Source organism: Streptomyces sp. NPDC005393 (assembly GCF_040606675.1).
GTDB lineage: Bacteria > Actinomycetota > Actinomycetes > Streptomycetales > Streptomycetaceae > Streptomyces.
In genome coordinates, this window is the sequence record NZ_JBEXFG010000024.1 from 1 (window position 1) to 54,750 (window position 54,750).

At 71.1% G+C, this 54,750-nt stretch carries 59 protein-coding genes and 3 tRNA genes; 32 read left to right on the plus strand and 30 right to left on the minus strand.

The genetic code is table 11. From position 1 onward, the window contains the following. From ABZS71_RS20465 to ABZS71_RS20475, 3 genes are all read left to right on the plus strand, one after another. Positions 1-195, plus strand: a 195-nt coding sequence (locus ABZS71_RS20465; protein WP_356211995.1) for a zinc ribbon domain-containing protein, incomplete at its 5' end; no start/stop codon positions are given. A 39-nt stretch (positions 196-234) separates the two neighbouring features. Beyond that, positions 235-1,017, plus strand: a complete 783-nt coding sequence (locus ABZS71_RS20470) for a TSUP family transporter (protein WP_355855713.1) — start codon at positions 235-237, stop codon at positions 1,015-1,017. A 169-nt stretch (positions 1,018-1,186) separates the two neighbouring features. Continuing rightward, positions 1,187-1,810 carry a TIGR04222 domain-containing membrane protein gene (locus ABZS71_RS20475; RefSeq protein ID WP_356211998.1) on the plus strand — a complete coding sequence of 208 codons (624 nt, stop codon included), beginning with the start codon at positions 1,187-1,189 and terminating at the stop codon, positions 1,808-1,810. 14 nt (positions 1,811-1,824) lie between these two features. Here ABZS71_RS20475 and ABZS71_RS20480 read toward each other — a convergent pair whose 3' ends face one another. Further along, positions 1,825-2,187, minus strand: a complete 363-nt coding sequence (locus tag ABZS71_RS20480) for a cupin (protein ID WP_355855719.1) — start codon at positions 2,185-2,187, stop codon at positions 1,825-1,827. Between the two features lie 113 nt (positions 2,188-2,300). Between ABZS71_RS20480 and cutA the strand changes: the two genes are divergently transcribed. Beyond that, the gene (cutA, locus tag ABZS71_RS20485) at positions 2,301-2,624 is read left to right on the plus strand and encodes a divalent-cation tolerance protein CutA (RefSeq protein WP_355855722.1); all 324 of its coding nucleotides are present in this window, start codon (positions 2,301-2,303) and stop codon (positions 2,622-2,624) included. A 9-nt stretch (positions 2,625-2,633) separates the two neighbouring features. Here cutA and ABZS71_RS20490 read toward each other — a convergent pair whose 3' ends face one another. Then, positions 2,634-3,332 (minus strand): ElyC/SanA/YdcF family protein, encoded by a 699-nt coding sequence (locus tag ABZS71_RS20490; protein ID WP_356212001.1) that lies wholly within the window; start codon positions 3,330-3,332, stop codon positions 2,634-2,636. Between the two features lie 100 nt (positions 3,333-3,432). Beyond that, positions 3,433-3,573: a hypothetical protein gene (locus tag ABZS71_RS20495; RefSeq protein ID WP_356212004.1), complete on the minus strand. Its 141-nt coding sequence runs from the start codon at positions 3,571-3,573 to the stop codon at positions 3,433-3,435. Positions 3,574-3,744: 171 nt separating this feature from the next. Between ABZS71_RS20495 and ABZS71_RS20500 the strand changes: the two genes are divergently transcribed. The 7 genes from ABZS71_RS20500 (at position 3,745) to ABZS71_RS20530 (ending at position 12,695) form a co-directional block, all read left to right on the plus strand. Then, positions 3,745-4,722 (plus strand): adenosine deaminase, encoded by a 978-nt coding sequence (locus ABZS71_RS20500; protein WP_355855731.1) that lies wholly within the window; start codon positions 3,745-3,747, stop codon positions 4,720-4,722. 70 nt (positions 4,723-4,792) lie between these two features. Next, entirely contained in the window at positions 4,793-5,251 is a 459-nt protein-coding gene (locus tag ABZS71_RS20505) for a MarR family winged helix-turn-helix transcriptional regulator (RefSeq protein ID WP_356212007.1), read from the plus strand. Between the two features lie 211 nt (positions 5,252-5,462). Beyond that, complete coding sequence (locus ABZS71_RS20510; RefSeq protein WP_356212010.1) at positions 5,463-6,338, plus strand: sirohydrochlorin chelatase; 876 nt, start codon at positions 5,463-5,465, stop codon at positions 6,336-6,338. Next, the gene (locus ABZS71_RS20515; protein ID WP_356212013.1) at positions 6,335-7,735 is read left to right on the plus strand and encodes a deoxyguanosinetriphosphate triphosphohydrolase; all 1,401 of its coding nucleotides are present in this window, start codon (positions 6,335-6,337) and stop codon (positions 7,733-7,735) included. The genes ABZS71_RS20510 and ABZS71_RS20515 overlap by 4 nt, the downstream gene beginning before the upstream one ends. A 107-nt stretch (positions 7,736-7,842) precedes the next feature. Beyond that, entirely contained in the window at positions 7,843-9,138 is a 1,296-nt protein-coding gene (locus tag ABZS71_RS20520) for an FAD-dependent oxidoreductase (RefSeq protein ID WP_356212016.1), read from the plus strand. 60 nt (positions 9,139-9,198) lie between these two features. Then, the gene (gene dnaG / locus ABZS71_RS20525; RefSeq protein ID WP_356212019.1) at positions 9,199-11,160 is read left to right on the plus strand and encodes a DNA primase; all 1,962 of its coding nucleotides are present in this window, start codon (positions 9,199-9,201) and stop codon (positions 11,158-11,160) included. Positions 11,161-11,321: 161 nt separating this feature from the next. Then, the gene (locus tag ABZS71_RS20530; protein ID WP_356212022.1) at positions 11,322-12,695 is read left to right on the plus strand and encodes an RNA polymerase sigma factor; all 1,374 of its coding nucleotides are present in this window, start codon (positions 11,322-11,324) and stop codon (positions 12,693-12,695) included. Between the two features lie 20 nt (positions 12,696-12,715). On the opposite strand, the gene ABZS71_RS20535 is transcribed toward ABZS71_RS20530, so the two are convergent. Together ABZS71_RS20535 and ABZS71_RS20540 are read right to left on the minus strand one after the other, a co-directional pair. Continuing rightward, positions 12,716-14,146 (minus strand): FGGY family carbohydrate kinase, encoded by a 1,431-nt coding sequence (locus ABZS71_RS20535; protein ID WP_355860168.1) that lies wholly within the window; start codon positions 14,144-14,146, stop codon positions 12,716-12,718. Positions 14,147-14,171: 25 nt separating this feature from the next. Beyond that, positions 14,172-14,441 carry a YtxH domain-containing protein gene (locus tag ABZS71_RS20540; RefSeq protein ID WP_356212025.1) on the minus strand — a complete coding sequence of 90 codons (270 nt, stop codon included), beginning with the start codon at positions 14,439-14,441 and terminating at the stop codon, positions 14,172-14,174. 226 nt (positions 14,442-14,667) lie between these two features. On the opposite strand from ABZS71_RS20540, the gene ABZS71_RS20545 reads away from it, so the two are divergent. The 3 genes from ABZS71_RS20545 (at position 14,668) to ABZS71_RS20555 (ending at position 15,057) form a co-directional block, all read left to right on the plus strand. After that, positions 14,668-14,740: transfer RNA gene (locus ABZS71_RS20545), tRNA-Asn, on the plus strand. Between the two features lie 5 nt (positions 14,741-14,745). Beyond that, positions 14,746-14,818 (plus strand) — tRNA-Asn (locus ABZS71_RS20550). Positions 14,819-14,983: 165 nt separating this feature from the next. Further along, positions 14,984-15,057 (plus strand) — tRNA-Ile (locus ABZS71_RS20555). Between the two features lie 427 nt (positions 15,058-15,484). Here ABZS71_RS20555 and ABZS71_RS20560 read toward each other — a convergent pair. The 4 genes from ABZS71_RS20560 to ABZS71_RS20575 all read right to left on the minus strand — a co-directional run bounded on the left by ABZS71_RS20560 (position 15,485) and on the right by ABZS71_RS20575 (position 18,244). After that, complete coding sequence (locus ABZS71_RS20560; protein ID WP_356212202.1) at positions 15,485-15,814, minus strand: tyrosine-type recombinase/integrase; 330 nt, start codon at positions 15,812-15,814, stop codon at positions 15,485-15,487. A gap of 835 nt (positions 15,815-16,649) precedes the next feature. Then, entirely contained in the window at positions 16,650-16,997 is a 348-nt protein-coding gene (locus ABZS71_RS20565; RefSeq protein WP_356212027.1) for a hypothetical protein, read from the minus strand. 26 nt (positions 16,998-17,023) lie between these two features. Then, positions 17,024-17,482: a hypothetical protein gene (locus ABZS71_RS20570; RefSeq protein ID WP_356212029.1), complete on the minus strand. Its 459-nt coding sequence runs from the start codon at positions 17,480-17,482 to the stop codon at positions 17,024-17,026. A gap of 486 nt (positions 17,483-17,968) precedes the next feature. Then, positions 17,969-18,244 carry a hypothetical protein gene (locus ABZS71_RS20575; RefSeq protein WP_356212032.1) on the minus strand — a complete coding sequence of 92 codons (276 nt, stop codon included), beginning with the start codon at positions 18,242-18,244 and terminating at the stop codon, positions 17,969-17,971. A gap of 449 nt (positions 18,245-18,693) precedes the next feature. On the opposite strand from ABZS71_RS20575, the gene ABZS71_RS20580 reads away from it, so the two are divergent. Next, positions 18,694-19,017, plus strand: a complete 324-nt coding sequence (locus ABZS71_RS20580; RefSeq protein WP_356212035.1) for an FG-GAP repeat protein — start codon at positions 18,694-18,696, stop codon at positions 19,015-19,017. 104 nt (positions 19,018-19,121) lie between these two features. Here ABZS71_RS20580 and ABZS71_RS20585 read toward each other — a convergent pair whose 3' ends face one another. Further along, positions 19,122-20,147: a DUF2690 domain-containing protein gene (locus tag ABZS71_RS20585; RefSeq protein ID WP_356212038.1), complete on the minus strand. Its 1,026-nt coding sequence runs from the start codon at positions 20,145-20,147 to the stop codon at positions 19,122-19,124. 141 nt (positions 20,148-20,288) lie between these two features. Between ABZS71_RS20585 and ABZS71_RS20590 the strand changes: the two genes are divergently transcribed. Next, entirely contained in the window at positions 20,289-20,804 is a 516-nt protein-coding gene (locus ABZS71_RS20590) for a hypothetical protein (RefSeq protein WP_356212041.1), read from the plus strand. Here the strand turns inward: ABZS71_RS20590 and ABZS71_RS20595 are convergent. Next, the gene (locus ABZS71_RS20595; protein WP_356212043.1) at positions 20,779-21,696 is read right to left on the minus strand and encodes a helix-turn-helix domain-containing protein; all 918 of its coding nucleotides are present in this window, start codon (positions 21,694-21,696) and stop codon (positions 20,779-20,781) included. The genes ABZS71_RS20590 and ABZS71_RS20595 overlap by 26 nt on opposite strands. 251 nt (positions 21,697-21,947) lie before the next feature. Between ABZS71_RS20595 and ABZS71_RS20600 the strand changes: the two genes are divergently transcribed. The 4 genes from ABZS71_RS20600 (at position 21,948) to ABZS71_RS20615 (ending at position 24,091) form a co-directional block, all read left to right on the plus strand. Continuing rightward, positions 21,948-22,418 carry a hypothetical protein gene (locus ABZS71_RS20600; protein ID WP_355850883.1) on the plus strand — a complete coding sequence of 157 codons (471 nt, stop codon included), beginning with the start codon at positions 21,948-21,950 and terminating at the stop codon, positions 22,416-22,418. A 132-nt stretch (positions 22,419-22,550) separates the two neighbouring features. Then, positions 22,551-22,964, plus strand: a complete 414-nt coding sequence (gene trxA, locus ABZS71_RS20605; RefSeq protein ID WP_356212046.1) for a thioredoxin — start codon at positions 22,551-22,553, stop codon at positions 22,962-22,964. Then, on the plus strand, positions 22,957-23,601 hold the full coding sequence (locus ABZS71_RS20610) for a histidine phosphatase family protein (RefSeq protein ID WP_356212205.1): 645 nt from the start codon (positions 22,957-22,959) through the stop codon (positions 23,599-23,601). The genes trxA and ABZS71_RS20610 overlap by 8 nt, the downstream gene beginning before the upstream one ends. Before the next feature lie 64 nt (positions 23,602-23,665). Next, entirely contained in the window at positions 23,666-24,091 is a 426-nt protein-coding gene (locus tag ABZS71_RS20615; RefSeq protein ID WP_356212048.1) for an OsmC family peroxiredoxin, read from the plus strand. Here the strand turns inward: ABZS71_RS20615 and ABZS71_RS20620 are convergent. Beyond that, positions 24,066-24,671 carry a hypothetical protein gene (locus tag ABZS71_RS20620; protein ID WP_356212051.1) on the minus strand — a complete coding sequence of 202 codons (606 nt, stop codon included), beginning with the start codon at positions 24,669-24,671 and terminating at the stop codon, positions 24,066-24,068. The genes ABZS71_RS20615 and ABZS71_RS20620 overlap by 26 nt on opposite strands. A gap of 516 nt (positions 24,672-25,187) precedes the next feature. Here ABZS71_RS20620 and ABZS71_RS20625 point away from each other — a divergent pair. The 3 genes from ABZS71_RS20625 to ABZS71_RS20635 all read left to right on the plus strand — a co-directional run bounded on the left by ABZS71_RS20625 (position 25,188) and on the right by ABZS71_RS20635 (position 27,717). Then, positions 25,188-25,964 carry an IclR family transcriptional regulator gene (locus tag ABZS71_RS20625; RefSeq protein WP_356212053.1) on the plus strand — a complete coding sequence of 259 codons (777 nt, stop codon included), beginning with the start codon at positions 25,188-25,190 and terminating at the stop codon, positions 25,962-25,964. Next, entirely contained in the window at positions 25,961-26,827 is an 867-nt protein-coding gene (locus tag ABZS71_RS20630; RefSeq protein WP_356212055.1) for an SMP-30/gluconolactonase/LRE family protein, read from the plus strand. Before ABZS71_RS20625 ends, ABZS71_RS20630 begins: the two co-directional genes overlap by 4 nt. Positions 26,828-27,252: 425 nt before the next feature. Continuing rightward, positions 27,253-27,717, plus strand: coding sequence for a hypothetical protein (locus ABZS71_RS20635; protein ID WP_356212058.1), 465 nt, complete (start codon positions 27,253-27,255; stop codon positions 27,715-27,717). Between the two features lie 279 nt (positions 27,718-27,996). Here the strand turns inward: ABZS71_RS20635 and ABZS71_RS20640 are convergent, their stop codons facing one another. Next, entirely contained in the window at positions 27,997-28,425 is a 429-nt protein-coding gene (locus tag ABZS71_RS20640; RefSeq protein ID WP_356212060.1) for a MarR family transcriptional regulator, read from the minus strand. An 88-nt stretch (positions 28,426-28,513) separates the two neighbouring features. Here ABZS71_RS20640 and ABZS71_RS20645 point away from each other — a divergent pair, with 88 nt between their 5' ends. The 3 genes from ABZS71_RS20645 to ABZS71_RS20655 all read left to right on the plus strand — a co-directional run bounded on the left by ABZS71_RS20645 (position 28,514) and on the right by ABZS71_RS20655 (position 31,588). Further along, positions 28,514-29,533 carry an NADP-dependent oxidoreductase gene (locus ABZS71_RS20645; RefSeq protein WP_356212063.1) on the plus strand — a complete coding sequence of 340 codons (1,020 nt, stop codon included), beginning with the start codon at positions 28,514-28,516 and terminating at the stop codon, positions 29,531-29,533. Between the two features lie 344 nt (positions 29,534-29,877). Next, positions 29,878-30,438: an IPT/TIG domain-containing protein gene (locus tag ABZS71_RS20650; RefSeq protein ID WP_356212066.1), complete on the plus strand. Its 561-nt coding sequence runs from the start codon at positions 29,878-29,880 to the stop codon at positions 30,436-30,438. Between the two features lie 346 nt (positions 30,439-30,784). Continuing rightward, the gene (locus ABZS71_RS20655) at positions 30,785-31,588 is read left to right on the plus strand and encodes an EI24 domain-containing protein (RefSeq protein WP_356212069.1); all 804 of its coding nucleotides are present in this window, start codon (positions 30,785-30,787) and stop codon (positions 31,586-31,588) included. Here the strand turns inward: ABZS71_RS20655 and ABZS71_RS20660 are convergent. The 8 genes from ABZS71_RS20660 to ABZS71_RS20695 form a co-directional block, all read right to left on the minus strand. Beyond that, positions 31,575-31,799 (minus strand): hypothetical protein, encoded by a 225-nt coding sequence (locus tag ABZS71_RS20660; protein WP_356212072.1) that lies wholly within the window; start codon positions 31,797-31,799, stop codon positions 31,575-31,577. The genes ABZS71_RS20655 and ABZS71_RS20660 overlap by 14 nt on opposite strands. 35 nt (positions 31,800-31,834) lie before the next feature. Next, a complete protein-coding gene (locus ABZS71_RS20665) occupies positions 31,835-32,989 on the minus strand; it encodes an aldose epimerase family protein (protein ID WP_356212074.1) in 1,155 nt (384 codons plus the stop codon). 32 nt (positions 32,990-33,021) lie between these two features. After that, on the minus strand, positions 33,022-34,254 hold the full coding sequence (gene mmsB, locus ABZS71_RS20670; RefSeq protein WP_356212076.1) for a multiple monosaccharide ABC transporter permease: 1,233 nt from the start codon (positions 34,252-34,254) through the stop codon (positions 33,022-33,024). Then, the gene (gene mmsA, locus ABZS71_RS20675) at positions 34,251-35,813 is read right to left on the minus strand and encodes a multiple monosaccharide ABC transporter ATP-binding protein (protein ID WP_356212079.1); all 1,563 of its coding nucleotides are present in this window, start codon (positions 35,811-35,813) and stop codon (positions 34,251-34,253) included. Before mmsA ends, mmsB begins: the two co-directional genes overlap by 4 nt. A 17-nt stretch (positions 35,814-35,830) precedes the next feature. Further along, complete coding sequence (gene chvE, locus ABZS71_RS20680) at positions 35,831-36,943, minus strand: multiple monosaccharide ABC transporter substrate-binding protein (protein ID WP_356212082.1); 1,113 nt, start codon at positions 36,941-36,943, stop codon at positions 35,831-35,833. Between the two features lie 32 nt (positions 36,944-36,975). After that, positions 36,976-37,980, minus strand: a complete 1,005-nt coding sequence (locus ABZS71_RS20685) for a hypothetical protein (protein WP_356212085.1) — start codon at positions 37,978-37,980, stop codon at positions 36,976-36,978. A gap of 124 nt (positions 37,981-38,104) precedes the next feature. Next, a complete protein-coding gene (locus ABZS71_RS20690) occupies positions 38,105-39,118 on the minus strand; it encodes an alcohol dehydrogenase catalytic domain-containing protein (protein WP_356212088.1) in 1,014 nt (337 codons plus the stop codon). Next, positions 39,115-40,275, minus strand: a complete 1,161-nt coding sequence (locus tag ABZS71_RS20695) for a mandelate racemase/muconate lactonizing enzyme family protein (protein ID WP_355850831.1) — start codon at positions 40,273-40,275, stop codon at positions 39,115-39,117. Before ABZS71_RS20695 ends, ABZS71_RS20690 begins: the two co-directional genes overlap by 4 nt. Before the next feature lie 497 nt (positions 40,276-40,772). On the opposite strand from ABZS71_RS20695, the gene ABZS71_RS20700 reads away from it, so the two are divergent. Then, positions 40,773-41,270 carry a DUF6299 family protein gene (locus tag ABZS71_RS20700; protein WP_356212091.1) on the plus strand — a complete coding sequence of 166 codons (498 nt, stop codon included), beginning with the start codon at positions 40,773-40,775 and terminating at the stop codon, positions 41,268-41,270. Positions 41,271-41,373: 103 nt separating this feature from the next. Here the strand turns inward: ABZS71_RS20700 and ABZS71_RS20705 are convergent, their stop codons facing one another. Together ABZS71_RS20705 and ABZS71_RS20710 are read right to left on the minus strand one after the other, a co-directional pair. Continuing rightward, a complete protein-coding gene (locus ABZS71_RS20705; protein ID WP_356212094.1) occupies positions 41,374-42,081 on the minus strand; it encodes a TetR family transcriptional regulator C-terminal domain-containing protein in 708 nt (235 codons plus the stop codon). A gap of 51 nt (positions 42,082-42,132) precedes the next feature. Continuing rightward, a complete protein-coding gene (locus tag ABZS71_RS20710; RefSeq protein ID WP_356212097.1) occupies positions 42,133-43,107 on the minus strand; it encodes an SGNH/GDSL hydrolase family protein in 975 nt (324 codons plus the stop codon). 326 nt (positions 43,108-43,433) lie between these two features. On the opposite strand from ABZS71_RS20710, the gene ABZS71_RS20715 reads away from it, so the two are divergent. After that, the gene (locus ABZS71_RS20715) at positions 43,434-43,928 is read left to right on the plus strand and encodes a DUF3145 domain-containing protein (protein WP_044575947.1); all 495 of its coding nucleotides are present in this window, start codon (positions 43,434-43,436) and stop codon (positions 43,926-43,928) included. A gap of 179 nt (positions 43,929-44,107) precedes the next feature. Next, positions 44,108-45,046, plus strand: coding sequence for an NAD(P)-dependent oxidoreductase (locus tag ABZS71_RS20720; protein WP_356212100.1), 939 nt, complete (start codon positions 44,108-44,110; stop codon positions 45,044-45,046). A 70-nt stretch (positions 45,047-45,116) separates the two neighbouring features. Here ABZS71_RS20720 and fabF read toward each other — a convergent pair whose 3' ends face one another. The 5 genes from fabF to ABZS71_RS20745 all read right to left on the minus strand — a co-directional run bounded on the left by fabF (position 45,117) and on the right by ABZS71_RS20745 (position 50,059). After that, the gene (fabF, locus tag ABZS71_RS20725) at positions 45,117-46,379 is read right to left on the minus strand and encodes a beta-ketoacyl-ACP synthase II (RefSeq protein ID WP_355850818.1); all 1,263 of its coding nucleotides are present in this window, start codon (positions 46,377-46,379) and stop codon (positions 45,117-45,119) included. A gap of 63 nt (positions 46,380-46,442) precedes the next feature. Further along, positions 46,443-46,691, minus strand: coding sequence for an acyl carrier protein (locus ABZS71_RS20730; RefSeq protein WP_014060365.1), 249 nt, complete (start codon positions 46,689-46,691; stop codon positions 46,443-46,445). An 82-nt stretch (positions 46,692-46,773) separates the two neighbouring features. Further along, entirely contained in the window at positions 46,774-47,784 is a 1,011-nt protein-coding gene (locus ABZS71_RS20735; RefSeq protein ID WP_356212103.1) for a ketoacyl-ACP synthase III, read from the minus strand. Positions 47,785-47,798: 14 nt separating this feature from the next. Continuing rightward, positions 47,799-48,785, minus strand: a complete 987-nt coding sequence (locus tag ABZS71_RS20740) for an ACP S-malonyltransferase (protein WP_355850811.1) — start codon at positions 48,783-48,785, stop codon at positions 47,799-47,801. Positions 48,786-48,874: 89 nt separating this feature from the next. Further along, a complete protein-coding gene (locus tag ABZS71_RS20745; protein ID WP_355850808.1) occupies positions 48,875-50,059 on the minus strand; it encodes a helix-turn-helix domain-containing protein in 1,185 nt (394 codons plus the stop codon). 96 nt (positions 50,060-50,155) lie between these two features. On the opposite strand from ABZS71_RS20745, the gene ABZS71_RS20750 reads away from it, so the two are divergent. Then, positions 50,156-50,824, plus strand: a complete 669-nt coding sequence (locus ABZS71_RS20750; protein WP_356212208.1) for a pirin family protein — start codon at positions 50,156-50,158, stop codon at positions 50,822-50,824. A 106-nt stretch (positions 50,825-50,930) separates the two neighbouring features. On the opposite strand, the gene ABZS71_RS20755 is transcribed toward ABZS71_RS20750, so the two are convergent. Beyond that, entirely contained in the window at positions 50,931-51,782 is an 852-nt protein-coding gene (locus tag ABZS71_RS20755) for a serine hydrolase domain-containing protein (RefSeq protein WP_356212106.1), read from the minus strand. Between the two features lie 157 nt (positions 51,783-51,939). On the opposite strand from ABZS71_RS20755, the gene ABZS71_RS20760 reads away from it, so the two are divergent. Further along, a complete protein-coding gene (locus ABZS71_RS20760; protein ID WP_356212211.1) occupies positions 51,940-52,389 on the plus strand; it encodes a MerR family transcriptional regulator in 450 nt (149 codons plus the stop codon). Between the two features lie 6 nt (positions 52,390-52,395). After that, the gene (locus ABZS71_RS20765) at positions 52,396-53,448 is read left to right on the plus strand and encodes an aldo/keto reductase (protein ID WP_355850802.1); all 1,053 of its coding nucleotides are present in this window, start codon (positions 52,396-52,398) and stop codon (positions 53,446-53,448) included. 22 nt (positions 53,449-53,470) lie between these two features. On the opposite strand, the gene ABZS71_RS20770 is transcribed toward ABZS71_RS20765, so the two are convergent. Then, positions 53,471-54,667 (minus strand): alpha/beta hydrolase, encoded by a 1,197-nt coding sequence (locus ABZS71_RS20770; protein WP_356212109.1) that lies wholly within the window; start codon positions 54,665-54,667, stop codon positions 53,471-53,473. Positions 54,668-54,750 lie beyond the last annotated feature (83 nt).

Here is a 54,750-nt window from a genome sequence, read left to right on the forward strand (position 1 = left end):
GTCCGTGAGTGGACGTGCGACTGCGGCGCCGTGCATGACCGCGACGTGAACGCGGCTCGCAATATTCTCGCCGCCGGGCTGGCGGCGTCTGCCTGTGGAGACGGTGTAAGACCTCAACGGGAGTCCTCCCGGACGGGGCGGTCGTCGGTGAAGCAGGAACCCCAGCGGGCGACCGCTGGAATCCCCCGCCTTTAGGCGGGGGAGGAAGTCAACGGCCGCTCTAGGCTCCTGATCATGCCTGACATACCCCTGATGACGTTGCTCCTGCTCTGCCTGGCCGCAGGGGCGGCCGGCTGGATCGACGCCGTGGTGGGAGGTGGGGGTCTGCTGCTGCTCCCCGCGCTGCTGGTCGGACTCGGGCAGCTACCGCCCACGTTCATCCTCGGCACCAATAAGGCGGTCGCCATCTGCGGTACGACGGGCGCGGCCGTCACCTACACCCGTAAGGCCCCGGTGGATGTCCGGATCGCCGTCCGGATCGGCGTGGCCGCCGCCGTCGGCTCCCTCGCCGGGGCCTCACTTGCTTCCGGAATCGACAGCGGGGTGCTCCGGCCGCTCATCATGGTCGTGCTGCTGACCGTGCTGGCCTTCATCCTCCTCCGCCCCACCTTCGGCACGGCCCCCGCCCTGACCGGCCCCCTGTCCCGGCACCGCATCCTCACCGCCATCCTGGCGGTGGGCCTCGGCATCGGCTTCTACGACGGCCTGATCGGCCCGGGCACCGGCACCTTCCTGGTCATCGCCCTCGCGGCGACGCTGGGGATGGACCTGGTGACGTCGTCGGCGACGGCGAAGGTGGTCAACGTCTGCACGAATGCGGGTGCGCTGATCACGTTCGGCCTGCAGGGCACGGTGCTGTGGCGGCTGGCGGCGGTGCTGGCGTGTTTCAACCTGGTGGGCGGGATGGTGGGGGCGCGGATGGCCCTGAAGCGGGGGAGTGGCTTTGTGCGGGGGGTGTTGGTGGTGGTTGTGGTCTCGCTGGTGTGCAAGTTGGGTTACGACCAGTGGGTGGGGTGAGGCCTGATCATTTCGGGTGCACCTTCCCGCAAGTCGGTGGCGGTTAGAGTGTGTTGCCTGGCTCAAGTCTTCCTCTGAAGTCCCGCCGGTCAGGATTCATGCCCCACCGGCCGGACAATACTGACACCACCGGCAGCAAGGAATCAGTCGGATGGACGGGGGCATTCCCATGCGAACCATATTTCGGCGCTCTGCCTCGACCGAGCCGCGGACGCTGGACCTGTACGAGATCGCTTATCTGGCGGGCGGGCCCCTGCGCGTGGCCGAAACTGCCCTCATCGCGCTCCACGAGCGAGGCATCGTCACGGTCCAACGTTCTCGGGTGCGCGCCGGGAAAACGCGGGCCGACCATCCGGTCGAGCGCGCGCTCACCGAGCTCTGCCCGTACCGGAAGCGAGTGAGGTTCGTGCTCACCATGCTGCTGAGCGGTCCCGAGACGGAGGAGATCGGGCGCCGACTCGTCTCCTACAGCCTGCTCACCCGTTCCCGGCAACGCCTCACCGCCGCGGGCCGGCGCCACGTGCAGACGGCCAAGGAGGACGGGGCGCTCCCCGTATATGTCTTCGACGGTCCCGCCGCCCTCCCGGACCCGGTTCTGCGCCGCACCGTCAGGGATGCGATACCCATCCCGTCCGGCCTCGGCCGCCGCCTGATCCGCATGGGCAGGGCCCTCGACTCGGACTACGACTCGGACTACGGCTCGGACTACGGCTCGGACTTCGGCTCGCACGGGGGCGGCGATTCCGGCGCCGGTCACCACTCCTGTGGTGGCGGTGGGGGCAGCGACTACTGAGCCCGGCGCCGGCGTCAGGTGGTGGCCGTGTCCTCGTAGGGGGAGGGGCAGCCCGGTGTCGCGGTCACCGCCGTCAGCACTACTACGGAGTCCTCCACCGCGAGCATCGCGTGCCGCTCGTGCGGGACGCGCTCCACCTGCCCCGCGATGATGTCGAAATGGCCGCCGTCCTCACCGATCAGCCGCACATGCCCGTGCAGCACCTGCAGGCTCGCCGCGGGGGGCGCGTTGTGCTCGTCGGTCTCACAGCCGGAGACCATGGCGATCACGCTCTGCCGCAGCGGCCCGTCGTGCAGGAACAGATGCGCGCTGCGCCCGTGCGGGTCGGCCTTGGCGTGGTCCAGATGGTGGCGCGCGAGCGTGGTGAGGTCATCCATGAGTGCCCCTCGATCGGTCCGGTCTGATCGTCGGCGGGTTCCCTCAATCCTCACCGGCTAGCGTGGTGGGCGCCAGTTCGCAGGGGCACGTCCTGGAGAGAGGCTGAGCCGCAGTGGCCGACTACTTGACCGTACTGACCACCACCGACACCCCCGAGAAGGCCGAGGCGATGGCGCGCGGGGCCATCGAGGCGCGGCTGGCGGCCTGTGCGCAGATCAGCCAGCCGGTGACGTCCGTGTACCGGTGGGAGGGGGCGATCGAGACCGCGGCGGAGTGGCAGGTGCTCTTCAAGACGACCGCGGCGCGGTACGACGAGCTGGAGGCGCATATCCGCGAGACGCACGACTACGAGACGCCCGAGGTCATCGCGACCCCGATTGTGAACGGGAGCGAGGACTATCTGGCGTGGGTGGTGACGGAGACGACGATCGGCTGACGGCCCGCTTCACCCGGCCCCGCCCCCGCCCCCGGACCCCGCCAGTGCCCTGTCCACCCCTCGCTCGCGCGGCCCGAGAAAGCGCGGATCCGGCCGGAACGCCGCATCGAGCGCCGCCTTGCTCGCCGCCATGGTCTCCCGCAGCCCGCCGAAGTCCCACGTCGCGTCGTGCGGCTCGTCGACCGCCACCCCGTACGCGTCGATACCCGCCGCCCCGCACAGCGCCAGCGCCCGGCGGATATGGAACCCCTGGCTCACCAGCACCGCCCGGTGCACCCCGAACACCCGCCGGGCGCGGCTGCACGAGTCCCAGGTGTCGAAGCCCGCGTAGTCGCGCACGATCCGCCGGTCCGGGACCCCGTGCTTGACCAGGTAGGCGCGCATCGCGTCCGGTTCGTCGTAGTCATGCCGGCTGTTGTCCCCGGTGACCAGCAGCGCCCGCACCGTGCCGCCCCGGTACAGCCGTACGGCGGCGTCCAGCCGGTGCGCCAGATACGGCGACGGCTCGCCGTTCCACAGCCCCGCCCCGAAGACCACCCCGACCGGCGCCGAGGGCACGTCCGCGACCGTACGCACCCGGTCGTCCGTGCTCAGCCGCAGCCAGGTCGCGGGCAGCAGCGCGACCACACACACCAGCACCGCCGCCCACACCGCCCGCCGCCGCCCCCGCCGCGTACGCGGCAATCGCACCCGCGCCCACCTGAGCATGCGTCCCCCTCGGCCTCACCAACACGGTCGCGCTGTGTGACGCCGCCGCGGGGCGCCGCGGTTGCACCGAGTTACTCGGCGGTTTCCTCCCTCGCGGGCTTCATGGGGGTGACGAATCGAACGGGGAGGGGATGGGTAGCGGCTTGCCGAACGGGACGGTCAGCCGGGCGAGGTGGCCGTGGTCCGACGGGTTCGAGAAGGCCGTGATCTCCTCGGCCCGCATGTCGAACACGAGGTACACCGGTCAGCGTGTCCTCCGTCTGCTACAGAGCGTACTGTCACCCTCACCGTAGAGGCGGACCGCAGCCGGTATGCGCCATCTGTTCGCGTTCCCCCTGACGAGTGATGCGCCCGCTGCCGCTTAGCCTTGGGAGTCGTTCCGTACCACCGAGAAACAGGTGTGATCCCAGCCGTGCCTCCGATCCCCAAAGCCGAGCTCCATCTCCACATCGAGGGCACCCTGGAGCCCGATCTCGCCTTCGCGCTCGCCGAGCGCAATGGGGTCGAGCTGCCGTATGCCACCCAGGGCGAGCTGCGGGCCGCGTACTCGTTCAGCGATCTCCAGGACTTCCTGGACCTCTACTACGCGCTGATGGCCGTCCTGCGCACCGAGGACGACTTCGCGGATCTGACCAACGCCTATCTGGCCCGCGCCGGTGAGCAGGGCGTCCGGCACGCCGAGATCTTCTTCGACCCGCAGGCCCACACCGCGCGCGGCGTCGAGATCGGCACGGTCATCGGCGGGCTCACGCGGGCGCTGGACGCCGCCGAGGAGATGTACGGCATCACCACCCGCCTCATCATGTGCTTCCTGCGCGACAAGAGTGCCGAGTCGGCCCTGGAGACCTTCGAGGCGGCCCGTCCCCACCTGGACCGGATCGCCGCCGTCGGCCTCGACTCGGCCGAGGTCGGCAATCCGCCGTCGAAGTTCCGCGAGGTGTACGCGCGGGCCCGGGAGGCCGGGCTGAAGTGCGTCGCGCACGCGGGGGAGGAGGGGCCGCCCGCGTATGTGTGGGAGGCGCTGGACATCCTCGGCGTGGACCGTATCGACCACGGCGTACGGTGCCTGGAGGACGACGCGCTGGTGGCCCGGCTGGTCGCCGACCAGACCCCGCTGACCGTCTGCCCCCTGTCGAACGTCCGGCTGCGCGTCGTCGACCGGCTGGAGGACCACCCGCTGCCCGCCATGCTCGACGCCGGTCTGCTGGTGACGGTCAACTCGGATGATCCCGCCTACTTCGGCGGCTACGCGGACGACAACTTCACCGCCGTACGGGACGCGCTCGGCCTCGACGAGGCGACGCTGCGCACGCTGGCCCGTAACTCCTTCCGCGCGGCCTTCCTGGACGAGGGGACGCGGGCGGCGTATCTCAAGGAGCTCGACGCTTGACCTCACCTTTGGTTCAACTTCTACGTTCGTGATCAGAAGGACGAGACGGACGTGAGGACGGGACCAGACCATGGAGTACTCGCACAGCGACGCCGAACTGATCCGGCAGCCGATCGGCTACTGGAGCTGGGCCGCCCATAAGGCGATCGTGACCTACATCCGCGCCGGGCTGTCGGACTTCGGCCTCAGCCAGCCCCAGTGGTGGGTGCTGGGCCAGGTCCTCGACGGCGGCGAGGACGGCCGGTCCCGTGCGGAGGTGCGGGCCGTCCTCGAGGGCTATCTGGACGTGGGCGCCGACCTCGAACCCGAGATCGACGCCCTCCTGACCCGTGGCCTGCTCACGACCGACGACGAGAAGCGGCTGCGGCTGACGGACGAGGGCCGCGCGCTCCGCGAGCGGGTGGCGGAGCGGCAGGGGGCGATGCGGGATCGGATCCACGACGGGATCCCGGACGAGGAGTACGTGGCCGTGCTGAAGGTCCTCCAGCGGATGATCGATAACGTGGGCGGCACGGCCTGGCACCACTAGGCCCTGTCCGGACCATGAGGCCCTGTCTTCCGGACCATCTTCGGCGCGACCGAAACCGCGCGGTGCGGGCGCCCCCGGCCCACGGGATCCGGGGGCGGAGCCCCGGCGACAGGGCGACCTCAGCGCGGTGCGGCGCGGGCTGTGAAGTCGGCGCAACCACCCGTCACGGCGGCGCAACGGCCGCGCAATCCGACCCTGCCAGGCTCTCTTTATGACGGCGTCGAACCACCCCGGCCCCTTTGACTTCGACAGCACGGCGCAGCTCGTGACCCAGATCACCGCACAGCTCACCACCCAGCTCAGCCACCTGGGGCTCAGCGGCGCGCGGCGCGGCGGCCACCACGCCCCGCGCGACCGCCCGCCCACCCTCGTCGCCGTAGCCCACGGCAGCCGGGATCCCGCGGCGCCGCGCACCGTGACCGCGCTCATGGGCCACGTCCGCGCGCTCCGCCCCGACGTGCCCGTCCGCATCGGCCATATCGAGCTGAACCAGCCGCTGCTCGCCGACACGCTCGCCGCGCTGCGCGGCGAGGCCGTTGTGGTGCCGCTGCTCCTCGGCCGCGGATATCACATCAAGCAGGACATCCCGAGCGCCGTCGCCGCCGCTCCCCATCTCACCGCCCGCATCGCCGCCCCGCTCGGCCCGCATCCGCTGCTCGCCGAGGCGCTGCACGCGCGGCTGGCCGAGGCGGGCCGGCGGGGCGTGGTCCCGCCCGGGGCGGGCGTCGTCCTGGCCGCGGCGGGCTCGCGCGACCCGGACGCGGCGGTCGACGCGGCCCGGACCGCCGCCCTGCTCAGCGCCCGGCTCGGCGGCGTACCCGTCCTGCCCGGCTACGCCTCCGGCTCCGGGCCCACCGTGCCCGAGGCGATACGGGCCCTGGCCGCGCTCGGCCGTGAGCCCACCGCGGTGGCCTCCTACTTCGCCGCGCCCGGCCGCTTCGCCACCCAGTGCGCGGGCGCCGCCCCGGGGATCGCGGCGGCTCCGCTCGGCGCGCACCCGGCCATGGCCCGGCTCGTGCTCCACCGATACGAACAGGCCCTCACCTCTGCTCCCCTGTCACACCCGGCGGCTACCGTCGGTGTATGACCCGCACCGCACGTCCCGAGCCCGATCCGTCCCGTACGTTTGGAAGCCCTCACACATCCGGGGGCCCATCCGGCGCGGGCGGGGAGGCCGGTGCCAGCCGGATCCCCGGCTATGAGGCGGCGGACCTCGAGCGCTGGGCGCCCGAGCCCGACAAGCGGCCGGGCCGGACCGCCTTCCAGCGCGACCGGGCCCGGGTGCTGCACTCCGCCGCCCTGCGCAGGCTGGCCGGGAAGACGCAGGTCGTGGCCGCGGCCCCGGCCACCGACCCCGGACCGGCCGGGCGCGCCCCGGCCTGGGACGCCACGCCGCGCACCCGGCTGACCCACTCCCTGGAATGCGCCCAGGTGGGCCGGGAGCTGGGGGCCGCCCTCGGCTGTGACCCGGACCTGGTGGAGACGGCCTGCCTCGCCCATGACCTCGGCCATCCGCCGTTCGGCCACAACGGCGAGCAGGTGCTCAACGAGATCGCCGAGCCATGCGGCGGCTTCGAGGGGAACGCCCAGTCGCTGCGGCTGCTCGCCCGCCTCGAACCGAAGCGGTTCGTCCCCGACGCGGAGACCGGCGAGCAGATGAGCGTCGGCCTCAACCTCACCCGCGCCGCCCTCGACGCCGCCACCAAGTACCCCTGGCCGCGCGGCGGCCACCCCCGCGAGCCCGGCTCCCGGAAGTTCGGGGTCTACCAGGAGGACATCCCGGTCTTCGACTGGTTCCGGCACGGCGCTCCCGAGGGCCGTACGACCTTCGAGGCCCAGGTCATGGACTGGTCCGACGACGTCGCCTACTCGGTGCACGACGTCGAGGACGGGCTGCACGCCGGCCATCTCGACCCGAACAGCCTGCTCGCGGAGGTCGAGCGGCGCGAAGTCTTCGCCGTCGCCGCCGACCGCTACGCGCCGGGCGCCGAGCCGGACGAGCTGGCCGAGGCGCTGGACCGGCTGCTCGACCAGGAGTGGTGGCCGCACGGCTACGACGGCTCGTCCGTCGCACAGGCCCGCCTCAAGGACGCCACCAGCCAGCTCATCGGCCGCTTCTGCCTCGCCGCCGAGGGCGCCACCCGCGCCGCGTACGGCACGGGCCGCTTCACCCGCTACGCCGCCGAGCTGGTGGTGCCCCGCGCCACCCGGCTGGAGTGCGCGGTGCTCAAGGCGGTCGCCGACCGGTACGTCATCCAGCGCGTCGACCAGGAGCTGGTCCGCGCCGACCAGCGCGTCGTCCTCGCCGAGCTGGGCGAGGCCCTCATCGCCCGCGCCCCCGAGGGCCTCGACCCCCAGTTCCGCGCCCTCTACGACGCTGCGGAGGACGACACGGCCCGCCTCCGTGCGATCGTCGACCAGATCGCCGCCCTCACGGACGCCTCGGCCCGCACCCTCCACGCCCATCTGACCCACCACCCGTGACCCCCCGGGCCCTTCCCGCCGCACGTCTGGTGCGGGAGGCTCCTTTTGGCTAACGCGACAGGGGTAAGCAAACACTGAGGCACCGCTCGGCAGCGAGGAGGAGACAAGTGGTCGACGCACACCAGACGTTCGTCATCGTCGGAGGGGGTCTGGCCGGGGCGAAAGCCGCGGAAACCCTTCGAGCGGAGGGTTTCACCGGCCGGGTGATCCTGATCTGTGACGAGCGCGACCACCCCTATGAGCGGCCCCCGCTGTCCAAGGGCTTTCTCACCGGCAGCCAGGAGCGCGACAGCGTCTTCGTCCACGAGCCCGGCTGGTACGCCCAGGCCGATATCGAGCTCCATCTCGGCCAGCCCGCCGTCCATCTGGACCGCGCCGCCAAGGCCGTGACGCTCGGCGACGGCACCCGGATCAACTACGACCGGCTGCTGCTCGCCACCGGCGCCGAGCCGCGCCGCCTCGACATCCCCGGCACCGATCTGGCCGGGGTCCACCATCTGCGCCGGCTCGCCCACGCCGAGCGGCTGAAGGGCGTCCTCGCCACCCTCGGCCGTGACAACGGCCAGCTGGTCATCGCGGGCGCGGGCTGGATCGGGCTGGAGGTCGCGGCCGCCGCGCGCGGCTACGGCGCCGAGGTGACCATCATCGAGCCCGAGCCGACCCCGCTCCACCCCGTCCTCGGCCCCGAGCTCGGCGCCCTCTTCGCCGACCTCCACGCCGAGCACGGCGTCCGCTTCCACTTCGGCGCCCGGCTCACCGAGATCATCGGCCAGGACGGCATGGTGCTGGCCGCCCTCACCGACGACGGCGAGGAGCACCCCGCCCACAGCGTCCTGGCCGCCATCGGCGCCGCCCCGCGCACCGCCCTCGCCGAGGCCGCGGGGCTTGAGGTGGTGGACCGCGCGGCAGGTGGCGGCATCGCGGTGGACGCCGCGCTGCGCACCAGCGACCCGGACATCTTCGCGGCGGGCGACGCCGCCTCGGCCCCGCTCGCGTTCCTGGAGGGCACCCCGGTACGGGGCGCCCTGCCGCCGAGCGCCCGGCTGCGCGTCGAGCACTGGGCCAACGCCCTGAACGGCGGCCCGGCGGCCGCCCGCGCGATGCTCGGCCAGGACGTCTCGTACGACCGGGTGCCGTATTTCTTCTCCGACCAGTACGACGTCGGGCTGGAGTACTCCGGCTACGCCCCGCCCGGCTCGTACGACCAGGTCCTGGTGCGCGGCGATGTCGGCAAGCGGCAGTTCATCGCCTTCTGGCTGAGCGAGGGCCGTCTGCTGGCCGGTATGAACGTGAACGTCTGGGACGTCACCGAGCCCATCCAGCGGCTCATCCGCAGCGGCGCCCAGCTGGACCCGGGGGCCCTGGCCGACCCGTCCGTCCCGCTGACCTCCCTGCTGCCTTAAGCGCACCGGCCGGGGTACGGCAGGGACAGCCGTGTCGTACCCCGGCCGTAGAATTCACGCGTGGCAGGCAGGATCAACGATGACGACGTCAAGGCGGTGCGGGACGCGGTCCCGATCGACGCCGTCGTATCCGACTACCTCCAGCTGCGGAACGCGGGCGGTGGCAATCTCAAGGGCCTGTGCCCCTTCCACGACGAGAAGTCCCCGTCGTTCCAGATCAGCCCCAGCAAGGGGCTCTTCTACTGCTTCGGCTGCCAGGAGGGCGGCGACACCGTCGACTTCGTCATGAAGATCGACCACCTCTCCTTCGCCGAGACCATCGAGCGGCTGGCCTCCCAGGCCGGGATCACCCTGCGCTACGAGGAGGGCGGCTACACCCCCGGCCGCCAGCAGGGCGAGCGCACCCGCCTGGTCGAGGCCAACAAGGCCGCCGCGCAGTTCTACGCCGAGCAGCTGGACGGCCCCGAGGCGGAGATCGGCCGGAAGTTCCTCGCCGAGCGCGGCTTCGACCAGGCCGCGGCCCAGCACTTCGGCGTCGGCTACAGCCCGGCCGGCTGGGACCATCTCATCCGGTTTCTGCGCGGCCGCGGCTTCACGGACAAGGAGCTGATCCTCTCCGGCCTCGCCCAGGACGGCCGCCGCGGCCCGATCGACCGGTTCCGGGGCCGGCTGATGTGGCCGATCCGGGACATCACCGGCGAGGTCGTCGGCTTCGGCGCCCGCAAGCTGCGCGACGACGACAACGGCCCGAAGTACCTCAACACCCCCGAGACCCCGCTCTACAAGAAGTCCCATGTCCTGTACGGCATCGATCTGGCCAAGAAGGACATCGCCAAGACCAGCCAGGCCGTCGTGGTCGAGGGCTATACGGACGTCATGGCGTGCCATCTCGCGGGCGTGACCACCGCCATCGCCACCTGCGGCACCGCCTTCGGCGGCGATCACATCAAGATCCTGCGTCGGCTGCTGATGGACAATTCGGGCGCCGAGGTCGTCTTCACCTTCGACGGCGACGCGGCCGGGCAGAAGGCGGCCCTGCGTGCCTTCGAGGACGACCAGAAGTTCGCCGCCGAGACGTATATCGCGATCACCCCGGGCGGGATGGACCCGTGCGAGCTGCGGCTCGCGGAGGGCGATGTGGCGGTCAAGTCGCTGGTCGAGAGCCGCACCCAGCTCTTCGAGTTCGCGATCCGGCAGATCATCGCGCGGCACAACCTGGATACGGCGGTGGGGCGCGCCGCCGCGCTGGAGGAGGCGGCGCCCGTCGTCGCCGGGATCAAGAACAGCTCCATCCAGCACGAGTCGGCGGTCCACCTCGCGGGGCTGCTCGGGATCATGGACACGCAGTTCGTGGTGCGCCGCGTCGGCCAGCTGGCGCGCTGGGCGCGCGAGCGCGGCCGGGGCGGCGATCAGCGCGGTGGTGACGCGCGCGGTGGTGATCCGCGCGGCCGTGGCGCGGAGGGCCGCGGCGGCCAGCGGCACCAGCGGTCGGGGTCCGCGCCGCACCAGGACGCCCCGGCGCCTCCGCGCGGCCCCGCCCTGAACCTCCGCAGCCCCGCCCACCGTGTCGAGCGCGAGCTGCTCAAGCTCGCGCTGCAGCGCCCCGAGCTGGTCTCTCCGGCGTTCGACGCCTACGGCATGGACGAGTTCACCGCCCCGCCGTACGCGGCCGTGCGTAGTGTGATCGAGAGCGCGGGCGGAGTGGGCTCTGCCGACACCGACTATCTGGCACGCGTGCGCGACGCAGCGCCCGACGACACGGTGCGCGCGCTGGTCACCGAGCTGGCAGTCGAGCCGCTGCGTACGCCCAGTCGGCGCGAGGCGGACGAGGCGTACGCGGGTGAGCAGCTGGTGAGGGTTCGGTTGGCGGCGGTCAACCACCGCATCACGGAGATCCAGGGCACCTTCCAGCGCCTCGGGCAGCACGCGGACCCCGCCCACCTCGCCGCCGTGCAGAACGAGCTGTGGGTCCTGCAGCAGTACGGCCGGTCGCTGCGCGACCGGGGGGCCACGGCGCTGTAAGCGGGTTCCGGCCAGCCGTTTCCGGCTCGCGGGGGCCGGCTGGGGGCCGGGTCGGGGCGGCGCTGTAGGCGCCGGGTAGTCGTACGGTCACGGCCCGCTGAGCAGAAAGTCCCCGCACGCCCCTCGTGGCGGGCCTGTGTCGTACCCCACACTGGGGTGCGGTGCCTGAGTCCTCGGAGCGCGGCGGTGTTGGCCAGGAAGGGCCGGAATCCCCCGCAGATCCGCTCATGATGTACGGGACGGACGGCGGCCCGGCCGCCGCAGCCGTACCCGATCGTTCTGCCGCCTCAGCAGCGATCACCCTGGAGGTCGCCCCCGTGCAGACCCAGACCCTCACCGACGCGGCCCCCGCCGCGCCGCCGCATCCTCTGTCCCCCCGTCCACCCGGCGCCGCGCCGGCCGCGCCGCCGGTGCCCGCGCACCCCGAGGCGCCCGGTCCGGACGCCGGTCCGGACGCCGCCGTGGACCCCACGCCGTCCGACGGCACCGCGGAGCCCGAGGCGGCGGTCGAGCCCGAGCCCGAACCCGAGGCGGCGGCCGAGCCCGGGACGCGGGCCGAACCCGAGGCGGCGGTCGAGCCCGAGCCCGAGCCCGTGGAGGCGCCCGTACGGCCCGACACCAGCGGCCCCTCCTCCGACCTCTTCCGCCAGTACCTCCGCGAGATCGGCCGGATCCCGCTGCTCTCCGCGGCCGAGGAGGTCGAGCTGGCCCGCCGGGTCGAGGCGGGCCTGTTCGCCGAGGAGAAGCTCGGCACCACCCCCGACCTCGACAGCCAACTCGCCCTGGACCTCGACCGGTTGGTGGTCCTGGGCCGGATGGCCAAGCGCCGGCTGATCGAGGCGAACCTCCGCCTCGTCGTCTCCGTCGCCAAGCGCTACATCGGCCGCGGCCTGACCATGCTCGACCTGGTCCAGGAGGGCAATCTCGGTCTGATCCGCGCGGTCGAGAAGTTCGACTACGCCCGCGGGTACAAGTTCTCGACGTACGCGACCTGGTGGATCCGCCAGGCCATGTCCCGCGCCCTCGCCGACCAGGCCCGTACGATCCGGGTCCCGGTCCACGTCGTGGAGCTGATCAACCGGGTCGTCCGGGTACAGCGCCGGATGCTCCAGGAGCGCGGCTACGAACCCACTCCCGAGGAGGTCGCGGCCCATCTCGACCTCGCCCCGGAGCGGGTGAGCGAGGTCCTGCGGCTGGCCCAGGAGCCGGTGTCGCTGCACGCTCCGGTGGGCGAGGAGGACGATGTCGCCCTCGGCGACCTCATCGAGGACGGCGACGCCGCGTCCCCGGTCGAGTCCGCGGCGTTCCTCCTGCTCCGCGAGCATCTGGAGGCCGTGCTCTCGACCCTCGGCGAGCGCGAGCGCAAGGTCGTCCAGCTGCGCTACGGACTGGCCGACGGCCGCCCGCGCACCCTGGAGGAGATCGGCCGGATCTTCGGTGTGACCCGGGAGCGGATCCGCCAGATCGAGTCGAAAACGCTCAATAAGCTCCGCGACCACGCCTTCGCCGATCAGCTACGGGGCTATCTGGACTAGCCGTCCGGACCAGGCCTGGCCTAGGCGTCGAAGGCCCCGGGATGCGTCTGCTCCCGTACCGACACGTACTGCTGCCGCACCGCCTGCCCCACCGCCCGTTCGTCCCCCGGCTCGAAGACCTGGCTGGCCGCCGCGGGCCACCGCGGGGGATCGTGTGGCGAGTGGGTGCCGTGCGAGACGCCCAGCGCCCAGGCGGCCTGCCGGGCCGCGCCCAGGGCGGTGTAGTCCGCGGGCTGCGGGACGACCACCTGCGCCCCCAGCAGCGCCGGCGCGATCGCCCGGACGGCCTGCAGATCGGCCGCGGGCCCCAGCAGGAACACCCGCCGCACCTGGACCCCACGGCCGCGCAGCACATCCAGCGCGTCCGCCAGCCCGCACAGCATCCCCTCGAACGCGGCCCGCGCCAGATGCTCCGGCTTCATGGACTCGCGCCGCAGCCCGGTCAGCGTGCCGGCCGTATGCGGCAGATAGGGCGTCCGCTCGCCCTCCAGATACGGCAGCAGCACCAGCCCGTACGCACCGGGCGTGGACTTCATCGCGAGCGCGGAGAGCCCCTCCAGATCGGTGCCGAGCAGCTCCGTCGCGCCGCGCAGCACCCGCACGGCGTTGAGCGTGTGCACGACGGGCAGATGCATCCCGGTGGCGTCCGCGTACGACAGGATCGTGCCCGTCGGGTCGGCCAGCGCCTCGTGGTGGACCGAGAAGACCGAGCCCGAGGCCCCGAGCGAGATCACCGCGTCGCCGAGCCCGACGCCCAGCCCGAAGGCCGCCGCCATGGTCTCGCCCGTCCCGGCGGAGATCAGCAGCCCCTCGGGGGTGTGCCCGGCGGCGTCGGCCGGGCCGATGACCTCCGGCAGCCGCACCTGATGGCCAAGCGCCAGATGGACCAGATCGGGGCGCCAGGAGCCGGTCGCCGCCGACCAGTAGCCGCTGCTGGAGGCCGTACCGCGGTCGGTCGTACGCCGCATCGGCCGCCCCAGCAGCTGCCACACCAGCCAGTCGTGCGGCTGCATCAGCTCGGCCACGCGATGCGCCGCGTCCGGCTCGGCCCGCGCCAGCCAGCGCAGCTTGGACACCGCCTGGGAGGCGGTCGGCACGGCGCCGACGGCCTGGGCCCACGCGGTGCGGCCGCCGAGCGCCTCGACGAGGTCGGCGGCCGCGGCCTGCGCGCGCTTGTCGTTGCCCACCAGTGCGGGACGCACCAGCACCCCGCCCGCGTCCAGCGCGAGCAGCCCGTGCTGCTGCGCCGAGACGCCGATGGCCTGCACCCCCTCCAGCAGCCCGCCCTCGGCGGCCTCGCCGAGGGACATCAGCCACGCCTGCGGATCCATATCGGCGCCGCCGGCCGGATGCGGGGCGTACCCCTGTTTGAGCACGGCACCCGTATCCGTGTCACAGACGACGATTCGTGTGCTCTCGGACGAACTGTCCAACCCGGCGACTATCCCCATGGACCAGATCATGCCACCGCGGAGGCTAGGTGTTACTGGTGCCCCAGTCGTCCTCCTCCATGCCCCGCTCCTCACGCTGCCCGATCCGCTCCCGCAGCGGCCGGACCTTCTCCAGTGCCTTCACGGCGGCCTGCCGGCCCCCGTGCGCGGCCGACTCGGCCGTATTACGGACGGCCGGATTCTGCGCGAGCCGCTGCGCCCACTTGTGCAACTGCTCGTACCGCTCGCGGCCGGCCCGCGCGCCGAGTACGTAACCCACAGCCATCCCGGTCATGAACGTCAGCCGGTAGCGCATCGACCTGCCCTTCTTCGTTGTCCTTCACGTCGGACCCCGGGGTCGTGCTGCGCGCCTACCCACCGGCGCCGCAGATCACCCGCAGATCACCCGCAGATCATCCGGCGACACCTGCGGGGATACCGATTGGCGGAGCACCCCCCTGCTTGCGCTAATGTATGTGTCGCAGCGAGCGCACGCCGTCCGGGAGCACCGGACGAGGTCGCGGTCGAGGCACACGGAGCAATCCCCTGTAGCTCAATTGGCAGAGCAGCCGGCTGTTAACCGGCAGGTTACTGGTTCGAGTCCAGTCGGGGGAGCTCGGTCCCCTGTAGCTCAATTGGCAGAGCATTCGGCTGTTAACCGGAGGGTTACTGGTTCGAGTCCAGTCGGGGGAGCAGCTGAAGAGGGCCCCGCAGGGGCCCTTTTTCATGCCCGCGCAGTGATCCACGCCCTGATCGAAGGCATGGGGGTGCCCACCATCGGCCCCCCGAAGCAACAGATCGTATGAGCGGCTATGCTGCGGCAGACGGCGCACGCAGATGTGTGCGACGCGCCGTTACGGGGCGGTAGCTCAGCCGGTTAGAGCAGCGGACTCATAATCCGTCGGCCGTGGGTTCGAGTCCCACCCGCCCCACCGACGCACTACGCATGTAGAACACTTTCTACCTGCGGAAACGTGAGAACGGGGGTCGCCGCTCTACAGCGGCGGCCCCCGTTCATCCGTTCAGACCAAGATCCAGGGGACACGCAGGGGACGCGGGGACGGATCAGGGGACAGAGGAGCCCTCACGCCGCCGTGCGGCGCTTGTTCGGTGCCCGGCGGGCGGTCCGGGCCGCTACGGGTGGCATGCCCGTCGGCAAGGCCCAGCCGTCCAGGCCCGGGGATTCGGAGCGGGCGATCGTGAAGCGGGTGAGCGAGAAGTCCGCTTGCTGTTCCTCCGGGTACCGGTCGTTGAAGTTCTCGACCCGGACCAGCTCCAGGTCGTTCACAGCGCAGTGGTCACGTATCCACTTCACGGCCGCGTTGGCGGCGTCGTCCTGGCCCCGGCCAGCAAGGGTGATCATGCCGAGGAGATCGGAGTCGGGTTGGGGCTGCGCTCCAACGCACCAGTTGTCCCCCGACTGCCGTGCGCCGTGGGCGAAGAACACGGCGATGTCGCCCTGCCAGGCCCTCTCGGGGTCGCCAGCGGGGTACGCACCACGAAGGGGACGTCGCGGCGAACAACGGTCATCACCGATTCGGCCTCGGCCCGCATCATCCCGGGCAGCACGCTGGTGTAGGTGTCGGAGGTGATCTGGCGCGAGGAGTGGCCCAGCTTCTCCTGGACCACCTTGATGTCGGTACCGGCGAGCAGAGACAGGGTGGCCGCGAGGTGACGCAGGTCGTGCAGGCGGACCGGCGGGAAGGCCGGACAGCTCCACGAGGCGGGTGAAGCGGCGGGAGATCCAGTCGGGGTGCAGCGCCTCGCCGTTCTCGTGCGTCCACACCCGGCCGGCCTCGACGTAGGCGTCTCCCCACTCCTGGTGCTTCTGCTCCTGCTTCGCGCGAAAGCTGACCAGGTTGTCGCCGGACTCCAGGCTCAGGGACAGGGTGCGCACGCTATCGGCCTTCGGCGCTTCGCCGTACAGCTCGTATGCGACCTCCACGATCTGCTGGGAGATGCGCAACCAGAGGGCATCGGTGCTGATCTCCGTCCAGGGCAGCGCGGCCATCTCGCCGCGGCGGGGGCCGAGGAAGATGAAGCTGTGCCACAGCTCGTAGAGCCAGTCGTCCTTCACGAAGTCGAGGAACTGGCCGGTCAGCTCTGGTGTCCAGACCAAGATCGGGCCGGGTTTCTCGCAGGTGCGCTTCCAGTGCGCGATGCGCTCGGGTGTCCAGACGAGCGGCTTCGGCCGGGTAGCCGTTGGCAGCTCCACGAGCTGGGCCCAGTTCCTGGCGAACGCCTGTTCACGCTTGATCCCCCAGGAGAGTGCTGAGCTGAGGGTGTCGTTGATGCGGTGCATAGTGGCGGCGGAGGTGATCTTCCGCAGGCCCTTCTTGCCCTCCCACCCGGACGCTGCGCCGTACTCGGCATGCACCGGTAGCCGCGACTGCCAGCGTTCGAGGGAGAGGAACCGAGCGGGCACCCGCACAGGCCACAGGCACCAGTCGGACCGGGGATGCCGAATGAAGCGGCAGCCACCAAGACTACAGCGAACCGGTGAGCTTGGTTGTCGAGCCGCAGCTCAGTTCCGAATGACGCCATCGGCGTCAGGGGTCCTTCTCCTGGCCTCAGTGTAGAACCACTCGATCAAGTGGGTTCCGAATAGCATCGCTGCGAAGTCCGGATCCCCCTCCTCGCTCAAATCCGGCACAACTCTTTGGTTTCGGACGAAGGTGATCCCGGGATGACTGTCCATGGAAAAGGTCACAGTCGCCCAGACACCGTCCTCGCGGCTGTCGAAGGCCAGTTCGCGCAAAGTGCCACGATCTTCTTCCGTGGCGAACTGGCTGCGCATGCTGGCTTCTGCGGCTCGCTGAAACTGTGCAAGCCACTCTTCTGGACTCAGCTCGCGGCGCGGTGTGCGTTCCACTGGCAATCCCCTCGACTGATAGCCACTCAGGATTCTTTGAATGCCGTTATTATGCCCCTAGGTCGACCGTCGTGAGAATCGCTGTACACCCTTTCAGAGAAGACCACCCTGAACATCACGCCCTTGGCCAAGCGCCACCTGACGACGCGCTTGGTCGGGTCATTGTGGTCAGGCTTGGGCGTCCCATTGTCAAGGGTCTCATCTATCCAGCCGTACAGGGAGCTATCTGGCTCCGGATGACTGTGCTGGATGTGCTTGTACCCCCAGTTGGTGGTCCCTTCCCGTAGAGGCACGTCTGTGCCGTCCTTCGCGAAGAACGAGGTACGTACCTTCCACTGACCTGTGGGTGCTTGTGCTGGCGCCGCCGACAAGGGGCCTGTCTTCGGGGTTTCGGCGGCCTGCGTCGGTACCGCTGACATGCCAAGAATGCCTAAGGACGCTGCTGCGACCCCCACGAGGAGCCGTCGGGCGATTTGCGTGATCATTCTTCCTTTCGTGGTCAGGACTCACTGACGCATGCAAGTGAAGGATGTGCCTGCTGAGACAGGAGAGGCCGGAATAAGACACGCCGGTTATCTGTCGTCACCTGACGGTGAACTGACCTGGACACACGGAAGCGGGTCAGAGCGTCCCGGAGTGAGCCAGAGTAAAATCTAGCGACTCATAATCCGTCGGCCGTGGGTGCCCATACCTCGTACGGCTCCACGGGGGCACCGTGACCGTGCCGGGCTGTCGGTCGATAGCCAGCCGCGCCCTGCAGAGAGCGCGGTGGCGACCGTCATCGGGTCGGCCTCTGCTGCCGCGTGCGGCGTGTGGTGGAGAGGGCTTCGAACGGGTCGAGCTGCTTCGGGAAGCTGGGAGCGACCTTGGGCAGGCGTAGATGGTCCGGCCGCCGACGCCGGCGCCGTGCGCCATCCCCACGATGATCGGATCGTCAGTCGGCTGGTCGCAGCGGGCGCAGATCTGAGATGTCACCGGACCACCCCGTCCTCGCTCGGGCCCAGCTCCGCGATGGCGGCCCGGACCAGCGCCTCGCGTAACCGGGCGGCGTCCGTGAGATACCGGTCGGGGCCCACCGGGACGTGCCAGTGCAGACGGGGACCTCTCGTGTACGTGACGGGAGGTACGCCGATGTACGTGATCGCCGGGCTGCCCGCGCCGAGCACATGCACCTGCCGGATGCGCTGCCAACACCGCGCGCTTCCGGGGGCGATGAGCCAGTACATGTGGGCATAGTCGGCGATCACGGCGCCGGTTGCGCTGCCGAGTAGTTCCAGGACCCGTTCGCCAATGGGTGCGGGGGCGCGTACTGCGTCCCAGTGCGTGCCTGCCTCTACCAGCTCTACGTCCTGGCGGGGCGGTGTCCATGGGGTGGGTGTTCTGATGTCGGTCTGCACGAGAAGGGCCCCCAGCGGCGTCGGTGATCAGGTGATGACCGACCGTAAGAGCGCCGGAGATGGAGAAGGGGCCGACCCCGAGCAGGCCGACCCCGAGCAGGCCGACACCGCCCCCGCCGACACCGCGCCAGCCGACCTCACCCCCGTCGCCGGGATCGACGATCTGCTCGCGCCCGGCGAGGGGCCGGTCGGCGAGAGCCGGCTGCGCGGCGCGGGCGGGCTCGCCGTCGTCCACGGATTGAAGTCCCGGTCTGGGCAGGGGGCGTTCGGATCTGTCGGTCGACCAGTCCAGCCCCGGTGTGCCCGGCGATCCGCAGGGCGACGACGGCTTCGGCGCCTTCCCGGCGGTGGGCGATGTCAACGCCGACGGCCGCCCCGACATCGTGGTGGCCACCCCGGAGGAAGACCGCGGCAACGGCCGGCTCACCCTGCTGCCCGGCTCCGGGCGTGGCCACCACGGTGAGTACGACCCGGGCGCGAGCAAGCGCGAGGGGGTGAGCGGTGAGCAGGCCATCGACCCGGACATCCCGGGCGTGCCCGGCCGGCCCCATCCGTACGGCTTCGACGCCTTCGCCCCGCAGCCCCCGGCTGCTCGACGTCGACGGCGACGTCGACGGCCATGACGACGTGATCGCCGCCGCACCCGGCTACGACCATGGCCGGACGGGCGGTTTCTGGGTCTTCCGGGGGACGGACCACGGGCTTGCGACCCAGGGCGTACGCCACTTCACCCCGGCCGACCTCGGTATTCGGTTGCGGGTGAAGTAGGGCGAGGGGGAGAGGCGGAGGAGCGGGGAACGGAGGAACGGGGAGCCGAGGAGGACGGCACGGGCGGTTCCGGAGGCAGGGTGAGATGCACCGTGCTGCCCGGCTTGGTACACCCGTGTGCCCCGGAGGAGAGGGTGGTGCAGGCCCTGACGTCGGACGGAGCGTCAGAGGCGACCATCGGGGTGTAGACGTCGGTGTCGTAGTGCACCTTGTCCTGACGGGTCGCACCGTTCACCGCCACCACTTCGGCGATGTCCCCGGCCTTTCCCCAACTGATCCGCGCCCAGGCCGCCTTGCAGGAATCGCTGTAGCGCAGCTCGACGTAGACACCGTGTGTCTTGGTCAGGGCGGCGGTCCAGGCGTCGGCGGCGCAACGCGTCTCCTTGGGATCCTTGCCGGTGCAGCTCTCCGCGAAGCAGGTGGTGTCGAGCTGCCTGGTGTCGCTACTGCCTGACGCGGACGGGTTCCGGGCGGAGTCGGTACGCGGCGGGGCGCCGCGGTCCGCAGCCCGGAGCGCGAGGGCGGCCCCGGCCGCGACAAGCGCCGCGGCCAGGGCCGCCGCGGTCCAGCGGGCCGCGGGGCGTGAGAACCTCGCCGGGACGCGAAACCGCGAACCGGGCGGTGGAGCGCCCGGCACCGCCGCCGCGGACTCCGCCCGCGCCGCCCGTTCCCTCGGCTCCACCGGCTCCACCGGCTCCACCCGCTCCGGCGCGCCACGACCGCTCCAGCCCCGTTCCGCCAGGTCCCACAGTGCGCCGAGCCGGTCCAGGTCGGCGCCGACAAGCCGCCCCAGGGACTCGACGGCCTGACGCGGAGGCAGCGTCCTGCCGTTGAGATAGCGGTCCCAGGACGACTTGCTGTGGAGTGTGGTCTCCGCGAGCGCCACGAGGCTGAGACCACTGCGGTCCTTGAAGCGCCGCAGTTGCTCGACAAGGTTCTTCGCGTCCGATTCGAGTTCGTCAGGCAACGGCTTCCAGCCAGCCATGTCCACCCCCTGCTGTCCCCATAGTGGGGACCCATCTCCGCATCGCATGGTTCCGAATACCGGCCCGGAAACGGAACGGGGGGAGAGCACTTTCGGTTCAACACTGTACAAAGATCCCGGCGGGTCGGGTATGACAGTCCCATGAGGCCCGTGCGGCGCGGTGGCGGTTGGCGGACGGCGGTGACGGCCGCCGCGTTGACGCCGCTGTTCGCGGCCATGTGTGCCGCCAGCGGGCCGCCGGCCGACCCCGCGTACGTGACCGGTTCGGGGGCGCTCGCCGACGACTGGCAGAACCAGCGGTGGCTCAGAGCCGGGGTGCCGCCCAGTGACCTGGTCGGACTGTGGCAGTCGGTGCTGTGGGCCGACGGCTATCTGCCCAAGTCCGCGATCACCTGTGCGTACGACACCGAAACCGGCGGGGCGACCCGGACCTGGCAGGGCAATCACGACCTCTCCGCCGACGGCATCGTCGGCCCGGCGAGCTTCGGGTTCGCGGGCCGCAGACTCGCCCAGGCGCCGCCGTGGACGGTCTACCGCGGCGAGAAGTACGACCTGCCCCTGCGCCGTGGCCGCGGTGGCATATACGAGGTCTACGACGCGGGCCGCTTCCACGGGCTGCGCAGCGACGCGGTCACCCTCGCGGTGTGCCGCCGCTGACCGGGTCCGCCCAGCTGTTGTGCTCCGTCACACAGAGCTGGTGGTCCGCGACGACCACACAGGCCCGCGCCGTGTCCGGCCGCCCGGCCACCATGGCGGTGCGCGAGGCGCCACGCCGGGCGGTCCGTACCGCGGCCCCCTGGGCGGCCACGAGCAACCGCGCCGTCCCCCGCACCGGATCGGCCTCGGCCCACACCGCTCGGCAGACCGGGCTGTATCTGAGGGCCAGGGTGCTCCCGTACGCACGCAGCGCGTGGACGACCGTGCTGTCGCGGTCGCACCCCTCCCGGTACGGGTCCTGCCCCTGGCACCCGTGGCCGGCGCAGTCCGCGCCCGCCGACAGGGCCCCGGCGGACCGCAGGGGCCAGGGCCAGACGGGCGCGCCCGGGGGTGCGCCGCGGGGAGCGGGCCGTGAGTGGCCGTCGCTCCAGGGGTGCCCGAGCGCCAGTACGGTGAGCAGCGCACCGGCCGCGACGGCGGCGGCCGCCCTCCACGGCACGCGGAGGTGGCGGCCGGCAGGTGCCGGGACGTCGCCGGCCGGGGCCGGCACGTCGGGCGTCCGCGGTGCCGCGTCATGAGTGTCGTGAGTGTTCGGAGTATTTGCAGCGTCCGGCGAAGCGTTCCCGCCGTCCCAGGCGGCCGCGGCCGATTCCCACAGGACGCGTAACCTCCCCCGGTCCGCTTCGACGAGCCGGCCGAGCATCTCGACGGCCCGCCAGGGCGGCAGCTTGCGCCCGTTGAGGTAGCGGTGCCAGGAGGTTGCGCTGTACGCGGTCTTGGCGGCGAGCGACGCGAGGCTCAGCTCCGAGCGGTCCTTGTACAGGCGCAGCTCTTCGGCCAACCGGCGTGCCTGGCGCGGCAGTTCACCCGGCAGCGGCTGCCATCGGCCCATCAGCGCCCCTCACCCCGGCTCCGGCCCCGCGTCCGGCTCCCCAATGTCTCATGGCCGATCCGCGCTGTCCCGCCCCATGGTCATACCCCACGGCTTTCCCGCAGGTCAGCGTCGGGAACGTCCCGCGATCTCCCGAGCGGCCAGTGGACGGTGGCGCGGCGGTCGGCGGTGCTGGAGTGTCGGTGACGCACACCGGGCGGCACCGAACAACCCCGGTCCGCCCCACCGACACGGGGAAGGAAATCAGCTTCATGCGCAAGCACATCGCTCTCGCCGCGGCCGCCGCCGCGCTCGGCGCCGGTCTGGTCGTCGCGCCCTCGGCTCAGGCCGCCACCCACGGCATGAACCCGCACGCCGCACCGTTCAGCGGGCCGTTCCTCGGCTGGAACGCCAACCGCCACGCGTCCAACATCAAGGGCGCCTCGGCCACCGGGCACGAGGGGCCGCTGGACAGCGGCCGGGTCATGGTCGACGGGCGGCTGCGGGACAGCGTCCAGGGCGACGGTCACGCCGCCTGCGTGCAGATCCACGCCAAGTACGCCGACGGCGGAACACGCGACGAGTGGGTCTACACCAGCAGCGCCTCCGGTAAGAGGATCGGTCCCGGCGGCGGCTTCACGTTCGCCTCCAGCGTGCGGACGATCTGGGTGCGTGAGGGCGTGGGCAACGGAGGCCGTTGCACCAGGATGGCCAGTGGGGTCTACACCATCTACCCCCGCTGACCCGCCCGACCGATCAGCGCCGGGGACACGCCTGTGACCTGGGGGGAGGCGTGTCCCCGGAATAACGGAGCACGGAGCGGGGTTACCGTGCTGCTGGCATGTGCCGAGAGTACGGAAGCGGGTAACGCAGGCATGAGCACGAGCACCGTTGAACTCACCAAGGACAACTTCGACGAGATCGTCTCGGGGAGTGACTTCGTCCTGATCGACTTCTGGGCCTCGTGGTGCGGACCGTGCCGGATGTTCGCGCCGGTGTACGAGAAGGCCGCGGAGCGCCACCAGGATCTGACTTTCGCCAAGGTCGACACGGAGGCGCAGCCCGAGCTCGCCGCTGCCTTCGACATCCAGTCCATCCCGACGCTGATGATCGTGCGCGACGACATCGCGGTCTTCGCCCAGCCCGGCGCCCTCCCCGAGCAGGCGCTGGAGGACGTCATCGGCCAGGCCCGCGACCTGGACATGGAGGAGGTCCGCGCCTCCATCACCGCCGCCGCGAACGAGAAGAAGGCCATCGACGATGCGAAGGCGTCCGACGGCCGTGGGTGAGTTGGTGCTGATCCGGCACGGCGAGACCGAGTGGAGCCGGTCGGGGAGGCACACCAGCTGGAGCGAGCAGCCCCTGACGGCGCGCGGCGAGGAGCAGGCCCGCGCGCTGCGCCCGCTGCTCGCCGCGCGGAAGATCGGGCTCGCACTGGTCAGCCCGCTGGGCCGGGCCGTGCACACCGCGCGGCTCGCGGGGCTCGACGACGTACGGTTCGAGCCCGATCTACACGAATGGGACTACGGCGGCGACGAGGGCATCACCACCGCCGAGATCCACCGCACCCGGCCCGACTGGAACCTGTGGACCGACGGGGTCGCGCCGGGCGACGCCGCCCACCCCGGGGAGACGCCCGAGCAGGTCGGGGTCCGCGTCGACCGGGTGCTCGCCAGGATCGCGCCCGAGCTGGAGACGGACGGCACCGACGTCGTGCTCGTCGCGCACGCGCACGTACTGCGGGTGCTCACCGCCCGCCGGCTCGGCCTGCCGCCGTCCGCCGGCGCCCTCTTCCGCCTCGACACCGCGACCGTCAGTCGACTGGGAACCGAGCATGGCCGCCCTGCCGTTGTCGCATGGAACGTAGGCTCGGAAGCGATCTCCGGGCGGGTCGCAACCGGCAGCGGAGCGATGACGGCCGGATGATCGGATCGACCGAACCATAGGTCACATCCCGTCAGGTCATCACAGAAAGCAGGAAACAGCGAGCATGGCTACGACGCGTACCGCGCACACCGTCTGGCAGGGCAATCTGGCCGAGGGCAACGGGGTCGTCACCTTCGACTCGTCCGGCATCGGCGAGCAGCCCGTCTCCTGGCCGTCCCGCGCCGAGCAGGCGAACGGCAAGACCAGCCCCGAGGAGCTGATCGCGGCGGCTCACTCCAGCTGCTTCTCGATGGCGCTCTCGCACGGCCTCACGCAGGCCGGCAACCCGCCCGCCCAGCTGACCACCCAGGCCGATGTCACCTTCCAGCCCGGCACCGGCATCACCGGCATCCACCTCACCGTCGAGGGCACGGTGGAGGGCGTGGACGAGGCCGCGTTCGTCGCGGCCGCCGAGGACGCCAAGAAGAACTGCCCGGTGAGCCAGGCGCTCGCCGGTACGGAGATCACGCTGACGGCGAAGCTGGCCTGACGCTCTCCACCCGCTGAAGCAACCCCCAGGTGAACTCCGCCACGTAAGGGCGGAGTTCACCTGTTTCTTCGTCCGGGGCGTCGAAGGCGAGCCGCCAGCGGGTCGGCGCCGACCCCTCCATCGGGCGCGCGGGCGCGAAGGCGCGCGCCACCTCGTCCACCGTGCAGGACCAGGGCGTCAGATCGGCGGCCGTACGGAGCGTGGGACCGGGCGCGCCCGGGGCGCGCACCAGCCACTCGTTCCACACCGCCCCGCCGGGCGCGGTGAGCACCTCGAACCGCAGATCCGGCCACAGCGGGACCGGCCAGCTCAGCGCCTCGCACGTGAGATCGCCGATCCGGCGGGTGGCGGTGGTCTCGGGTGAGCCGAGCACGGAGCGATAGCGGGCGGTGGCGGCGCGCCGGCGCGGTGAGCGCTGCATCGCCTGCCAGCGGCGGTTGGCCTCGCGCATCACGGCACGCCCGTAACCCAGCTCGCGCAGCGCGTCCTCCACCAGCCCCGGCTGGTAGTCGGCCATCCGCCGCAGCAGTACGAGGACGAAGGGGAAGGGGCTGGGGAATGAGTCGGGCTCCGAAGACATGAGTCCTATCGTGGCGTACGCGCCCGCTCAGGGCGCTCAGGGCGCTCAAGGCGGAGACGCGAGGCGGAGCCCCGGAGATCGCGGCCCGTGGGGATGGCGGCCAGCGCCAGCCCGAGAACCGGGGCGGCCAGGCCCCCGCCCGCTTTCCTTTTGATGCGCACGGGGGTGCTCCTTGCGTCGAGGACCGGAGTATCACGTCCGATCTGTTGCACTTGCTCCGATTGCATCTGATGTATGGACGATGTCAAAAGGTACACAAAGCGCCCTTCGGGGCAGAGGTGGTTAATGTGAAATATGACGGCGCTTCAGATGTCGAGTGGTGTGCGCAGGGCGCGATCACCGAGATCGCGTGCCACGCCGGCGCCTTTGCCCGCGTTGATCCTTGGTGGGCTGTGGTCCGGACGGCGCGACCATTGCCGAGGCAAGTCACGTATGCGTAACCTGTGTTCGTGATACCGGCCGCTGGCCGGGATCTCGAACACTTGCCATCTGGACCAGAAGGGGTGGGCGAGCGATATGGGACGCCTGGTGCCCGCTGTGACACGGGCTCTGGACATACTCGAGCTCTTCCTGGACGGAGACGGCACCCTCTCCGCGCCCGAGATCACCCGCCGGCTCGGGCTGCCCCGTACGACGGTGCATGAGCTGGTGACCACCCTGGCCGCCCGCTCCTATCTGGTGCATGTGCGCGACCAGCCCGGCCGCTACCGGCTCGGGGTACGGCCGTACCAGCTCGGCAGCCGGTACGCCGAGCAGCTCGACCTGGCCGCCGAGGGCCGGCAGGTGGCCCGTAGCGTCGCGGAGACCTGCGACGAGACCGTGCATGTGGCCATCCTGGAGGGCACGGACGTCATTTACATCGCCAAGGTCGACTCCACCCACGCCGTCCGCATGGTCTCCGCCGCCGGGCGCCGGCTGCCCGCTCACTGCACCTCGGTCGGGAAGATGCTGCTCGCCTCGCTCCCCGAAGAGGCCCTGGCGGCGCGGCTGCCCGACGATCAGCCGCTGGCCGCGATGACGGACAACAGCATCACCTCACCCGGCGAACTGCGCCGCCATCTCCACACCGTGCGCGAGCGCGGGATCGCGGTGGAACAGCGGGAGTCCAATCCGGATGTGAGCTGCGTGGCGGCGCCGGTGCGGGATTCGGCGGGGAAGGTGGTGGCGGCGCTGTCCATCTCGGTGCCGACGATCCGCTGGAGCGAGCAGCGTCAGGCGGAACTGGAGGAGTTGGCGGTCAAGGGCGCGGGCGAGCTGTCCGCCCGGCTCGGGCACCGGAGGCAGGGCAGATGACGGGGCGCAGGGCGTGGGACGTCGCGGTACGTGCCGACGCCTCGCTCGGCGAGGGCCCTGCCTGGGACTCCAGCGGCCGGCGGCTGATCTGGGTGGACATCCTCTCCGCCCGTGTCCACACCTACGACCCCGCCACCGGCCACCGCAGCACCCTCGCCACCGAGCAGCACGTCGGCGCGGCCAAGCCCCGCGCGGGCGGCGGGCTCGTGGTCAACCTCCGCGACGGCGTCGGGGTGTACGGGGCGGACGGCGGCTTCGCATGGCTGGTGCGCGACGCGGTCCCCGGCCGCCGTGGCAATGACGCGGCCGTCGCGCCCGACGGCTCGCTGTGGGCGGGCACGATGCGCTACGACGAGCGGCCGGGCGGTGGCACACTGTCCCGGATCGCGCCCGACGGCTGCCGTACGGAGATCCTGCCGGAGGTGACGGTCAGTAACGGCACCGGCTGGAGCCCGGACGGCCGCCTCATGTACTACGTCGACACCACCACCCGCCGTATCGATGTCTTCGACGTGGACGGCGTGGAGAGTGCCCGGGTCAGCGGCCGTCGGCCGTTCGCGGAGATCGAGGAAGGCGCGGGCTTCCCGGACGGGCTGTGCGTGGACGCCGAGGGCGCGGTGTGGGTCGCGCTGTGGGACGGCGGCGCGATCCGCCGCTACGCCCCCGACGGCACACTCGACCGGGTGGTGGAGCTTCCGGTTCCGCGTCCGACCGCCTGTGCCTTCGGCGGCCGGGACCTGACCGATCTCTATGTGACCTCCGCCCGCGCCGGACTCGGCGCCGCAGCGCCTCCGCTCGCGGGATCGCTCCTGGTCATCGCGGGTGCGGGAGAGGGCCTGGCGCAGCCGGCCTTCGCGGGCTGAGCGGGGCCGGACGGCCGCCGGCCGGGGTGGCCGGCGCCCGGCCGGGCCCACCCGACGGCCCTCTGCACAGGATCCTCACACATTCCGGTTACAGCACTACTTGTTGGTCACATAACCTGCCCGGCGAAATGGATTACTGCCCTCCGTGCCGCCGCCATCTCAACGGTGCCCTCTCCTGCCCAGGTTGCGGGAGGCCCGTTGAGGACGTCGGGCTGCCTGCCGCCGCACCCCACACGACGGACGACGGCGACGCCGGTGCGCCCTCTACGCGCGCGGAGCGACGCAAGGCGCAGGCGTCCCCCGCGTCTCGTACGTCCCGTTCCTCCCGCCGGAAGCCCAAGCCCCGTGGCCTCGTCGGCGGCCGCGCCCGCCGCGCCCGCCGCGCCCGCCGGGGCCGTGGGCGCCGGGTGGCGATACTGGCGGCGGTGCTCGGCCCCGTACTGGCCGCGCTGTTCGTGGCGGAGCTGGCCACCGAGGGCCACTGGCGGGACTCCGCCCCGACGCCCGCCCAGGAGAAGCCGGTGGCCGACCGCAGCGGTGGGGTGACGGGCAGCCCCGAGCCGGTCACGCACGACAGCGACGGGCCGAGCGCGGATCCCGCCGCCGAGAGCAGCCACCCGGGCGAGGACGGCAAGGACGGCAAGGACGGCGACAAGAGCAAGGACAAGGACCAGAAGAAGGACGAGGACGGCACCTCGTCCGGCTCCGGCCACTCCTCATCGTCCGACGAGCCCGGAGTCACCGCCTCGGCCCCGGGTGGCGGCTCCGGCCCCGCCCAGCCGTCCACCTCGCCGCCGCAACCGGGCCCCAGCGCCCCGGCGACCACCGCGCCGACGCCGGCCCCGTCGCCCACGCGGACCTGCAAACGCGTCCTGTGGTGGTGTACGTAGGGGGCGGGTCAACCGTCAGTGATCACCACGCCCCAGGCGGCCGAACCGGCGCCGAAGGCTCGGCCTCAGCCGGCGAGGGCGCGGCCGGGGCGACCGCCGGCCCTCCGTGCCGGGCCGGCCGGCTTGGCAGGACCCGGTCCACGATGAACAGAAGGATGACGGCGGCTCCGCCGATCACCGCCGCAAGCACGATGCTCCCCATGCCGGTCGAACGCGGCAGCCCTCGGCCGCGTTCCACCCACAGTGATCACGTGACCCTGCGGCAGGGATCGCGTGACCTTACGGTGTCACGCCGAGCATTCGCTTGAGCAGATCGCGGAGCACCGTACGCTCGTCGTCCGTGAGCTCCGCCAGCGGTTCACGGGCGAAGCCGAGCGAGCCACGCAGCCGCGCGGAGGTTTCCTTGCCCGTCTCGGTGGCGGCGGCGAGCTTGACGCGGCGGTCGGCCGGGTCCAGGCGGCGCTCGACGAGGCCGCGGGACTCCAGGCGGTCCACGATCCCGGTGACGTTCGACGGCTCGCACTTCAGCTGCCGCGCTATCCGCCGCATGGGCGTCGGACCGGCGGACAGCAGGCTCAGCACCCGGGCCTGGGCGCCGGTCAGTGCGTGCTTGGCCGCCGCGTCCTCGTATTCTTCGTGATAGCGGGCCACGATGGTGCCGATGAGCTCGACGACCTCGAGGGTCAGCGGGTCGGTGCGGGGCGTCATGGGTGCCAGGATACCCATTTACTTGACAGCATGAAATATCGATGAGCATGCTTGTTTCATCTTCTGAAGCATGAGGAGGCTCACCCCCATGTCCGTCATCCCCGCCACCGGCCGTGAATGGCACCTGGTCGCCCGCCCCGACGGATGGCCGAAGCCGGAGGCCTTCGCGCTGCGCGAGGCCCCGGTCGCCGAGCCGGGCCCCGGCCAGGTACTGGTCCGCAACCTCTACATGTCGGTGGACCCCTATATGCGCGGGCGGATGAACGACGTGAAGTCGTACGTGCCGCCGTTCCAGCTGGATCAGCCCATGGAGGGCGGTGCGGTCGGCGAGGTCCTGGCCTCGAACGCGGACGGCATCGCGGCCGGCGACCACGTCCTGCACTTCGGCGGCTGGCGTGAGTACGCCGTGGTGGACGCCAGGAGCGCCGTCAAGGTCGACCCGGAGCTCGCCCCGCTCCCGGCCTACCTCGGTGTGCTCGGGATGCCCGGCCTCACCGCGTACGCCGGGCTGCTGGAGGTCGCGTCCTTCAAGGAGGGCGACGCGGTCTTCGTTTCCGGCGCGGCGGGCGCGGTCGGCAGCGAGGTCGGCCAGATCGCCAGGCTCAAGGGCGCCTCCCGGGTGATCGGCAGTGCCGGTACGGACGAGAAGGTCCAGCTGCTGCTCGACGAGTACGGCTTCGACGCGGCGTTCAACTACAAGAAGGGCCCGGTCGCCGAGCAGCTGAAGGAGGCCGCGCCCGACGGGATCGACGTCTACTTCGACAACGTCGGCGGCGAGCATCTGGAGGCCGCCATCGGCCGCCTGAAGGTGCACGGCCGGGTCACCGTCTGCGGCATGATCTCTCAGTACAACGCGCCCGAGCCGCCCGCCGCCCCGCGCAACCTCGCGCTGGTCATCGGTAAGCGGCTGCGGATCCAGGGCATGCTCGTACAGGACCACCAGGCGCTGCAGCCGCAGTTCTTCGAGGAGGTCGGCGGCTGGATCCGGGAGGGCAGGCTGCGCTACCGCGAGACGGTCGTCAAGGGCGTGGAGAACGCGGCGGACGCCTTCCTCGGCATGCTCCGCGGCGACAACATCGGCAAGATGATCGTCTCGTTCGAGGACTGACCCTTCGAGGACTGACCCTTCGAGATCCGACCCTTCGAGGACCGACCCGCGCCAGGCGCACAGCGGCAGCCCCGGGGAGTAATCCCGGGGCTGCCGCCGTGCGCCGACGCGCTGCGCCGTCCGAGTGAATCGGCGTCAACTCTCTTGTGACGTAACCGCTCGAATGAGGTACTGAAAACAACCAGACGGTGGGCCGCCCATCCCTCCCCGGGGAGCGCGGCCTGCGGCTTTTCCGCCCCTAGCGTGCGGACCGGTCAGGCAGTGTCGACGTCCTGCTGACTTTGAGGGCCTCCCCGTTGAGGGACCGCGGCGTTCACCCCCGCATCTCAATGAGGAGAAACCTCATGTCCGCATCAGTGGCGCACCACGACATCGTGCTCGCGGTCGGGGTGCCGACGATCTTGCTCGTCATCCCGAGCTCCGGTCCGATCGGCGGAGGCAACCCCGTCGTGCTCATCGGAACGAACCTGGACACCGTCACCGAGGTCACCTTCGGCCCCAACAACCCGGGCACCATCGTCGCGAAGGACCCCACGGGGACCGTACTCGTCGTCACCGCCCCGCCCCACGCGGCGGGCGCGGTGCCGGTCGTCGCCACCAACAACTTCGGCCAGAGCCTGCCGGCCGGCTACACCTATGTGGCTCCGCCCCCTCCGGTCGCGCTTCTCATCAGCCCGGTCAGCGGTCCGGCGGCGGGCGGCACGCCGTTCACCATCGTCGGTGCCAACCTCACCGGCGCCACCGTCAAGTTCAACGCGGCAACGGCCACCGGGGTCGTGGTCGCCGCCGGCGGCACGGTGCTGACCGGCGTCACCCCGGGCCCGGTGTCGCCGGGCCCCGCCGCGGTCGTCATCACGACCCCCGGCGGAACCGCCACCGTCCCGGGCGGCTACATCTACACCTGAGACCCGCTCTCACCGGCGCGCCGTTCCCCGGCCGGCTCGTCCGCCGGGGAACGGCCGTGCACGTCCGGGGTCCGGAGGGCCGGGGGCGGCGCCGCCCCCGGGGGCCGCCTCTGCTACCGCGGCAACACCACCTGCGGCGGCGCTTCCGGCGATCAGTACTCTGCGGCGCCCGATGGGGGCGGGGTGAGTCTGACATGGGCATGAAAACGTATGCGCGGTTCCTGTGGGCCATCTGTGGGTTCGGCAAAGTCCGGCCGCGTCAACCGATCTTATCGCCAACCGCTGTCGGCGCCGCTCGTCACAGCCGTCGGCTGACCGAGCCACGCCCGCCCAGTAGGCTCGGCCTATGCGTGATCTTGCGACCGGCTGCGGTTATCTGTTGAAGGGACAGCGCTGGGTAGCCCGGCACGGCAGATGGTGGGGGTTCGGGATGATTCCCGCCCTCATCACCCTCGTCGGATACGCGGCGGCGCTCGTCGGGCTCTTCTTCTGGACCGATGACGTCATCGCATGGGCCACCCCCTTCGCCGACGACTGGTCCTCGCCGTGGCTCGGCGTCTTCCGGGGCGCGCTGGCGATGCTGTTCGCCGCCGCGTGCCTGTTTCTCGCGGTCCTCACCTTCACGGCGGTCACGCTCCTGGTCGGCCAGCCCTTCTACGAGTCGCTGTCCGAGGCGGTCGACCGCTCCGAGGGCGGCGCCGTGCCCGAGTCGGGGCTGTCGCTGGGGCGTGAGCTGTGGATCGGGTCGCGTGAGGCGATCGCCCTGGTGGTCCGGGTGACGCTGTGGAGCGTGCTGTTCTTCGCACTGGGCTTTGTCCCGGTCGTCGGCCAGACCGTGATCCCCGCGCTCGCCTTCTGCGTGACCGGCTTCTTCCTCACCGAGGAGCTGACATCGGTCGCGCTGTTGCGGCGCGGGGTGCTGCTGAAGGAGCGGCGGCGGATGCTGCGCGGCCGCCGCCTGCTCACCCTCGGCTTCGGCGTCCCGCTCGCCGTGCTCTTCCTGCTGCCGCTGGTCGCGGTGGTCCTGATGCCGGGCGCGGTCGCGGGCGCGACGCTGCTCGTACGGGACCTCACGGGCGAGGGCGAAGCCGAGGGCGAGTCGGTGAACGGGGACGCGGGTCAGGCGGCGGGCGCGCTCAACGGCTCGTGACCGCGGTCGGCTGTGACGCCGCCACGGTCAGCACCGCACGCACCTGGGCGGTGATGGACGGCCGGTTGCGGACGAAATCCGGATCGGTGTTCCCCGCGCCTAACTGCGGCACCGATGAACGCAGATGGCCGCCCGGCGCCTTCAGTCCGGCCGCGTCGCGCACCGGCGTGGCGCGGTGGGCGATCTCGCGGGAGAGATGGTCGCCCCGCACTCCGGAGGGCGAGCGCGGGGCGGGAGAACCACTTCTCAGCGCGTGGAGAAGGAGTGCACCGTCGAGCTCCGGTAGGTCTGCCCCGGGCGCAGCACCGTGGAGGGGAAGTCCGGGTGGTTGGGGGAGTCCGGGAAGTGCTGGGTCTCCAGGCAGAAGCCGTCGCTCTGGCGGTAGACATGGCCGGAGGTGCCCGCGAAGGTGCCGGTCAGGAAGTTGCCGCTGTAGAACTGCACACCAGGCTCGGTCGTCGCGATCTTCATGACCCGTCCGGAGCCGGGTTCCGTGACCGTGACGATGTTCTCCGGGCGGTGGGTGACGCCCTTGTCCAGGACGAAGTTGTGGTCGTACCCCTGCGCGTACAGCACCTGCGGATGCGCCTCGCGGATGTCCCGGCCGATCTCCTTGGCGCGGCGGAAGTCGAACGGGGTCCCGGCCACCTTGGCCAGCTCACCGGTCGGGATGAGGGTCTTGTCGACCGGGGTGTAGCGGGAGGCGGCGATCCGCAGCCGGTGGTCGTAGACGGTGCCGGTGCCCTCGCCGGCGAGGTTGAAGTAGGTGTGGTTGGTGAGGTTGACGACGGTGGGCTTGTCGGTCGTGGCCTCGTAGTCGATGCGGAAGTCGCCCGCGGCGGTGAGGGTGTAGTCGACGCGCACGGTGAGCGTGCCGGGGTAGCCCATCTCGCCGTCGGGGCTCACCCGGCGCAGCGTCAGGCCCACGTCCGCACCCTTGTGGAACGGTTTCACGGACCAGACGTGCTTGTCGAAGCCCTTGTCGCCGCCGTGCAGACTGTTCGGCCCGTCGTTGACGGGCAGCCGGTACTTGTGCCCGTTCAGGGTGAAGGTGCCGCGGGCGATGCGGTTGCCGTAGCGGCCGATGAGCGCGCCGAAGTACGGGCTGTGGGCGACGTAGGAGTCGAGGTCGGCGAAGCCGAGGGAGACATTGGCGCGGTGGCCGTGGCGGTCGGGTATCTCCAGGGTCTGGACGATTCCGCCGTAGGACAGCACCTTCAGCCGGGTGCGGCCGTTCTCGATCGTCCACCGGTCGACGCGGGTGCCGTCCTTGAGCGTGCCGAAGTGTTCCCTCACCGCGCGTCCTCCGCTGTTCGCGTCGGCGGGGGTCGCACCGGCGGCCGCGGCCGCCAGTCCGGCCGCCGCCCCCGCCGTGATCACCGTGCGTCTGCTCGTGGTCATATACGGCTCCGGATGAGTAGAGGGCCGAGGGTCTACGAACCGATCCTGCGCTTGTTCCAGACGTCGAAACCGACCGCCGCCAGCAGCACCAGTCCCTTGATCACCTGCTGGTAGTCGGTGCCGATGCCGACCAGCGACATTCCGTTGTTGAGCACGCCGAGCACCAGTCCGCCGATGATCGCGCCCAGCACCGTGCCGACGCCGCCGCTGGCCGAGGCGCCGCCGATGAACGCGGCGGCGATGGCCTCCAGCTCGAAGTTGAGGCCCGCGCTGGGGGTGGCGGCGTTGAGCCGGGCGGCGAAGACCAGACCGGCGAGCGCGGCCAGGACACCCATATTCACGAAGACCAGGAAGGTGACGCGCTTGTCGCGCACACCCGACAGCTTGGCCGCCGGCTGATTGCCGCCGAGGGCGTACACATGCCGTCCAATGACAGTGTTGCGCATCACGAAGCTGAAGGCGACGAAGAGACCGCACAGGATGAGCAGCCCCACCGGCGCCCCGTGCCAGCTGGAGAGCGTCATGGTGAAGGCCATGACGGCGGCCACGATCGCGGCGCATTTGACGAAGAACAGGCCGAGGGGCACGACGTCCAGTTCGTACTCCGCGCGCTGCTGCCGGCCGCGCCACTCCTGCCGGACGGCGGCCGCGCACACGGCGAGGCCGATCAGCATCGTGAGGTTGTGGTACCGCGTGTACGGGCCGACCTCGGGCATGAAGCCGGTGCTGATCTTCTGGAAGCCGTCGGGGAACGGCGACAGGGACTGCCCGTCCAGCAGGATCTGGGTGCCGCCCCGGAAGACCAGCATCCCGGCGAGGGTGACGATGAAGGACGGGATGCCGATATAGGCGATCCAGAAACCCTGCCACGCGCCCGCCGCGGCACCGATCACCAGGCAGACGGCCAGCGTGACGCCCCAGGGCATATCGTGCTTGATCATCATCACGCCCGCGGCCGAGCCGATGAACGCGACCAGGGACCCGACCGACAGATCGATATGCCCCGCGATGATCACGATCATCATGCCGATCGCGAGGATGAGGATGTAGCCGTTCTGCTGGACGAGGTTGGTGACGTTCAGCGGCCGCAGCAGGATGTCGTCCGACCATATCTGGAAGATGACGATGATCAGGGCGAGGGCGACCAGCATCCCGTACTGCCGCATGTTGGTGCGCAGCCCCTGGAGCAGCAGCGCCCCGAGGCCCGGGGAGTCATCGGCCGGCGGTGGCGCCGGGCTCTCGGTTTCCTGGGTGGCGGTGCTCATCCTTCGTCTCCTCTGTCCTTCGTCATGTGGCGCATCAGAACTTCCTGGGTCGCCTCGGCCCGGGAGACCTCCCCGGTCAGCCGCCCGGCCGCCATCGTGTAGATCCGGTCGCACATGCCCAGCAGCTCGCCCAGCTCCGAGGAGATGAAGACGACGGCCTTCCCCTGCGCCGCGAGGTCGTTGACGACCGTGTAGATCTCGTACTTGGCCCCGACATCGATGCCGCGGGTGGGCTCGTCGAGGATGAGCACCTCGGGACCAGCGAAGATCCACTTGCTGAGGACGACCTTCTGCTGATTGCCGCCGCTGAGCCGGCCCACCCGTTCGAAGACCGTGGGCGCCTTGATGTTCATCGTCTTGCGGAACCGCTCGGCGACCCGCGACTCCTCGTGCTCGTTGACCACGCCGCGGCGCGCCACGCGGGCCAGCGAGGAGAGCGAGACATTGCGGCTGATGGTGTCCTCAAGGTTGAGCCCGTAGTGCTTGCGGTCCTCGGTGACATAGGCGATGCCGTGCCCGATCGCCTCCGGCACGGTGCGGGTGCGGACCTCCTGGCCGTCGCGGAAGACCCGCCCGCCCGCGTACCGGCCGTAGGAGCGGCCGAAGACGCTCATCGCCAGCTCCGTGCGGCCCGCGCCCATCAGCCCGGCGATGCCGACGATCTCGCCGCGCCGCACCGTCAGCGACACTCCGTCGACGACCTTGCGCTGCTGGTCGATCGGGTGGTGCACGGTCCAGTCCTCGATGGCCAGGGCCACCTCGGAGGCGTCCTGCCCCTCGTACGGGGTGCGCTCGGGGAAGCGGTGGTCCAGATCCCGGCCGACCATGCCGCGGATGATGCGGTCCTCGGAGACCACCGGGGCGGACTGAGGGGTCTCCCGGACCGGCATGGTCTCGATGGTCCGGCCGTCGCGCAGGATGGTGACCGAGTCGGCGACGCGGCGGATCTCGTTCAGCTTGTGGGAGATCAGAATGCAGGAGATGCCCTGCGCCTTGAACTCCAGGAGCAGATCGAGGAGTTTGCCGCTGTCCTCGTCGTTGAGCGCCGCCGTGGGCTCGTCCAGGATCAGCAGCTTCACCTCCTTGGACAGCGCCTTGGCGATCTCCACGAGCTGCTGCTTGCCCACGCCGATGTCGGCGACGCGGGTCTGCGGCGACTCCGTGAGGCCCACCCGCCTGAGCAGCGTGGTGGCGTGCTGGAGGGTCTTGTTCCAGCTGATGAGGCCGCGGGTGGCGTGTTCATTGCCAAGGAAGATGTTCTCGGCGATGGACAGATACGGAATCAGGGCCAGTTCCTGATGGATGATGACGATTCCGCGCTCCTCGCTCGCGCGGATGTCCTTGAACGCGCAGGCGCCGCCCTCGAAGAGGATCTCGCCCTCGTAGCTGCCGTGCGGATGGACGCCGCTGACCACCTTCATCAGGGTGGATTTACCCGCGCCGTTCTCCCCGCAGATGGCGTGGATCTCGCCCTGCCGTATCCGGAGGTCGACGTCGGACAGCGCCGTGACACCGGGGAAGGTCTTGGTGATGGAGCGCATTTCGAGAAGAGTGCTCATATGCCCGGTTCCGCCCCCTACTTCAGCTGCGACGCGGTGTAGTAGCCCTGGTCCACGAGGATCTGGGTGTTGGACTTGTCGATGCTGACCGGATTGAGCAGGAAGGTCGGCACGGTCCGCTGGCCGTTGTGGTACGACTTCCGGTCGTTGACCTCGGGCGTGCCGCCGGTCAGCTCCGCGTCGGCCATCTGCACGGTGGCCTTGGCCAGCTTGCGGGTGTCCTTGTAGATGGTCTGCGTCTGCTGCCCCCGGAGGATGGACTTCACCGAGGCGAGCTCGGCGTCCTGCCCGGTCACGATCGGATACGGCTTGCTCTTGGTGCCGTAGCCGACGCCCTTGAGCGCCGACAGGATGCCGATCGACATGCCGTCGTACGGCGAGAGCACGGCGTCCACATCGCGGTTGCTGTACGCCTTGTTGAGCAGGTCCTCCATGCGGTCCTGCGCCGCGCTGCCGCTCCACTTGTCGGTGGTGAGCTGGTTCATCTTCGTCTGGCCGCTGCGGACGATCAGTTCCTTCCTCTCCAGGTACGGCTTGAACACGCTCATCGCGCCGTTGAAGAAGTACCGGGTGTTGTTGTCGTCCGACGAGCCGGCGAACAGCTCGATGTTGAACGGGCCCTTGCGGCCCTTGGGAAGACCCAGTCTGTCGACGATGTACTGGGCCTGGAGTACACCGACCTTGAAGTTGTCGAACGTGGCGTAGAAGTCGACGTTCTTCGTGCCCAGGATCAGCCGGTCGTAGGAGATCACCGGAATGTTCGCGTCATGGGCGCGCTTGAGCACATCGGTCAGCGCCGAGCCGTTGATCGGCGCTATCACCAGCAGCTTATGGCCCTTGGCGATCATGTTCTCCAGCTGGGCGACCTGGCTGCGTACGTCGTCCTCGCCGTACTGCAGATCCGTCTTGTAGCCCGCCTGCCGGAACTGCTTGGCCATGTTCTTGCCGTCGGCGATCCACCGCTCGGAGGACTTGGTCGGCATCGCGATGCCGATCGTCCCGCCCTTGTTGTCATGGCTCTTGTACCGGCTGCCGCCGACCGCCTCCTGGCCGCAGGCCGTGGCGGTCAGCGAGAGCGCGAGGAGCCCGGCGCACATCGCCGCGACGCGTGCGCCTCTTACCGTAAGCATGGTGATGGGGTCCTTCCCTGGGGCGTCATTGCTCAGGACTTCTGGGGGTGCGTCTGGAGGTCCGCGCCGGTGGCCGGGAAGCGCCGCAGCGGACCCGGCAGCCGGGAGCCCAGCGGGGACAGCCCGCCGTCCGCGCCGAGCCGGGCGAGCAGATCGAGCACGAGCCGGCCGCGGCGCACCCGCTCGCGGGCGCTGCTGAGCGCCACGTCCCGCAGCTGCGCGCCGTACGGGTAGATCCCCGGCGACTTGCTGAGCCCGAACTTCAGATAGAGCGGGGCGCCGCGCCGGATCAGCTCGGCCGCGTCGTAGAGCCGGACATAGCCGCCGAGGTCGTCCGGTGCCTCGATGTAGAAGTCCATCGGGGCGCGGGAGACGCGGCGGATCTCGGTGAGATGCTCCAGCGTCAGATCCGACGGGATGTTGATCGAGTCGGCGCCGAGGTGCTCGTACACCGCGAACGAGGCCGGGTTGACCGGACCGGCCAGGGCCGACAGCTTGAAGGTGGTGTCCGCCGGCAGCTCGCCGCTCTCCCGCAGCCGGTGCAGCACCCACAGCACGCCCTCGTCGGCGACCAGCAGGCACGTGACGCCGAGGGAGACCGCGCGCAGCGCGTCCTCGACACATCCGGCGACCCCGTCATGGCCCCGGGCGCGCAGGCCCCCGCCGCCGGAGTCGGAGCGGGTGGCTGCGCCGATGTCCCAGGTGCCGCGCGGGCCGGTGAACAGGCACAGCTCGGCGCCTCGCTCGGCGCAGGACTCCACCATCTCGGTGATCTCCGCGTCGGTGAGCATCCATACGCCGCTGCCCTGGCTGATGCGGTGGATCGGCACATCGAGCCGGGCGGCCTCCTTGAACACGGTGGCCAGCGCCTCCGGGCCCTCGACCGACGGGATCTCGGTGCGCCAGGTGCCGCCGTCCGGGAAGGTGTGCGCGGAGGCGTCGGCGGGGTCGGGGGCGGGCGCGGCGTGGCCGAGCGAGGCGAGGGCCGCGTCGGCGGGGCGGCGGGGGCCGGTCGTGGTGGATGAGGCGGCGGTCACGGTGCTCCCTGTGGAGTGATGGCCGGTGGTTCGGCGTCCGGCTGTGGTGCTGCCCAGGACATCGTTGTCCGGGTGTGACTGGTGGGATGACTAGAGGCGGTTGTGCTAGGGCTGCGGGGGAGTCCTACGCGCCGCCGGGCCGCAGCAACACCTTGCCCACCTTCGGATCACCGCTTCCCACCAGCTCGATGGCGGTGGCGAAGTCGGTGAGCGGCAGCTCATGGGTGATCAGCGGCAGCAACGTCAGCAGCCCGGCGTCGAAGACCCGTACCGCATGCGCCCACGCGGCGGGCGGGGCCCCGAAGACCGTCCGCACCTCGATCTGGCGCACCACCAGATCGGTCGGGTCCAACCCGTCCGCGCCCGCCGCCGGAATGCCGGTGAGCACCAGCCGCCCGCCACGGCGCGGCAGCGCGGCGGAGGTACGGGCGGCGGAGGCGGAGCCGGCGGTCTCGATGACGACGTCGTAGCCGCCCCGGGCGGCCGGCTGGTCCCGGGTACGGAAGGCCGTCGCGCCGAACGACAGCGACAGCCGCTCGCGGTCCGGGCGGACGCCGACCACCAGCAGCTCGGCGGGGGAGGCCGCGGCGAGGAACTGCACGGCGATCATGCCGAGGGTCCCGGTGCCGACCACCGCGACCCGCTCACCGGGCCGTACGTTCGCCTTGAGCGCGGCGGCGGCGACGCACGCGGCGGGCTCCAGCAGCGCGGCGGCGCCGAGGTCGGCGCCCTCCGACAGGAGGTGCAGCAGCCGGGCGGGGAGGGTCAGGGTGTCGGCCATCGCGCCCGGCTGGGTGAAGCCGGTCTCCTCGTAGCCCGCCGTGCAGAGCGTGGTGTCGCCCGCGTGACAGCGGTCGCACACCTGGCAGTTGCGGAACCCCTCGCCGACGACCTTCCGCCCCACCAGCGCGGACGGCACCCCCGCCCCGACCGCCTCGACCGTCCCGGACCACTCATGACCGGGGGTGACGGGATAGCGCACATACCCCTTTGGCCGATTCCCCTGGTAGAGCTCGCGGTCACTGCCGCAGATCCCGGAGGCGTGGACCCGTATCCGTGCGTCACCGGGGCCGGGCGGGGCCGGTTCGGTCTCGGCGAGATGGAACGCGCCGGGGGCGTCGAGTACGAGCGCGGTCACCGCTGCCCGCCCTTCGGGTCGCGCCGTTCCCAGCCTTCGGCCCACAGGTCGAAGCGGGCCTGCTGCTGGGGGAATTCGGCGGCGGCGTCCGTGTCGAGCTCGACGCCGAGGCCGGGGGCGTGCGAGAGCTCGAAGTAGCCGTCAACAACCCGCGGGGCGCCCTTGACCACCTTCTTGATCTCCGCGTCGGCGAAGTCGTTGAAGTGCTCCAGGATCTTGAAGTTGGGTGTGCAGCCCGCGAGTTGGAGCGACGCGGCGGTCAGCACGGAGCCGCCGACGTTGTGCGGCGCGATCAGGACGTAGTGCGTCTCGGCGGTCGCCGCGAGCTTGCGCGCCTCGCCGATGCCGCCGATGTGCCCGACGTCGGGCTGGATGATGTCGGCCGCCTGCGACTCGAACAGCTCGCGGAACTCGATGCGGTCGTGGATGCGCTCACCCGTCGCGATCGGCAGACGCGTCTTCTCCGCCACCTTCGCGAGCGCCTTGAGGTTCTCCGGCGGCACCGGCTCCTCCAGCCACGACGGCTGGAACCGTTCCAGCTCCCCGGCGATCCGCACGGCGGTCGCCGGGCTGAACCGCCCGTGCATCTCCACCAGCAGCTCGGTCTCCGGCCCGATCGCGTCCCGTACCGCCTCGACGAGCGAGAGCGAGTGCAGGGTCTCGGCGTGGTCGAGCTCGAAGCGGCCGGTGCCGAACGGGTCCAGCTTCAGCGCCCGGTAGCCGCGCTCGACGACCGCCGTGGCCGCCTTGTGGAAGGCCTCGGGCGTGCGCTCGACGGTGTACCAGCCGTTCGCGTACGCCTTGACCCGGTCCGTCACCTTCCCGCCGAGCAGCTGCCAGACCGGCACCCCGAGCGCCTTGCCCTTGATGTCCCAGCAGGCCATCTCGACACATGCGATCCCGGACATCACGATCTCGCCGGCCCGCCCGTAGTCGCCGTACTTCATCCGCCGGACCAGGTCCTCCACCGCGAACGGGTCCGCTCCGGCAAGGTGGTTGACCTCGGCCTCACGGAGATAGCCGAGCAGCGCGTCGGTGCGTCCGAGCATGCGGGTCTCGCCGACGCCGGTGATGCCTTCGTCCGTGTGGACCTGCACATAGGTGAGGTTGCGCCAGGGAGTGCCGATGACATGCGTGCTGATTCCGGTGATGCGCAAGGCAATCGATCCTTCGCGATGTTCGATATTTCGTCACACGTTCGAAATCTTGGCGTGACGGTAGTCACCAGGCGTAAGGGGTGTCAATGGCCGTGCCTCGAATGGCTGCCGAATGAGGGCGGCACCGCGGAACGGGTGCGACGGGAGCTGTGCTCAGTGCCATTGAGCCTCCGTCAGCATCCGGCCCGCCGCGGGCGCCGTCGCCCGACACACCTCGCCTTCGACGGCCATGACGATCATGGCGATGGCCTCCGTCGCGGTCACCCTGGCCCTGGCGCCGGGCCTTTCCGCGAGCAGTCCGCGGGTGGGGGTCAACCGAATGCCGCGAAGCCACCCGTTGAGCGGTGTCGGCACGCCGCCGCGGGAGTGAGGTTCCCGCGGCCGGGTCCGTGGTCCCGGTAGCTGTACAGGGCAATGCGCTCCCCCTCATGGGAGCCCGCTCGCGAGCCCGCATCCGCTCGGGAGCCGGCTCCCCGTTCACGGAGGTATCTACGTCCATGCGCAAACGCCGTCGCATCCTCGGCGCCCTCGCCCTTCTGCTCTTCGCGGCGCCGGCCGCCCACGCCGCGCCGATCGGCCCCGCCGCACCGCAGTCCCGCTCCGGCCTCTCCCGGTTCGACCGGTCCACCATCCCCCTGCCCTGGGGTGACAACCTCACCATCGACCGCACCGGGTATGTCGCCAGGGGCGGGACCGTCTCGCTGTACGGCACCTACCGTTGCGTACGGGACGGTATGGACTTCCCGCGCGCGACCATCCTCCTCACGCTCACCCAGGACCAGGAACACCATGGCATCGGGGGCGCGGCGGCGATCTGCGACGGGCAGACGCGGCGCTGGGCGGTCGAGGGCGTCGGGGAGGGGTGGTATGAGCGGGGCCTGGCCTACGCCCAGGGCAGGCTGGTGAAGTTCGGCGACGACGAGGACTTCGTTCCGCTGCCGCACACCGTGGCCGACGCCGAACGGGAGATCAGGCTGACCTCGCCCGGTGACTGACCGCGCCCCGGCACTGACCGGTCCTGGGGACTGACCGTGCCTCGGGACTGACCCCGCCCCGGGACTGACCCCGCCCGGACAGAGCCCGGCGCGGTGTGTGTCGTCAGCCCTTCTGCCGGGCCTCCTCGTCCCCCTGCCCCAGCAGCGAGACGAAGGCCCGGAAGAGGGCGGGCATGTCCACCGCCTCCGGATCGTGCAGCCACTGGAACTGCAGCCCGTCCATCACCGCCACCAGCAGCGGCGCGACGCCCTCGGGGGTGAGCCCGCCGGGCAGCCGGTCGCCGAACTCGCCGCGCAGGGTGGCCGCCATGTCGGCGCGCACCCGCTCGTAGCGATGGGTGAAGTAGTCGCGCGCGGGGGGGTCGTCGGTGACGCTCTCGCCGAGGAGCGCTGAGAAGGTCTGGACGATGCCGGGGCGCATCGCGTTGTACTCCACCAGCGAGGCCAGCAGGGACGGCGGCCACGCGCCCCCGCCGTCGCGCCGCGCCGCGCCGGTGTCCCACCGGTCGCGCTCCGCCAGAACGGCGATGAGCAGGGCGTCCTTGGTGGGGAAGTAGTGCAGCAGACCCTGCTGGTCAGCCCGGCCCGTCCGGGGCTTCGCCCCCAGGCCCCGTCGGGGGCTTCGCTTCCAGGCCCCGTCGGGGGCTGCGCTCAGGATGCGCCCGGTGCGCCCCGTCCCCCGCCCGGGGCCGCGCCCCAGACCACGCGGGGGCCGAGGTACGTCCGTCGGCTGGTTCCATGCCCGTGGCGGGCTGGACGCCTGCCCGGCGGTGGGCGTCGTTCGGCCCGCCTGCCAGGGCGGGACGAACAAGCCCGTCCGGAGCCCCGGTGCCGCGCACCAACGGCGGCGCCGGGGAGAGCGCTACGGTGCCGTGATGCGGCGGTAGGCCATTGCGGCCAGTTGTCGCTGGCCGGCCTTGCTGGGGTGGAACCAGTCCCACTTGCTCAGCTCGGACGTGGCGAACCGATAGTTGTGCACCGCCGGGTCGTACCGGCACAGCGGGTCCTGGTCACAGACATCTTTCAGCACCTTGTTGTACGCGTCCACGCGGTCCGCGACCTGCTGGCGGCGGTCATTCGAGGCCGCGTCCAGGGCGTCGGAGTCCTTCAGCATCGAGGGGCAGATGCCCAGCTTCCAGATCTGCTTGCCGAAGACGTTCTTCCGCCCCTCCGACCACAGCCGCTTCAGGTCCGGCACGCTGGCCACGTACACCTGAGTCTTCGGCAGGTCGCGCCGCAGCCTGGTGAGCGCCGACTGGAAGGTGGTGCGGAACTGGTCCGTCGGGGTCATATCGGCGACCGAGTCACGGCAGGCGTCGTTGGCGCCGATCATCACGGTCAGCAGCTTCGGCTTCCGGGCGGCGGCCGCCTCCATCTGGCCGGGGAGGTCGGCGACGACCGCGCCGGTCTTCGCGAAGTTCCAGCTGCGGGGGCCGGAGCGCAGGCGCTGGGCGAGGCTGTTCACCCGCGTACCGGTGGACCAGGACACTGAGGGGCAGTCGGAGAGCACCGAGCAGGCGTCGAAGCCGCGGGTGATGGAGTCGCCCACGGAGGCGATGGAGTCGGGCCGGGTGTTCCAGACGATGGTGCGCTTGGCGCCGGGGGTCTTTCCGGCGCGGGTCGGGCCGTGTCGGGAGGGGCTGTCGGAGCTGCCGAAGCAGCCCGAGGAGCTGAGCACGGCGGCGGTCGTGAGCAGCGCGACGCCGGTGCGCGCGGCGGTGCGCGCGGCGGTCCGGGCGGTGGTCCGGGCGGCGGTACGAGTCGTCATCCGCACGGCCGCGCGCGTGGTCGAGGACGCGGCGGTCGACCGCTTCCAGCGTGTCGCGCTGGCCCGCATGGCTGTTCCCCCTCCGACTGTTGGGTGATATCTCTCCAGGACCGACGGTACGTCACTCCTCCGGCTGGCTCGCGCGGTAGCTTTTTCTTGTGCCAGTTGAGCTTCTGCCCAGCGGCGGAGAGCGCGTTGCGGTACCGATGCATTACGCCGCGTCACTTCCTGTCCCTTTTCTAGAGGATTCTGCCCGCTAGATTTCACTGCAGGTAACGTCGGGACTGGTGCAGAGGTGATCACTAGGGCAGAATGTCGGGTAGTGTCCGGAGCGTGACCGGTACGGGCGCGAGGCCGCTGGGGAAGGCGCACCTCGAACCGCACAGGAGGCCCCGGTGACGACACGTGGAGTTCTGTATGTGCACTCCGCTCCGCGCGCGCTGTGCCCGCATGTCGAATGGGCCATCGCGGGTGTACTCGGCGTGCGTGTCACCCTCGACTGGATCAAACAGCCCGCGGCGAACGGCACATGGCGCGCCGAGTTCTCCTGGCAGGGCGAGGTCGGTACGGCCTCCAAGCTGGCGTCCGCGCTCCGCGGCTGGCATCTGCTGCGCTTCGAGGTGACCGCCGAGCCCTGCGCCACCGCCGAGGGCGAGCGCTATAGCTCCACCCCTGAGCTGGGCATCTTTCACGCCGTCACCGGAATGCACGGCGACATCCTGATTCCCGAGGACCGGCTGCGCGCCGCGCTGGCGCGGTCCGCGCGGGGTGAGAGCGATCTGGAAGCGGAGATCGCCAAGCTGCTCGGCAAGCCGTGGGACGATGAGCTGGAGCCGTTCCGCTACGCGGGTGAGGGCGCGCCCGTCCGCTGGCTGCACCAGGTCGTCTGAACCCGGCGCCCCCTTCGCCCCCCCTCGGCGCCCCTCGGCGCACCGTTCGGCCAACCCCTTCGGTCGACATCCCTTCAGCCGAGCCTCGTTCGCCCTGCCGCCGTTCGCGTGACGCCTGTCCGCCTGACGCGCCGCCACCCCTTTGGCCTGGAGCGCCCTCCACGTCTTAGCGTGGCAAGATGACCGAACAACTCCCGGCAACGTCCGTCGCGGTCCTCGGCACCGGCATCATGGGCTCCGGTATGGCCCGCAACCTCGCCCGCTCCGGGCTCGACGTCCGTGCGTGGAACCGCACCCGCGCCAAGGCCGAGCCGCTCGCCGCCGACTGCGTACGCGTGACCGACACCCCCGCCGAGGCCGTGGACGGCGCCGATGTCGTCCTGACGATCCTCTATGACGGACCCACGACCCTGGAGGCGATGCGGCAGGCCGCCCCCGGGCTGCGCCCCGGCACCGTATGGGCCCAGGCCACCACCGCCGGGCTCGGGGGGATCGAGTCCCTCGCCGCGTTCGCCCGTGAGCAAGACCTCGTCTTCGTCGACTCGCCCGTCCTCGGCACCAAGCAGCCCGCGGAGAGCGGGCAGCTGCTGGTGCTCGCCGCCGGCCCCAACGAGGTGCGAACGGCCATCTGGCCGGTCTTCGACGCGATCGGCAGCCGTACGGTGTGGGTCGGCGAGAGCGGCGAGGAGGCCGCCGCCACCCGGCTCAAGCTCGTGCTCAACAGCTGGGTGCTCACCATCACCAACGGCACCGCCGAGGCGCTCGCGCTCGCCAAGGGGCTGGGCGTGGACTGGCAGTACTTCCTGGACGTCCTGGAGGGCGGGCCGCTCGACAACGGCTATATGCGGGCCAAGTCGGCCCAGGTGCTCAGCGGCAAGCTCGAACCGAGCTTCGCGACCAAGACCGCCGAGAAGGACGCCCGGCTGATCGTGGAGGCGGGGGAGCGCGCAGGGGTACGGCTGGACCTGGCGGCCGCGGGCGCGGAGCGGTTCCGGCGCGCCGTCGAGCAGGGCCATGGCGACGAGGACATGGTGGCCTCGTACTTCGCCAGCTTCGACGACGCCAACGGCAAGAACGGCAAGAACGGCACCAAGGGCAAGAACGGCACGGACGGCTGAACGGACGAGTGGCCCGCCTCCGGCCGGAGCCGGAAGCGGGCCACACCCGCGTATCAGCGCATGAGGCGCGTCAGACCGTGCGGAAGGCCAGCACCACGTTGTGGCCGCCGAAGCCGAACGAGTCGTTCAGCGCAGCGATCTGGCCCTCGGGGAGCGGCCGCGGCTCGCCGCGCACGATATCCGCGTCCGCCTCCGGGTCCAGCCGGGCGATGTTGATCGTCGGCGGGGCGACCCGGTGGTACAGCGCCAACACGCTGGCCACCGTTTCCACACCGCCGGCGCCGCCCAGCAGATGACCGGTCATGGACTTGGTGGCGGACAGCGCCATATGGTCCACATCCTGGCCGAACACCTTGCGCAGCGCCTTGATCTCCGCCACGTCGCCCTGCGGCGTCGAGGTCGCGTGCGCGTTGATGTGCGCGATCTCGGCGGCCTTGAGGTCGGTGGACTGCATCAGGTTCTGCAGCGCGTGCGCGATGCCGTTGCCGGACGGCTCGGGCGCGGTGATGTGGTGGGCGTCGGCCGAGATGCCCTGGCCGACGGCCTCCGCGTAGACCCGGGCTCCGCGGCGGGCGGCGTGCTCGGCCGACTCCAGGACGATGGCGCCGGCGCCCTCGCCGAGGACGAAGCCGTTGCGGTTGACGTCGAACGGGCGCGAGGCGCCCAGCGGGTCGTCGTTGTTCTTGGACATCGCCATCATGTTGCCGAAGGCGGCGATGGGCAGCGGATGGATGGCCGCCTCGGTGCCGCCCGCGATGACCACATCGGCGCGGCCGGTGCGGATCATCTCGATGGCGTAGCCGATGGCCTCGGCGCCGGACGCGCACGCGCTGACCGGGGTGTGGACACCGGCGCGGGCGCCGACCTCCAGACCCACGTTGGCCGCCGGGCCGTTGGGCATCAGCATCGGCACGGTGTGCGGGGAGACCTTGCGGACGCCCTTCTCACGCAGCACGTCGTACTGGTCGAGCAGCGTGGTCACACCGCCGATACCGGAGGCGACGACCGCGCCGAGCCGGTCGGGGTCGACCGACGGGTCCTCGCCCGCCTTGGCGGTGAAGCCCGCGTCCGCCCATGCCTCACGGGCCGCGATCAGCGCGAACTGCGCCGAACGGTCGAGCTTGCGGGCCTGCGGGCGGGGGATGACGGTGCCCGGGTCCACCGCGATGCGTGCGGCGATCTGGACCGGCAGTTCGCCGGCCCAGTCCTCCTCCAGGCGGCTGACGCCGGAGCGACCGGCGAGCAGGGCTTCCCAGGTCGATGAGGCGTCGCCACCCAGCGGCGTCGTGGCACCAACACCGGTGACGACCACGGTGTGATTGGTCGAGTTCACAGGAATTCTTAACTCCTCGGTAGAGGGTGCTGGACCTGCCACCGCATGGGTGGCGACAAGCGCTCAGCCCTGGTGCTTGAGGATGTACTCGACGGCGTCGCCGACGGTCTTGAGGTTCTTGACGTCGTCGTCCGGGATCTTCACGTCGAAGCGCTCTTCGGCGGCGACGACGACCTCGACCATGGACAGCGAGTCGACGTCCAGGTCGTCGGTGAAGGACTTGTCCAGCAGGACGTCCTCGGTCGGGATACCGGCGATCTCGTTGACGATCTCGGCGAGACCCTCGAGGATCTCTTCCTGAGTGGCGGCCATTGCGGCGCTCCTTCTTCGGTGTGTTGCGGTGTGTGCGCAGCGCCCGACTCGTACGGGGCTGCGTGGATATGGACTATGGAGCCTAAGGGAGGGTAACGACCGTCGCTGCGTAGACGAGACCCGCTCCGAATCCGATGACGAGCGCGGTGTCGCCGCTCTTCGCCTGCCCCGTCGCCAACAGCCGCTCCATGGCGAGCGGAATGGAGGCGGCCGAGGTGTTGCCGGTGGTCTCCACATCACGGGCGACCGTGACGTGCTCCGGCAGCTTAAGGGTTTTGATCATCGAGTCGATGATCCGCAGATTGGCCTGATGGGGGATGAACGCGTCGAGCTCGTCCACGCTGACCCCGGCCTCGTCCAGGGCCTGCTGGGCGACCTTCGCCATCTCGTAGACGGCCCAGCGGAAGACCGCCTGGCCCTCTTGGCGGATCGCGGGGAAGCGCACGTCCGACGTCGCCTGGTCGCGGTAGACGTCCCAGGGCAGCGTCTGGGTGATGGTCTCGGACTTGTCGCCCTCCGAGCCCCAGACGGTCGGACCGATCGCGGGCTCCTTGGACGGGCCGACCACCACGGCGCCCGCGCCGTCGCCGAACAGGAAGGCCGTCGACCGGTCCTCCAGATCGGTCAGGTCCGAAAGCCGCTCGACGCCGATGACCAGCACATACTCCGCAGTGCCATCGGTGACCATGCCCTTGGCGAGGGTGAGGGCGTAGCCGAAGCCCGCACAGCCCGCGGAGATGTCGAACGCGGCCGGCTTGTTCGCACCGAGCAGATGCGCGATCTCCGTGGCGACCGCCGGGGTCTGCTTGAAGTGCGAGACGGTCGAGACGATCACGCCGCCGATCTGCTCGGGCGCCAGCCCGGCGTCGGCGATGGCCTTGCCGCCCGCCTCGACGGACATCGTGGCGACCGTCTCGCCCGGACCGGCCCAGTGGCGGGTGGCGATGCCCGAGCGGCTGCGGATCCACTCGTCCGAGGAGTCGATGTGCTTGAGGATCTCCTCGTTCGGCACCACCCGGGTAGGACGGTAGCCGCCGACGCCGAGAATGCGCGCGTACGGGGCGCCCTTGCTGGGCTTGATCTTCGCGGTCATGCTTCTCGGAGCTCCTATTCGGCCGGGGTGTCGGCGGCGGGGTCGGTGTGCTCGGCGATCAGCGCACGGGCCGCGTCGAGGTCGTCCGGAGTCTTGAGCGCCAGGGTCGCGACGCCCGGCAGGGCGCGCTTGGCGATTCCGGTGAGTGTGCCGCCCGGGGCCACCTCGATCAGCGCGGTGACGCCCAGCTCCTGGAAGGTCTCCATGCACAGGTCCCAGCGCACCGGGTTGGACACCTGGGCGACCAGCCGCTCGATCACCTCGGCGCCGGACGCCACGACCTTGCCGTCCCGGTTGGAGATGTAAGGGATCCGAGGATCGGCCACCGGGACGCCCGCGACCAGGGCCTCGAGCGTGGCGACCGCCGGTGCCATGTGGACGGTGTGGAACGCGCCGGCCACCTTCAGCGGAACGACCCGGCGCACGCCCTCGGGCTTGTCCTCGGCCAGCGCCGCCAGCTGCTCGGCGGTGCCCGCGGCCACGATCTGCCCGGCGCCGTTGACGTTCGCCGGGGTCAGCCCGTGCTTGCCGAGGTGCGCGACGACGTTGTCCTGCTCACCACCCAGTATGGCGGCCATACCGGTCTCGGCGTGGCTCGCGGCCTCGGCCATGGCCAGACCCCGGCGGCGGACCAGCACCATGGCCGCCTCGTCGGTCAGCACACCGGTGGCCGCGGCGGCCGTGATCTCGCCGACGCTGTGGCCCGCGGCGGCGCCGATACGGTTCGCCAGCCCATCCGGGCGGCCCGCGCCCGGGGCGCCCTCGGCCCCCGGGGCGAACAGTGCGTGGGCGGAGAGGAGACCGGCGGCGACCAGGAGCGGCTGGGCCACCGCGGTGTCGCGGATCTCCTCCTCATCGGCCTTGGTGCCGTAGTGGATCAGGTCCAGGCCGGAGACGGCCGACCACCACGCCAGACGTTCGGTGACGCCGGGCAGGTCGAGCCAGGGGGTCAGGAAGCCGGGCTTTTGAGCGCCCTGGCCGGGAGCGACGAGTACGAGCACTCTCACACTCTCTCTTGTGGTGGGTCCTACTCGCCCGTGAGGACAAGGACGAAGAACCGTCAAGGTAATTGTTGGGGTCCGACAAAGGGTCAGGGCAGTATGTCTCCATCAGCGAGACGACCCAAGATCAGGGCTATGCGCAGAGTAAACGCCGACCGGACATCGGAAGGTGACCATCCGGTGACGTCCGTCACACGTCGTAGCCGGTAGCGCACGGTGTTGGGGTGAACGAAGAGCATCCGGGCCGCGCCCTCCAGACTGCTCGCCTGTTCCAGGTACACACTCAGAGTCTCCAGCAGCGCCGAGCCCGCTTCCTCCAGCGGTCTGTAGATCTCCTCCACCAACTGCTCACGGGCAGCCGGGTCCCCGGCCATCGCGCGCTCCGGCAGCAGATCGTCCGCGAGCACCGGACGCGGTGCGTCCGGCCAGGCGGTGCACGCCTTCAGACCGGCCGCCGCCGCACCCGCCGAGCGGGTCGCGGCCAGCAGATCGGAGACCACCGGACCCGCCACCACCGGACCCGGCGCATACGGTCCGATCAGCGCCTTCGCCGCCTGCAGCGGATTGTCCGAGCCGCCCACGACCACCACCAGCCGGTCGCCCAGCACCCCGGTGAGGACCTGCAGCTTGGCGTGGCGCGCGGCGCGCCGGATCGCCTCCACGGTGAGCTCGCTGTCCCCGTCGGGGGCCGTGCCCAGCACCACGCACACATGCTCGGGCGAGTTCCAGCCGAGGGCGGCGGCCCGGGACAGCGCCCCCTCGTCCGCCTCCCCGGACAGCACCGCGTTGACCACCAGCGACTCCAGCCGGGCGTCCCAGGCGCCGCGTGCCTCGGCCGCCTGCGCGTACACCTGGGCCGTGGCGAAGGCGATCTCCCGCGCGTACACCAGCAGCGCCTCGCGCAGCACCGACTCGTCCCCCGGAGCCGCCACCTCGTCGATCGCCGACTCCATGACCTCGATGGTCGTACGGACCATCTCCACGGTCTGCCGCAGGGTGATCGCCCGGGTCAGCTCGCGCGGAGCGGTGCCGAACACATCGGTGCTGATCGCCTGCGGGGCCTCCGGATGCCGGAACCACTCGGTGAAGGCCGCGATGCCCGCCTGCGCCACCAGACCGATCCAGGAGCGGTTCTCGGGCGGCATCGCCCGGTACCACGGAAGCTGCTCGTCCATGCGCGCGATGGCGTTGGCCGCCAGCTTCCCGGAGGACTTCTCCAGGCGGCGCAGGGTGGCACTGTGTGGATGCGGGAGGTTCGCGGCTGGTTCGGGCACGAGGACAAGACTGCCTTATCGGGTGGTGTACGCGGGGAGCGGGGAGGTCGGGGGCGGGTACGGGGAGAATCGGGGCGCACTACCGTGGACCGGGTGATGTGGATACAGCGGTCCGGTGAACGGTATCCGGGCGGGGACGGCACGGGCATCGAGACGCGCCACGCCTTTTCGTTCTCTGGGTACTACGACCCGGACAATGTGCGGTTCGGGCTCCTCGTCGCGTGCAACGAGGAGCGGCTTGCGCCGGGCACCGGCTTCGCCGAGCACCCCCACCGCGATCTGGAGATCGTGACCTGGGTCATCGAGGGCGAGCTCACCCACGAGGACTCCACCGGCTCCGGGACCGTGGTGCGCCCCGGCGATGTGCAGCGGCTCAGCGCCGGGAGTGGGGTGCGCCACACCGAGCGGAACGCGGGCGCGGAGCCGCTCGCGTTCGTCCAGATGTGGCTGGCGCCGGGCCCCGGCGCCGCGGCCGACCCCGGATACGAGGTCGTACGCGGCATCGCCGACGGCACCCCGTACGCGCTGGACCGGACCGAGGCGGTGCTGCATGTGCGCCGTCTCACGGACGGCGAGCGCACCGCGCTCCCCGACGCGCCCTGGGTCTACGCCCATATGGTGCGCGGCGCGGTGCGGATCGGGGCCGAGACCCTGGAGGCGGGCGACGCGGCCAGGATCTCCGGTGCCGAGGGGCTGGAGGCGCGGGGCGTGGGCGCGGCGGAGCTGCTGATCTGGGAGATGCACGCGGAGCCGGTGTACGGCTGAGCGGAGGTCCGGGGCCCCGCCCACGGACCCGTTCGAGGGCTTCGCCCCCGGCCCCCCGCCCCCGGACCCCCGGACGCTCTCCGGGCGGGTCCTCGAACTCCCCCGGCTACCGCTGGGAGGTGCCCCCTGACGGGCTGGACCTTCCCTGGCTCAGCTCCGCCAGGATCGCGTCCGTCAGGGCCGGCCAGACCTCGATGGCCCAGGGGCCGAAGGCCCGGTCGGTCAGGGTGACGCAGGCCGCACGCGCGTCCGGGTCGACCCACAGGAAGGTGCCGGACTGGCCGAAGTGCCCGAAGGCGCGGGGCGAGGACGAACCGCCGGTCCAGTGCGGCGACTTGCCGTCGCGTATCTCGAAGCCGAGCCCCCAGTCGTTCGGCTTCTGGTGGCCGTAGCCCGGCAGCACCCCGGTCAGCCCCGGGTGCACCACGGACGTGGCCTCGGCCAGCGTCCGGTCCGCCAGCAGCCGCGGGGCCTGGAGCTCCGCCGCGAAGCGGGTCAGATCGTCCACGGTCGAGACGCCGTCCTTGGCGGGGGAGCCGGACAGTTCGGTGGCGGCCATGCCGAGCGGCTCCAGCACCGCCTGGCGCAGATACTCGGCGAACGGAATGTCCGTGGCCTTGGCGATGTGGTCGCCCAGCACCTCGAACCCCGCGTTGGAGTAGAGGCGGCGATTGCCCGGCACGGCCACCACACGGTGCTCGGCGAAGGCGAGCCCGGAGGTGTGCGCGAGCAGATGGCGGACCGTGGAGCCCTCGGGCCCGGCCGGCTCGTCCAGCTCGACCGCGCCCTCCTCGACGGCAATCAGCGCGGCGTACGCGGTCAGCGGTTTGGTGACCGAGGCGAGGGGGAACCGGCGGTCGGTCGGGCCGTACGATCCGGCCAGGGTGCCGTCCGCGCGTACGACGGCGGCCGCCGCCGTCGGGACCGGCCAGTTCTCGATCATCCGCAGGCTCTCCATGTCCCAGAGCCTAGTGCCGCGTGGTCCGGAGCCTTGTGCCGCCCAAGATTCCGCCAAATCTCCGCTTGCTTGGAGTGCACTCCAAGTCAATAGCGTTGAGGTCGTCGTGGGGTTTGCCCGCATCGGCGACGGCGAGAGGTGAATCGGCATGACCGTGATGGAGAGTGCTCCGGCGAGGACCAAGCCGCGTACCTGTGCGGGCCACCGCCCGCATCCGCGGCCGACCGGCCAGGATCGGTACACGATCAGTGAGGTCGCCGAGCACACCGGACTGACGGCGCACACCCTGCGCTGGTACGAGCGGATCGGGCTGATGCCGCATGTGGACCGCACCCACACCGGCCAGCGGCGTTTCACCAACCGCGATCTGGACTGGCTCGACCTCGTCGGCAAGCTGCGGCTGACCGGGATGCCGGTCGCGGACATGGTCCGCTACGCCGAGCTGGTACGGGAAGGCGAGCACACCTTCGCCGAGCGGGAGGAGCTGCTGACCACGCACCGGGAGAACGTGCGGGAGCGGATCGCCGAGCTGCGCAGCACGCTCGAAGTCCTCGACTTCAAGATCGATATCTACGCTGACGCCCGACGGGTGTCGGAGAGGGCATGAACCCGTATGAGTGAGATCGACGACCAGAAGAACGAGAAGACAGCCACCGTCGCACTGGGGACCGGCGGACCCGAGGTCGGCGTCCAGGGCCTGGGATGCATGGGCATGAGCTGGGCGTACGGGCCGACGGCCGACGAGGCGGAGGCGCGGGCCACGCTGGAGCGGGCCCTGGAGCTGGGGGTCACCCTCTTCGACACCGCCGATGTCTACGGCTTCGGGAAGAACGAGGAGCTCCTCTCCCCGTTCGTCCGGGCCCACCGCGATCAAGTGGTGCTGGCCACCAAGTTCTCCATCCAGCGCGAGCCGGACGATCCGTTCGGCGGCCAGCGGATCCGCAACGACCGCCCGTACATACGGCAGGCCATCGAGAACAGCCTGCGGCGGCTCGGCGTCGACCACGTCGACCTGTATTACATGCACCGGCGCAACCCCGAGGTGCCGCTGGAGGAGAGCGTCGGAGCGATGGCCGAGCTGGTGGCCGAGGGGAAGGTCAAGCACCTCGGACTGAGCGAGGTCACCGCCAACGAGCTGCGCGCCGCGCACGCGGTGCATCCCATCGCGGCGGTGCAGTCGGAGTGGTCGCTGTTCAGCCGGGACGTCGAAGAGGGCGCGGGCGGTGGTGTCGTGGCTGCGGCCCGGGAGCTGGGCGTCGCCCTCGTGCCGTACTCGCCGCTCGGCCGCGGCTTTCTGACCGGCTCCTTCGTCCACGCCGACCAGGAGCTGACCGACGACGACTTCCGTCGGCAGCAGCCGCGCTTCACCGGCGACAACGCGGCGGCCAACGCCGCGCTGCTGGAGCCCGTACGGAAGATCGCCGAGACGCGCGGGGTCACGCTCGCCCAGATCGCGCTGGCCTGGGTGCAGCAGCGGGCGCAGGTGCACGGGCTCGCCGTGGTGCCGATCCCGGGCACCCGCAGCCGCGTCCGGATCGAGCAGAACACGGCCGCGACCCGGATCGAGCTGAGCGCCGACGAGCTGGACGCGCTGGAGCCGATCGCGGGACAGGTCGCGGGCGCCCGCTACGCCGACATGACGCACACGAGCGCGGGCCGCGCGTAGCCCCGGGCCGGACGGGCGCGGGTCAGACCAGGCCGTGGCGGCAGTCCGTCGGACCGTCGTCGTGGGCGCAGCGGACCGCGCCGAAGTCCCCGAGGGCGATCCGCGCGAAGTTGCGCAGCGAGTCCGTACCGGGGGCGAAGTAGCCGGTGTGGCCATGGGCACGGTCGGCGGAGACGACCCGGGCGCCGAAGGACGGGTCGGTCGGATCCTCGCCGTGCCCCAGGCCCATGAAGTCATAGCCCGTCACCCGCCGGATCCAGTCGGTGCTGTCCCGCGCGGCCCACACCCGGGCGCCGGTGTGCAGCCCGTCGGCGCTGTTCGCGCGCATGCCGGGGCTGCCGAGCACCACCAGGTCGGAGACGCGGGTACGGTCCATCGCGGACGCCGCCAGACCGCAGACCACCGAGCCGTAGCTGTGGCAGAAGACGGTGGGCGCGGCGTCGGCGGTCGCCGCGGTGGTCACGGAGAGCCCCGCGAGAAAGCGGTCCAGGCGGGGCGCGCCCGCCTTGGCCAGCCGGCTGGTGGCGGCGTCCGTGCCGAGCCCGACCGGAGTCGTGTAGCCGACCCACGCGACGACGGCGGTACGGGTGCCGGGCGCCTGCTCGGCCATCGCCGCGCGCAGCGACGTGGCCATGCCGGCCGGGGTGCCGTACGGGTCGTGGGAGCGGTCGAAGGCGGCCAGGTCGATGTCCGAGCCGGGCACGATGACGGCCGTGCGCCGCGCCGCCGCCAAGTCCCCGTACACCTCGGCCACTTGGCCGCGGCCACGCGGATCGAAGGCGAGGATCTGGCGGCCCGGGGCCAGCAGCGCGGAGTAGCGGGCGGCGAGCGGACTGTGCGGATCCGCGGCCCGCTCCTTGTTCCGCTCGGCCCGCAGCGCGCGGGCGTTGGCCTCGTAGCGCAGCGCGAGCGGCGCGCCGTCGAGGTTGCCCACGACCTGAGGATGGCGGATGGCCAGGGCCCGCTGCTGTACGTCGGTGAGCCGGCCGAAGAACCGGGCTATCGCGACCGGGGAGGCGGTGGCGGGGTCGGGCAGCTCATGGCCGGGGCCGGGCAGCGAGTGGTCGGCGAGCCAGGCGTCCGTCCCGGGCGGCGGCCCGGTGACAGGCTGCTCCTCATGCGCGACGGTCCAGCCGGCCGTCCCCGCCATGACGGTGATGGTGAGCGCGGCGGTGATCAGGCGGCGGGCATAGCGCCAGGGGCGAAGCGTCTGCGACATGGCCGCGGTTTCCCTCTTCCGTTCGGTGGCGGAGGGAACGTAAGGAGACGGCCACGGGCGCGGCGTCACCCCCCGGTGCCAAG

Excerpts from the sequence above, each read along its gene's own strand:
- ABZS71_RS20515 (WP_356212013.1), top strand. The coding sequence starts at position 6,335 with ATGACCCGCACCGCACGTCCCGAGCCCGATCCGTCCCGTACGTTTGGA.
- ABZS71_RS20510 (WP_356212010.1), top strand. The coding sequence starts at position 5,463 with ATGACGGCGTCGAACCACCCCGGCCCCTTTGACTTCGACAGCACGGCG.
- ABZS71_RS20615 (WP_356212048.1), top strand. The coding sequence starts at position 23,666 with ATGGCTACGACGCGTACCGCGCACACCGTCTGGCAGGGCAATCTGGCC.
- ABZS71_RS20755 (WP_356212106.1), bottom strand. The coding sequence starts at position 51,782 with ATGGAGAGCCTGCGGATGATCGAGAACTGGCCGGTCCCGACGGCGGCG.
- ABZS71_RS20590 (WP_356212041.1), top strand. The coding sequence starts at position 20,289 with ATGAGGCCCGTGCGGCGCGGTGGCGGTTGGCGGACGGCGGTGACGGCC.
- ABZS71_RS20620 (WP_356212051.1), bottom strand. The coding sequence starts at position 24,671 with ATGTCTTCGGAGCCCGACTCATTCCCCAGCCCCTTCCCCTTCGTCCTC.
- ABZS71_RS20770 (WP_356212109.1), bottom strand. The coding sequence starts at position 54,667 with ATGTCGCAGACGCTTCGCCCCTGGCGCTATGCCCGCCGCCTGATCACC.
- ABZS71_RS20625 (WP_356212053.1), top strand. The coding sequence starts at position 25,188 with ATGGGACGCCTGGTGCCCGCTGTGACACGGGCTCTGGACATACTCGAG.
- ABZS71_RS20490 (WP_356212001.1), bottom strand. The coding sequence starts at position 3,332 with ATGCTCAGGTGGGCGCGGGTGCGATTGCCGCGTACGCGGCGGGGGCGG.
- ABZS71_RS20470 (WP_355855713.1), top strand. The coding sequence starts at position 235 with ATGCCTGACATACCCCTGATGACGTTGCTCCTGCTCTGCCTGGCCGCA.
- ABZS71_RS20600 (WP_355850883.1), top strand. The coding sequence starts at position 21,948 with ATGCGCAAGCACATCGCTCTCGCCGCGGCCGCCGCCGCGCTCGGCGCC.
- ABZS71_RS20710 (WP_356212097.1), bottom strand. The coding sequence starts at position 43,107 with ATGCGGGCCAGCGCGACACGCTGGAAGCGGTCGACCGCCGCGTCCTCG.
- ABZS71_RS20475 (WP_356211998.1), top strand. The coding sequence starts at position 1,187 with ATGCGAACCATATTTCGGCGCTCTGCCTCGACCGAGCCGCGGACGCTG.
- ABZS71_RS20720 (WP_356212100.1), top strand. The coding sequence starts at position 44,108 with ATGACCGAACAACTCCCGGCAACGTCCGTCGCGGTCCTCGGCACCGGC.
- ABZS71_RS20665 (WP_356212074.1), bottom strand. The coding sequence starts at position 32,989 with ATGACCACGAGCAGACGCACGGTGATCACGGCGGGGGCGGCGGCCGGA.
- ABZS71_RS20700 (WP_356212091.1), top strand. The coding sequence starts at position 40,773 with ATGCGCAAACGCCGTCGCATCCTCGGCGCCCTCGCCCTTCTGCTCTTC.
- ABZS71_RS20595 (WP_356212043.1), bottom strand. The coding sequence starts at position 21,696 with ATGGGCCGATGGCAGCCGCTGCCGGGTGAACTGCCGCGCCAGGCACGC.
- ABZS71_RS20735 (WP_356212103.1), bottom strand. The coding sequence starts at position 47,784 with ATGACCGCGAAGATCAAGCCCAGCAAGGGCGCCCCGTACGCGCGCATT.
- ABZS71_RS20640 (WP_356212060.1), bottom strand. The coding sequence starts at position 28,425 with ATGACGCCCCGCACCGACCCGCTGACCCTCGAGGTCGTCGAGCTCATC.
- mmsB (WP_356212076.1), bottom strand. The coding sequence starts at position 34,254 with ATGAGCACCGCCACCCAGGAAACCGAGAGCCCGGCGCCACCGCCGGCC.
- ABZS71_RS20645 (WP_356212063.1), top strand. The coding sequence starts at position 28,514 with ATGTCCGTCATCCCCGCCACCGGCCGTGAATGGCACCTGGTCGCCCGC.
- ABZS71_RS20505 (WP_356212007.1), top strand. The coding sequence starts at position 4,793 with ATGGAGTACTCGCACAGCGACGCCGAACTGATCCGGCAGCCGATCGGC.
- ABZS71_RS20750 (WP_356212208.1), top strand. The coding sequence starts at position 50,156 with ATGTGGATACAGCGGTCCGGTGAACGGTATCCGGGCGGGGACGGCACG.
- ABZS71_RS20650 (WP_356212066.1), top strand. The coding sequence starts at position 29,878 with ATGTCCGCATCAGTGGCGCACCACGACATCGTGCTCGCGGTCGGGGTG.
- ABZS71_RS20630 (WP_356212055.1), top strand. The coding sequence starts at position 25,961 with ATGACGGGGCGCAGGGCGTGGGACGTCGCGGTACGTGCCGACGCCTCG.
- ABZS71_RS20585 (WP_356212038.1), bottom strand. The coding sequence starts at position 20,147 with ATGGCTGGCTGGAAGCCGTTGCCTGACGAACTCGAATCGGACGCGAAG.
- ABZS71_RS20760 (WP_356212211.1), top strand. The coding sequence starts at position 51,940 with ATGGAGAGTGCTCCGGCGAGGACCAAGCCGCGTACCTGTGCGGGCCAC.
- mmsA (WP_356212079.1), bottom strand. The coding sequence starts at position 35,813 with ATGAGCACTCTTCTCGAAATGCGCTCCATCACCAAGACCTTCCCCGGT.
- ABZS71_RS20540 (WP_356212025.1), bottom strand. The coding sequence starts at position 14,441 with ATGCGCTACCGGCTGACGTTCATGACCGGGATGGCTGTGGGTTACGTA.
- ABZS71_RS20535 (WP_355860168.1), bottom strand. The coding sequence starts at position 14,146 with ATGGGGATAGTCGCCGGGTTGGACAGTTCGTCCGAGAGCACACGAATC.
- trxA (WP_356212046.1), top strand. The coding sequence starts at position 22,551 with ATGAGCACGAGCACCGTTGAACTCACCAAGGACAACTTCGACGAGATC.
- ABZS71_RS20570 (WP_356212029.1), bottom strand. The coding sequence starts at position 17,482 with ATGATCACGCAAATCGCCCGACGGCTCCTCGTGGGGGTCGCAGCAGCG.
- ABZS71_RS20730 (WP_014060365.1), bottom strand. The coding sequence starts at position 46,691 with ATGGCCGCCACTCAGGAAGAGATCCTCGAGGGTCTCGCCGAGATCGTC.
- chvE (WP_356212082.1), bottom strand. The coding sequence starts at position 36,943 with ATGCTTACGGTAAGAGGCGCACGCGTCGCGGCGATGTGCGCCGGGCTC.
- ABZS71_RS20765 (WP_355850802.1), top strand. The coding sequence starts at position 52,396 with ATGAGTGAGATCGACGACCAGAAGAACGAGAAGACAGCCACCGTCGCA.
- ABZS71_RS20655 (WP_356212069.1), top strand. The coding sequence starts at position 30,785 with ATGCGTGATCTTGCGACCGGCTGCGGTTATCTGTTGAAGGGACAGCGC.
- ABZS71_RS20480 (WP_355855719.1), bottom strand. The coding sequence starts at position 2,187 with ATGGATGACCTCACCACGCTCGCGCGCCACCATCTGGACCACGCCAAG.